Here is a 57,671-nt window from a genome sequence, read left to right as displayed (position 1 = left end):
CGCACCGCTTGGTCCTGACTGACCACCGCGCGGATCACATGACCGGCCTCGCGCCACAAAGTGCCACAGCCAATGGTGAGAGAGGCATCGCCAATCAGAACACAGGACAGCTTGCTCATTTTCCCTCCTCCCGGAGCGGATCCCCCGCCCCCGGGCCACCGTCGCTTTGCCGACGCAATACCGACGCAATACCGTGGCTGATTAAATCCCGCAGAAAATGCGGCGGCTCGCCCAGCTCCTTGCTGGAGATCGCCACCCGCACCCGCCAGATCGCCGCCCCCATGACCCGCGCCAAAGTCGCCATAAGCGCATAGAATCGCCCATGGTTTTTGGTGAAATAGTAAAGCCGCGAGTCGAACCAATAGCCCGGCGTCCGGGTCCAGCCCTTCATCCCCGTGCTGACCGATCCCACATGCACCACCCGGCTCTGCGGCAGATACCAGATCTGCCACCCCGCCCCCTCCGCCCGACGGCAAAGATCGGTCTCCTCAAAGTAGAGAAAGAACCGCTCATCAAAGCCGCCAATCTGGTCGAGCATCTCTTGGCGCATCAAAACCGAGGCCCCCGCCACCCAATCCACCGCAGTGGGCGTCTCCGGCATCGGCAAGGGCACGATCGAACGGCGCAAGAGCCGCGACACGATCCCCGTCCGCACCGCCCCCTCGAACTCGCTGGCGATCGACGGAAACCGAAAGGCGGTGACATGCGGCACATGATCCTCGCCCCGGATATAGCTCCCCGCCATGCCCGCCGCAGGGGTGCGTTCGAGATGCTCCAAAAGCGCGTTGATCGCCCCCGGCTCGGGAAAGGCATCCGAGTTGAGGATATAGACATAATCCGGCTTCGACCCATCCGAGAGGCCAAGCCCCATGCCGAAGTTATTGCCCGCGCCAAAGCCGCCATTGCGCCCTGAGGCGGCAAACCGCACCCGCGTCCCCTCGGCCCAGCCCCGCGCCTCGATGCCCGCGGTGATCACCTCGCAAGAGCCATCGCCTGAGCCATTGTCGACCACGACAATCTCGCCCGCGATCCCCTCCATGGCACGATAGGCCGCATCGAGCGACCGCAGGCTCATCTCCGGCGTGCGATAGTTCAAAATGACGGTGAGAACCGTAGGAGTATGCACCACCATCACTCCGCCGCCGTCCGATTGGGCCAGACAAAGCCGACCGCCTGCCCTCGAGGGCCATCCGCCGCCCGCAGCGCATCCCCGATATGCCGGGCGAGAACGCTGACATTGGGGACGAGAACCATACTGTCGTGATCCCCGGGCACTTCAATCACCTCGAGCTTTGGCGCCAGCGGCCGCCATTGATTGTCCTCGAACACATATTCGCGCTCGCGGCTGACGAAATTGCCGCCCGACACCGGCCAATGCCGGTCGAGCCGGGGCCGGAAGAGCGTCACCGCCCCGTCCCAAGGCTTGGCCTCGTAGGCCCCAACCGCTGCAAGAAACGCCCGCTCGATCCCCGCATTGTCAAAACCGCCGGCCTCGGCCCCAGCCTCACGCTGCGCCGCGCGCCGCCGTTTTTCCGCCTGCCATTCGATCCGGTTGCGCAGCCATTCCGCCAAATAGCCAGGCCCCTTGCGGCGGAGTTCATGCAGCTTTATCAATCCCTTGTCCAAGCGGCTCAGCGATGGGCGCACCGGCAGCGGCGTGTCGAGCAAGATCAGACTGCCGACCTCTTGGCCCGCAGCCGACAATTGCTGTGCGATCTCATAGGCAGTGATGCCCCCGCCCGAGAATCCGGCAAGGTGATAGGGCCCCTCCGGCTGCTCCCGGCGCAGCTCGGCGATATAATCTGCCGCCGCCTCTTCGATCCGCTCATGCGGCGCCTCATCCCCGACGAGCCCTCGCGCCTGCAGGCCATAGACCGGGCGCTCCTTGCCCAAAAGCGCCGCCATATGGCGCAGGTTCATCACATTGCCGAACATGCCCGCCACGATATAGAGCGGCGCGCCCGGCCCCGGAGTGCCGCTGTGCAAGGGCACGAGATAGCGCGTGCTCGACACCTCAGCCGGTTTGGGCGCGGCCCCGCGATCCTTTGAGGCCGCCTGCGCCACCTGCCCGCCCGAGGCCTCGACCTTGGCCGCCAAGGCCCGGATCGTCGGCGCCTCGAACAGCACCGAAATGGGGAACTCGACCCCAAAGCTGCGCTTGACCTGCGCAAAGAGCCGCACCGCCAACAGCGAATGGCCGCCCAGATCAAAGAAACTGTCCTCGGCCCCGATCTCTTCGATGCCGAGAACCGCCTGCCAAAGCTCGGCGAGCCCGATCTCGATCTCGCCCTCGGGGGCGGCATATTCACTGTCGAGCTCGGGCCGCTCAAAGCTCTGCCCGGCACCGCCAGCCGCCTCTAGCGGCTGCGCCGCCTCGGCACAAAGCGCCGGCAGATCGAGCGAGGAAATGAACAGCTGCGACCGCCCAAGGCCGAGCGCCCGGGCCAGCGCCTCTGCGCCCTCCTTGGCCGTGATCCCCCGCGCCACATTCTGCGCGAGCCGCTCTTCGGCCCGGCTCAGCGGCGCCTGCGCCGCATCCGCCACCCGAATATCCCGCGCCGCCACCGGAGCCAGCGCAAAGCCGCCCTCACCGGCCAGCCTTCGCATCTGGAAATCCTCGATCTCGGCATAGACCGCGCCATCCGCCCCGCAGAGCGTGATGTCGAACCGCGCACTGTCGCGATCCGCCCCATCGCGCAGCCGCACCCAGCTGATGATTTCCGCCGGCAATTTCCCCCAGATGCGGATCGCCCCATAGGACATCGGCGCCCAGAGATGCGTACCTTGATAGCCGGGCACCAGCCCGATGGCCCAGCCCGTCGCCAGATCCATCAATGCCGGATGCAACCGGATGCCCTCGTCGAGGTCCTTCTGCCCTTGGCTGCCGAGCGCCAGCCGCGCGATCCCCTCGCCCGCGCCGAACCGGGCCTCGCGTACCACATCCCATCGCGGCCCAAACTCGAGATGCGCCATCTGCGGCGACCGGAAGGGCTGCGGCAGGATCTCGGCACAGCGTTTCTCGATCGCCGGTGGATCGACCCGCCCGGGCCGCTCTGCCGGATCGAGCGGCGCAAGCTGCGCCTCGGCAATCGCCACCTGACCGCGCCGCCCCTCGGCCTGCGCCTCGGCGCTAAGCTCGAACCGAAGCCCATCAGCCTCTGGCGTCAAGGCAATCTCGATCTTGCGCCGTCCCGCCACGTCGAGCGGCCGCAGGAACATCAGATCGCGCAGCGCATAGGGAGCGCCAAAGCCCTTCGCCGCCAGCGCCTCTGCCGCAAGCTCGACGGTCCCGGTCCCCGGCAGGATGATCTGCCCGCGCCGCGTTTTATGCTCCGAGAGCACCCAGTCGCGTGCGCCATCAAGCTCGGCCCGCAACAGATCGCCGCCCTCCGGCCCCGGCGTCAGTTCCCTGAGCAACGGCAGGTCGAGCTGCAGCGTTTCGCTGTCCTCTACCCCGGTCCGCGCCGCCACTGCCTCGGCGGCCATGCCGGTCTCGGCCCAGACCCCCCAGTTCACCGCGCAGACCTTGGTCTTGCCGCCCCGGCGCGACTGGGCAAAGGCGTTGAGATATTCATTCGCCGCGACGTAATCCACCTGCCCCGCCGGGGTGATGATGGTCGAGGTCGAGGAAAAGAGCAGCATCAGGTCGAGCGACCCATCAGGGAACACCGTGTCGAGCACCCGAAGCCCCGCCACCTTGGGCGCGAGCACCGCCTGCACCTGTGCCACATCCTTGGCCAGAAGCGGCGCGTCATCCACATGACCGGCGGCATGAATGACGCCCGTGACCGCGCCCCGCTCGGCGCAGAGCTGATCGCGGATCTCCTGCATCGCGGCGAGATCGGTGACGTCGCCCTGGAACACCCGCACCTCACCGCCGAGCGCCTCGATCTCGCGCAGCGCGATGAGCTTGGCCGCCACCGGCCCGGTGCCGCCTGTCCGCGCGATGTAATCGTCCCAATCTTCGCGGGGCGGAACGGACCGACGCGATACCGACGCAATACAGGCGCTATACTCCCGTGCCAAATACCGCGCCACGCTAAGCCCGATGCCGCCCAGCCCCCCGGTGATGAGATAGGTGCCACCGGCCCGGAACTCCGCCGGTTTGCGGGTCATGTCGGGCAAGGGCTCAGGCCGCAGCCCCGCCACATAGCGCCGCCCGTCGCGATAGGCGACCCGGGCATTCGCGGGCTCTGCCAAGAGCTCTTCGAGCAGCCGATCGACCAGCGCCTCCCGCTCCGCCGCGCCTTGCAACACGAGATCAACACTCGCCATGCTGAGCCCCGGCATCTCGCGCGGCGCGACCCCCAAGACCCCGGAAATCATCGCTTTTTCCGGCCAGGGCAGCGGCTCGTCTCCGACCTGTGCCGCGCCATTGGTAAAGGCCGTCACATGCACCGGGGCACCGTCGTCCCGCGCCTCTTCGAGCGCCTGGGTCAGGTGGAACAGCCCATAGAACCCATGTTCGAGATTGCGGTCAAAGAAGCTGCCACCGGGGCGGAATGTCTCGCTTTCCGTCACCAGCCAGAAATGCGCCACCCGGTCCGGCATCATCCCGTCCTCGGCCAGCCCCACCAGCAAAGCGTCATAGCCATCGCGCCCCACCTCCGGCGCGATCACATACTCCCCCGCCCCCCGCCGCAGGAAGCTGTCGCCCGAGGCCACCGTCGCCACCCGATGCCCCGCCGCCCTGAGCCGGGTGACGAGCCGATCCGCAATCCCGCCGGTGTCGCTGAACACCAGCCAGCACCGCGGCGCCTCCGCCAGCCGATCCAAGGCATCCGCCTCGATATCAGGATAGGCGGGCTTCCAGCCGAGGCTATAGCCCCAATCGCCCAGATCCTCATGCCGCGTGACACGTGCCTGTTTGGCCGCCACATCGCGACGCCCCGGCTCAATATAAAACCGTTGCTGTTGAAAGGCATAGGACGGCAGAACCACGCGGTTGCGCCGCGCATTGCCCCAGATCTGATCCCAATCCGCCTCGACCCCGGCGGCCCAGAGCCGGCCGATGATGCGCAGGAAATGGGCGTCATCCTCGGTCTTGTCCTCCGGATGCCGGAGCGAGCTCAGCACCTGACCGGGTTTGACCGCAGGCTGCATCCCCGCCAGCGCGCTGAGCGCCTTGCCCGGTCCCACCTCAAGGAACACCCGATCGGATTTCGCCCCGAGATGGCACAGGCAGTCGTCAAACCGCACCGTGTTGCGCAGCTGTCCGACCCAATACTCCGGATCGGTCGCCTCCTCGGCACGCAGCGCCTCACCGCTGCGGTTCGAGATGATCTCCATCTGCGGCGCCGCAAGCGGGATCGACGCCAGAAAGGCGCGATAATCCTCAAGGATCGGCTCGAGCATCCGGGAATGCGCCGCGATATCGATGGCGATACGCTGAAACTCGACCCCGTCGCGCGTCAGCCGCGCGCCAAGCTCCGCCAGCGCCGCATCCGGGCCGGACACGGCACAAAGCTCGGGCGCATTGACACTGGCCATGTCGAGCGCCTCGGCCTCAGAGAGATAGGCCTGCAACGCCGTCTCACCGAGCGACACGCTGAGCATCCCGCCCGCCGGCACCCGGTCAAACAACTGCCCGCGCAGCAGCACCAGATCGATGCAATCCTCAAACCCCATGACCCCGGCGAGACAGGCGGCGGTATTCTCGCCCATCGAATGCCCAACCAGCGCCGCCGGACGCACCCCCCAGCTCATCCAGAGCTGGGCCAGCGCATATTCCACGATCATGATCAGCGGCAGCTGCACCGAAGGCTGCAACAGCGCCTTGTCGGCCTCTGCCTCCTGCCCCGGCTCTGGCAGCCAGACGGCGCGAATGTCAAAATCGCTCCGCGCTTCAAGATGGGCGAGGCCCCGCTCCATCCAGTCGCGGAACACCGGCTCCGTCTCATAGAGATCGCGCGCCATGCCCGCATATTGCGCGCCGCCGCCGGGGAACATGAAGACCACATCCGGTTCTGCGCCCAGCCGCTCATGGTTGAAGACCCGACGCGGATCGCCCGCCTCGAGCAGATCGGCCGCCTCCGCATGGCTTCGGGCCACCACGACGCGCCGCTTGTCGAACGCCCCGCGCGCGGTCTTGAGCGTATAGGCCACATCGGCCAGCGGCACCTGCGGCGACCGGCGCAGCCAGTCGGCCAGCACCAAAGCATTGGCATCGAGCGCCTTGGCGGATTTCGCCGAAAGCGTCAGGATCTGATAGGGCCAGTCCGACGGCTCTGATGCCGCCCGCGCCGGCGCTTCTTCGAGCACCACATGCGCATTGGTCCCGCCCACGCCCAGCGAATTGACCCCGGCCCGGCGCGGCGCCTCTGCCGCCCAATCCGTCAGCCGGTCGCTCACCCGAAACGGGCTGCCCTCAAAGGCGATAGAGGGGTTCGGCGCCTCATAGCCCAGGCTCGGCACCAATTGCTTGTGATAGAGCGACAGGCTCGTCTTGATCAGGCTCACCACCCCCGCCGCCGTGTCGAGATGACCGATGTTGGTCTTGACTGACCCGATCCCGCAATAAGGCGTCTCGGCCCCGCCAAAGGCCTCGGTCAGCGCCGCCACCTCGATCGGATCGCCCAGATAGGTGCCGGTGCCATGGCATTCCACATAGCCGATGCTTTCCGGCGGCAGCCCGGCATCGCTGAGCGCCGCGCGCACCGCCTCGGCCTGGCCATCGACGCTCGGCGCGAGATAGCCCGCCTTGGCCGCCCCGTCATTGTTGATCGCGCTGCCCTTGATCACCGCCCAGATGTGATCGCCATCGGCCAGCGCATCCTCGAGCCGCCGCAGCGCCACTGCGCCTGCGCCGCTGCCAAACACCGTGCCCTGCGCCCGATGATCGAAGGCATGGCAATGGCCATCCGGCGACAGGATTTCGTTTTCCTTATAGAGATAGCCCCGCCCCTGTGGCAGCTCGATCGTAACGCCGCCTGCCAGCGACATATCGCATTCGCCCCGCATCAGGGCCGCCCGCGCCTGATGCACCGCCACCAGCGAGGTGGAACAGGCGGTCTGGATGTTGAGGCTCGGCCCCTTGAGGTCGAACACATGGCTCACCCGGGTCGACAGGAAATCCTTGTCATTGCCGGTATGGCGCAGAAGGAACATGCCGACATCATCGACGAGATCGGGGTTGGAGCAGATGTTGAAATAGAAATAGCTGCCCATGCCACAGCCCGCATAGACGCCGACGCGGCCCTTGAACTGGCCCGGCACATGCCCGGCCTGCTCCATCGCCTCCCAGCTCACCTCGAGGAATTTGCGATGTTGCGGGTCGAGGATCGCCGCCTCCTTTGGCCCAAAGCCAAAGAAATCGGGATCGAAATGGTCGTATTTGTCGAGAAGCGCCGCCGCCCGCACGTAATTGGCCTGCGCCAACCGGCCCGGATCTTCGCCCGCCGCGAGCAACTCCTCTTCGCTTTGCGGTTGGATGCTCTCGATGCCTTGGCTGAGGTTGCGCCAGAAGTCATCGACGCCGTCGGCCCCCGGCACTTTCAGCGCCATGCCGACAATCGCGATATCGCCCCCAAGATCGGTCGAGCTTCCCCAAGCACACATTTAGCAATCGACTCCCAAATCCATGTCTCGAAATGCGTTAGAATTATGAATTCTCTACCCGGAACAGGGGCAGTCGCGCAGCAGCGGACAGGGATTAAATTGAGTTTTCACCTACAGCCCTTTGATAACATTAATTTTATTGAAAAGCCACAGTTTTGCCGCAAAGACACCGCTGGGTGACAAACCACGCAGGCGAAACAAATTGGTCACGCTGGGTCAACAATGCCTTGATAAGGCGGCAGAATCGCCCTGCCCGCGATCCGCGCGCCTCCGGCCAGAGATCCGCCAGGGATCTCCTAGAGAACAGTGCGCCGTTTCTTCGGCACGTCCCGCTGCAATGCGGTCGGTACCGGCTGGCGCGTCATCGGGGCCTTGGCCTCCTCATCGCCATCCGCCCGCAGATAGCTCTCGGCGCGACCCCAGACCGCCCCCGCCACCAGCCAGGTAAAGGGCGTCAGGATCGCGTTAATCAACATATCAACGAGCGTGATCGCCAGCAGCAGCGTCACCACCCCGCCATAGCGCGCGCCCCGCGCCGTGTCGCCCGTTTTGCGGCGCGGCAGATGCCGCCACATCATATAGACCGGCACCGCCAAGAGCCCCATCTGGCTCAGATAACCGACCCAGCCGAAGGTCCCGAACACGATGATCCACTCACCATCCGGGATGGTCAAAATCCGCCCCGTGGTGACGTCATGCAACAGGTTGCGCCCCCATCCGCCCCACCCGAACAAGAGCTTTTCCTGCGCCCGCTCCAACAGGATCGTCTCATTGTTGAACCGATAGGCCAGCGATTGCGCGCGGTCCGGGTTGAACGCCTCGGCCTGTGCGAGGATCGCATCCACCGGCACCCAGCCATTGCCGCGCAACACCGGATAGACCACCGCCACCGCCGCCATCAAAAGCGCCACACGCACCATCGCCCGCTCGCTCGCAAAGAGAACCGCCGGCACGAGCGCCATCGCATAGAGCATCGAGGCAAGGCTCTTGCACAGAACCAACACGCCCAGCAGGTAGATCCCCGCCAGCAACGCCCGGGCCCTCTGCGGCCCCTTCTCCGCCCGCGCCAATGCCATCAGTGCTACCACCGAGGTCATCAGGAAAAACGCGAGCCAGAGCGCATGCGGCAGGAACACGATCGGCCTGAACCCGCCATCGCGCATCATCTGCTCGAAATCATGCTGAAAGAACCCGTAGATCCAGACATGCAGCTGCGGGCTCATGCGAATTTCAAAGAGCGCCGGCAGGCTATAGGCCAAGCCGCCCAGCGCCAGCGCAAGCAGCAGATCCCGCATCCCCTGATCCCGCGCGAGGAAATTCCGCCCAAGAAAGAATGGCATCAATGTGATGAGCTGCGTCGCCAGCACCGAAAACAGGTCGATCACCCGCAGCCCCGGCAGCGATCCCACTTCAAACAGGTTCGTCTCGCTCACCCCGAGCAGCGAAAATACCACCGGCTCGCGGTTGGTCAGAACGGTCGGCACCACGCCAAACACAAAGCCAAGGAGCAACACCCGCATCACCCATGTCTCGGGCCAGAGCCGCACCCGCTCCTTGAGCAGCAAGACCACCATGGCAAAGGCACAGATATTGGGGATCGACACCTTGTCCATATCCGGCACCAGCGGCAGGTCGAACTCGGTCCCCTGCGGCAGCAAGAGATAGCCCGCCAGCACGGTCCAGATGATCGCCCGCTCTTTCGGCAGCTTCTGAAACAGCAAGAGCGAGACGCCCGGCCACAGGATCAGCATGAGATAGGCCACGGGGTTCGGCATCGGCGTCGGACAGTCCTGCTAGTTGCACGTCTCGGGCCACAGCGGCGCATCGCGGCGCGGCCCGGGGCGACCCTATCACGCACCGGCAGAATTGTCGCGCCCCTGCCGTCAACCTCCCGGAAACTGTGTTTTTTCTTTGCCAGCGCGGCGTGACAGGCTATCGCCTCTCGCAAAGCTATTTGAGGACCAGATGCGCATCGACACCGGCACCGGCACCGTCGGGATCAACATCCCCACCCGCGATCTTCTGTGGCAGGCGGTGACCGACCGGCTGGCCCGGGGGGATGGCTTTGCCCTTGCCACCGTGAACCTCGATCATCTGGTCAAGCTGCGCCAGGATCGCGCGTTTGCCCGCGCCTATGCGGGACAGGATTTCGTGGTGGCCGATGGCCGTCCCATTGTCTGGCTCTCGCGGCTGAGCCGTCAGCCGGTCGCGCTGATGCCCGGCTCTGACCTGATCCTGCCGCTCGCCCGGATCGCCGCGAAAGAAGACTGGCCCATCGCTCTGCTCGGCAGCACCGACGCGGCCCTCGCCGGGGCGGCAGAGGCGCTTGCGGCCCAAGTGCCGGGGCTGCGTGTCCTGCATTGCTTTGCCCCGCCGATGGGGTTCGATCCCGAAGGGGATGCGGCCGCCACCGCCCTGCAGGCGATCGAGGCCTCCGGCGCCCGGCTCTGCTTTCTGGCACTTGGCGCGCCGAAACAGGAAATCCTCGCCCTGCGCGGCCGCGCCCTCGCCCCCTCGGTGGGGTTCGTCTCAATCGGCGCCGGTCTCGATTTCCTCTCCGGCCATCAACGCCGCGCCCCGAAACTGATGCGGGCGCTGGCGCTCGAATGGCTCTGGCGCGCGCTGTCGAGCCCGAAACGGCTCTTGCCGCGCTATCTGGCCTGTTTCGCCATTCTTCCCGGCCTCATCCTTCAGGCCTGGCGGCAGCGCCGCGCCCGCTGAGCGCTACTTATATTCGATAAGCCGCGCCTCACCGCGCCGCAGCCGCCGCCACCAATAGCCCAAGACGCCCTGCGCCTCGGGAAACTTCGACAGCACCGTGAAAAACGCCCAATCCGCCCCCAGCCCCTTGCGCCAGAGCCGCAAAACCTGCGCTGGATAGGCGAGCCACAGCAGCAGCGCCCAAGGGCTCCACAACGCGCCCAACAGCCCCGCAAAAGGCAGCATCATGCCCCAGACCACCGCCCGCAGCGTCTCGCGCAGCCAATGCCGCTCGGGCGCGAACCCATAGCGCGCCGCCCCTTCGGCAAAGGCAAAGCCTGCCCGCTGTGCCCGTCGCCACCATTGGCCAAACCGCGTCAGCGCCGCGTCATGCGCCGTCATCTCGGCATCGAGCCGCCAGAGCCGCCAGCCCGCCCGTCGCAGCCGCAGGCAAAGCTCCGGCTCTTCCCCGGCAATCAGCCCGGCGTCGAACCCGCCCACCTGCGCAAAGGCCGCATGCCGCACCATGAAATCGCCGCCACAGGCGCGGGTTTCGCCCACCGGCGTATCCCATTCCCTGTCGATCAACCGGTTGTAGACGCTGGCCTCCGGCTGCCGCTCGCGCCGCCGCCCACAAACGAGGCCCAGCGCAGGCTCATCAGCCAGCGCCGCCCGCGCTGCATCGATCCACCCCGCGACCACCGAACAATCGCCATCGATGAACTGAACAAACTCCGCCGCATCCTCTCCCAGCGCTGCAAACCCCGCATTGCGCGCCCGCGCTGCGGTAAAGGGCTGTGTCATGTCCAGATTGACCACCTCCGCCCCCAGCGCCTCGGCCCGGGCCACGCTGTCATCCTGCGATCCGCTGTCGACATAGATGATCCGCCGCACGCCGCCGATGAGCGAGCCGAGCGCCGCGCTGAGCCGCTCCCCCTCGTTGCGGCCGATCACCACCGCATCGACCTCGGGCACTGCCCCGTTCATGCCATCACCTGCCAGAGCGGCGTCATCTGTTCGACAAAGCGGGACGACCGCGCATAATCCTGCATCTTCTGAAACGCCGCCCGCGCAATCCGCTCGCGCCGCGCAGGATCGGCCAGCAAGCCGCGCACCACCTCGTCAAAATCGCTCAGGTCCCAGCGCAGCGGCACATAGGTCTCGCCGGGCACGAACAGATCGGGATCGGTCTCCACATGGCCCATATCCTGTTTGAGCAGCACCGCCCCGCACATCACCGCCTCGAAGTCGCGCCAGCACACCTCGCCATAGCCAAACGGGCTAAAGCAGATCTTCGAGCGCCGCAGCTCCTCCAGGAACCGATCATGCCGGATGCCTGTCCCCACCAGCTTGTTCACGCCCCCCAGCACGTCGACCGCCTCGGCGCAGCCCTGCCGCATCTTCTGATACCAGGGCGTGCCCGCCACCGCGATCCGCGCATGCAGGTCGATGGGCCGCGCGCCTTCGGGAAACGCCCCCCTATCAAAGACCGGCAACATGAAGGGCGCGGTCACAAAGGACGGCCCAAGCCGCAGCTTGTCCCAGAACCCGTCAGGCACCGCGAAACACTGCGCCTCTTGGTCGAGCCCAAAGTGACGCCCATAGAAATCCATCAGCGTGGTATCCCCCAGCGTCGGATGCCCATAGGCCGTCCTGTCGCGCAAAAGATGCTTGCTGAGATAGAGATCGACACGTTCGGCCATCATCTCGGCAAACCGCAGATCGGTCGGCGCGAACCAATCCATATAGGTGATCCGCGCCTTTGGATTGGCCCTCCGCACCCGGTCGAGCAGCCGGTCGAACTGCGCCTCGGTCAGATCCATAGTGCTCTGGATCGCCACCGCGCTCGCCCCCTTGGGCGCACTCTCCCCGGTCTCGCCATAGCGGGCCACATTGGCCTCGCGCACCTCCACCCCCGCCTGTTTCAAGGCCCGGCGGTAGTAATGGAACGGATAGACCTGACTTTGCGGGATGCGATGATCCACCCCAAGGATCAGCAACCGATGCGGCAGGTCCCCGTCAAACGGTCTCTGATAGCGCCCCAGCCGCTTGATCTCCTCTTGGGTCTCCAACCATTTCATGCGGAACCGGTCGATCATCCCCGGGCCTCCAGCCGATCGCTGATCAGGCGCGCCGGCGACATATGGGCAAACTCCGCCGCCAGCCGCTGAATATCGCGTGCCCGCCTGGCATCGAGCCCGTCAAGACAGAGCTGATGCAGATCATAGACCGCCCCATGCACCCGGGTGAGCTGCGGATGCGCCTTCACCCAGCCCAGCGTCGAGCGCAGCCGCCGCTCGGGCCGAAGCGCCCCGGACACCTGCCACGCCGCCTGCAGATTGCGCCACTTATGGCCAATGCCACAGCGCCCGGCGGCAGGTTGGTCAAACCCCTCCTGATAGGGAATATCCGACATCTCGGGAAAGCCGCGGGCAATCGCGTCATCATGCAGCATCTGATCCTTGGTCATGCTATAGGGCAAGGACAGGCAGAACCGCGCGAACTCTGGGTCGAGATAGGGCGTAAAGACCTGCCGCGCCGGCGACAGGATCGCTTGCGGGACGAAATTGATCTCGCGCCGCGTGCGATGAAACATCCAGAACATCTGATAGGGGTCCGGAGCATCCGCATATTGCGCAATCGCCCGCCCCATATGGTCGAGCACCTCATCGTCGCGCCCCGGCGAATAGACCGGCCCCGCGCCCTGCCCCCACTCGGACCGCGAGATCACCCCGCCATGGCCTTTGATCATCCCCAGCGCGATGCCGCGATAATCGCCCTTCTCCGCCAGCTTAAAGAAATCATCCGCCCAATCATCGGGATTGGTGAGGATATCGCCCGCAATCCCGTCAAAGCCGATGACATCGCGCTGGGCGAAATAATCATGCAGCGGCATCATCTGCGCATGCTCATCGGCGCAAAGCCCGGTCAGCGCCATCGCCCGCGTCGCATCCGCCAGCCTCGGCCGCGCAAAGCCCAGCACATCATGGGCGATCCCCGCCCTCTGGCACAGCGCCCGTGCCGCCTGCGCCTCGCTGTTGAAGGCATAGCCATTGTGATGAAAGGTCACGCAGGCCTCGGGCGCGCGCCCCTGATGCAAAAGCTCAAGGAGGATATGCCGCGAATCCCGCCCCCCGCTCAGCGGCAGCACGATCGGCCCGTCGCAATGGGTCAGGATACGCCGCACCGCCTGGCCAAAGACGCTGATCATCCCATCCACCGCATCGTCGCGGCTGATCCGCTGCGCCACGGGCATCTCGGCCCCGCCGGTGATCTCCATCCGTCCCGCGCGCCAGACCAGCCGCCCCCCCGGCGGCAGGACCCGCACATGTTTCAGCGGGGTTTCGTCATTGATGAAAATCCCCACCCGGTGAAACACCGCCAGCGCCAGCTCATCGCGCGTGGTATCCGCCCCCTGCGCCACCAGTTCGAGCAGCGAGGGCGACACCATCACCTCGCCCTGCTTTTCATAGACAAAAAGCGAATAAAAGCCGAACCGATCCACCTCGGCCACAAGCTGCGCGCCATCCCAGGCCCAGGCCCCGCGCATCATGCCAATGGCGGCCCCACCCAGCGCAGGCGTCGATTGCCAACGCGACAGCCCTTCGACCGCCGGCCCCTCAGGGCCCGCCCGCAGACGAATATAAGGGGCGCTGCCAAGCATGCCTGTCTCTGTCATCACGACCTGTCTCATTCCCAAGCCACCACGGGCCCAAGCCACCACGGGCCCAAGCCACCACGGGCCCAAGCCGCCAAAGGGCGGACCTCAATATCTTCTCGCCTGCCTATAGGGTTTTGACGACCGAATAATGACCGGAACCGGGCGACAGTGTAGCAGCACCCAGCATCCGGGCCTTATTCGCTAGCGTGCAAAGACGATATCGGCCTGCAGCCCCCCAAGACGCGCACTCTCCCCCAGCCGCAGACTGCCGCCATGCGCCCGCGCCACATCCATCGCGATGGACAGGCCAAGCCCGACACCGCTGCCCTTGTTCTGATTGCGCGCAGGCTCGAGCCGGGTGAAGGGCTTGACCGCCTCCTCGCGCAGCGCCGCCGGAATGCCCGGCCCGTCATCCTCGACCCGGATGCGCAGGCTGCGCTCGGTCAGCGCCACCGACACCTCGGCCCGGTTGCCATAGCGCACCGCGTTGCCGACGAGGTTCTCCACCGCGCGTCGTACCGCGCCTTCGCGCAAGGGCAAAACCCCACCAAGCGCCTCGCCCTCGACCGCCCCCAGCTCCACCGCCATACCGGCCCGCTGGCATTCCTTCACGATATCCGAGACCAACGCGACCGGGTCCACCGATCCCATCTCGCCCTCCGCTGTGCCCCGGGCAAATTCGAGAAACTCGTTCAAGAGCCGCTCCATATCCCGCACATCGCGCAGCATCGCCTCGGCCTCGGCATCGTCGAGCATCGACAGGCTGAGCCGCAGCCGCGTCAGCGGCGTGCGTAGATCATGGCTCACCCCCGAGAGCATCAAGGTCCGCTGCTCGATATGGCGCTCGATCCGCGCCCGCATATCCAGAAAAGCATTCCCTGCCGCCCGCACCTCATTCGCCCCGCTCGGACGGTACTCCTCGATCCGCCCCCGGCCAAAGGCCTCGGCCGCCCGCGCCAACCGGGTGATCGGCCGCAGCTGATTGCGCAGATAGAGATAGGCGATGATCGTCATGATCGCCCCCGTCACCACCATATTGACGATGAGCTGATGCGGGTTCGACGCCGACACCCGCCGCCGGTCGAACTGCAGCTCGACCGCCTCCGGCCCGTCCGCCACATAGAGCCGCACCCAATTGTCATCCGGCAGATCCACCGCCAAGAGCCCCGGCACCTGCCGCTCCATATTGCGAATGACCAACAGCCCCGTCACATCATACCAACGCCGCTGATGCGCCCCCGGCGCGTCGTCGCGGGGCAGATCGCGCATCGCAATCTCAAGCGCCGCGGCCTCGGCCTCCGGGTCTTCGTCATTGAGAATCAGCAAGATTTCCCGCGCCGTGGCCGTGGTCATCTGCACCGTGACCCCTTCAAAGAGCCGCTGCGCCGATACCACAGAGACCACCAAAGTCACCGAAATGACCGGCAGCAGCAGGATCAGCGTCGCCCGCCCAGAGAGGCTTCGGGGCATATATCGTTTGAGCCAGCGAAAAGACATGCGTTACATCTATCCGCAGCCCGCCCGACGCGAAAGAAAAACTCTCATGACCTCCGCCTTTGATCCCGCCGATTTCAATCCCGCCCCCGGAGAGGCCACGCCTCTCGCCCCCGGGCTGCGCCGCATCCTCGCGCCGAACCCCTCGCCGATGACCTTTCGCGGCACCAACACCTATCTGCTGGGCGCGCGCGACATCGCGGTGATAGATCCCGGCCCGGCGGATGCGGTGCATATGGAGGCGATCCTTGCCGCCCTCACCCCCGGCCAGCGGATCAGCCATATCCTCGTGACCCATGCCCATCTCGATCACTCGCCCCTCGCGCGGCCGCTGTCCGAGGCCACCGGCGCACCGGTTCTGGCCTATGGCGATGCCGAGGCCGGGCGCAGCGACATCATGCAATCCCTGGCCCTTGGCGGCACCATCGGCGGCGGCGAAGGCGTCGATCGGGACTTCTCTCCCGACGTCACCCTGCCCGATGGCGCGGTGGTCGAGGGCGACGGCTGGCAGCTCACCGCGCTCTGGACGCCTGGGCATTTCGGCAATCACCTCTGCTTTGACTGGCAAGGTCAGGTGTTCTCCGGCGATCTGGTGATGGGTTGGGCGAGCTCGCTGGTCTCGCCCCCCGATGGCGATCTCACCGATTTCATGACCTCCTGCCGCCGCCTCCGCAGCCTCGCGCCCCAACGCCTCTACCCCGGCCATGGCGCGCCGATTGAGAGCCCCGAAGACCGCATCACCTGGCTGCTCACCCACCGCGAGGGCCGCGAGACCGATATCCTGCGCGCCCTCACCCACGGCCCCGCTACCGCCCAGAGCCTCGCCCGCGCCATCTACACCGACACGCCCGCATCCCTCCTGCCCGCCGCCGCCCGCAACGTGCTCTCCCATCTCATTGATCTCTTGGGGAAAAACCACGTCACCTGCACCGCGCCCCTGGCGCCCGACACGGAATTTTCCCTCAATTCCAACGCGCTGGAAAAAGATACGAAAAAATTGTGAACTCCCTCTGGACGCCACCGAAACCTGTTGCTATATCGCCCCTCGTGTTCCGGCGTAGCTCAGCGGTAGAGCAGTTGACTGTTAATCAATTGGTCGTAGGTTCGATCCCTACCGCCGGAGCCAAAAAAAGCCCTTAAGTCGCAAAGACTTGAGGGCTTTTTTGGTTTTCAAGCCAAACCCAATCCGCCCCCAAAACAGGCGTATCTCCAAAGACTTGCCTTGCGCCTGCCACGCCGCTAGCACCGCCCGAAACAGACCTTCTCAAGACCCCTATTCTTGACCGAGAATTTCACATTCTGGCCCCTTTCCTTTGATTAAAACTGTACGTTGTTTCTGGTTTTGAGTGAGGCTTGGTATGCGTGCTTACTTTATTGTGATTGCCTGTCTTGGGGCGATGATCGGGGTGTTGATGCTCCCCGACCTTCTCATGGGGCTGACCTATCTGACATTCGGGCTCGTGCTTCTGTTCGGGCTCCTGATCGCGAACCTCTTCGCCCTCATGATCCTCATGATCCCCGCCGTTTTGCTCGGCCGAAAAACACGGGCCGGCGCGGCGCTGCTTGGTGCCGTGATCTTCCTCGGAGCGGTTTTTGGCCCGGGCCTTTACCGCAACCACCTTGATCCAAACGCCGCCTGGTTACAGCCCGTCCTCAGCGCCGAGCTGAAGACACCGCCGAGATCCGTAGAGCTCTGGACCAAATGGAGCGGCAAAGAGGCCCATGACCTGACCTGCTCTGACATCTGCATGCAGCTCCTGAGAAACCCTGATCTGGACTGGATCCGCTTGCGTTGGAGTTCAAAGACCGCCGCATTGTTTGCCCGCGATCGGGACGGGCGGCTCAGAGCGCAGGAAAACCACGAACGTCCTGCTGATGTGATGATCAACGACTACGAGGTGAGCGGCGAATGGCCCAAGCCCGGCAATCTCGATATCTGGGAGGTTCAGTACCGGCCCGAAGGCTACGTGATCGTGGACCAGCGCAGCCGCAAGGTGATCGCACGCAATCTCGAGGCCAAAGCAAAGGGCGTATGGCACTTTACCTTCTTGTACATGGATCCAGAGGAACGCGGCCTGGCCTCCCTACACCTGTGGCGCAACAACAGGCTCAAAATCTCTGCTGATCCAGATCGCACCCTGAAAAGCGACCTGATCCACTTTGGTCTGTTTGACCCGGACATCTCCTATGACACCGTCAACGACCCGGTCATTCTGGACGATGCGGTGCGGAAGATCCTGCAAAGATATCAGAGCCCGCACCCCGCGCCGCTCTCTGCCGATGAAAAAGATCTGTTGCGGGAATTCGATCTTCAGCTGGACCGGGGCCTCCGCCTGCCCGAACGGAAAGATCTCGTTGCCGAGCTGATCAAACAAGGGCTCGGCTTTGGCAAGGGGGCCCGAAAGATCCTGGAGGCAGACCCCTCGATCAGATCAGAGCTCTTCGCCATCGCCGCATCGAACTTTCACAGCAGAGATGTCTTTGCCGCCAAACTTGCCAAGCTGGAGTTTTATTATCGGCTCGATAGGAACGAGTCGCTGGCAGAGGTCGGCCAATATGAAACAGAACTCGCAATGGCGTTCCGTCGCGCCGACCATCAGCGAAAAGTGAACAGCCTGCCTTTGCTGTATTACCTTAAAATGGACCATCCAGACCTGATCCTGGATCAGATCATCGCGCTGTTTCCCCCGCTCAGCGACGTCAACCGGCGCTACAGCGACGAAACTTTGCGCGGCTGGCAAGCGCAAGGCGCGGATATCGAGTTCATGCAAGGCCTGTGGAAAAAGAAAGTCATCATCGAGTCCCCACCGGATCACATCCAACTCTCCCACCCCGCTATCATAGCCATGGCGAAGATGGAGGATCTCGACCAGGATTACCTCCGCAGCTGGATGATGCGCTGGTCCCTCGAACATCACCGTGTCGGGTGGTTTGAAAAAGACGTCAACAAAGCCGTGGTAGATTTGCTCGTCAAACATGATCTGCTGGATGTACTCGCGTTCTTGCAAGGCTCCATGTTCCCCAACCGGGGGCTGGACACGCCGCGAGATCCGAGCAAGTTTGTAACCCCCTTGGTCCTGCGGTGATGCGGGGCTGGGACAAGGCCGCCGCCCCATCGCCCCCTCCCGGCGTGGCAGCGGCACCCTTCACATGCCCCGCCATCCCCCCTTCGTGCCGCGCCATTTTGGCCACGACACGCCCACAGCGCATCTGCCGGGTTGCGGCAGCGGGCGGAATTGCCTAAATCACCTGAAATCGAAATGACTCGCGTGCGTCCGGTCCCGTACCGGATGGCCGCCCATGCGCGTTGACGCGCGCAGCAACCACAGGATCCTACAGGCCCGTCCATGGAAAATGTCGTCCTTACCATCCACCTCCTCGTCACGCTGGCCCTGATCGGCGTCGTGCTCCTTCAACGCTCCGAAGGCGGCGGGCTCGGTATGGGCGGCGGCGGCGGGGCTGTCGCGGGCCGTTCTGCGGCCACCGCGCTGGGCAAGCTGACCTGGGTTCTGGGCTTTGGCCTCTTCGCCACCTCGATCGCGCTCACCGTGATCGCGGCGGAAAAATCGGCCGGCAGCTCGGTGCTCGACCGTCTGACCGACGCCCCGGCGCAATCGGCCCCGGCCGACAGCCAAGGCGATACCGGCCTCGGCGGCTCGCTCCTGCCCCCGGCGGCAGGCGATGACGCGCCGCTCCTGCCAAGCGCCGAATAATCCACAAGCTTTAGAGGAAGGCAAAAGAACCGCAACATCATCTTGCGGTCACCTTGCGCCTTTATCTCGATTGCTATAAGAATTGAGTCCCGTGGTGCTGCGGGTCTCAGAGACCGAATCGTGCCATCTCAGAGGCCAGAAATCACGGGGGACTGCCATCCTATGGCGCGTTTTATCTTCATCACAGGTGGGGTCGTCTCGTCCCTTGGCAAAGGTCTCGCATCGGCGGCGCTCGGCTCGCTCCTGCAGGCCCGCGGCTTCTCGGTGCGCCTGCGCAAGCTCGATCCCTATCTGAATGTCGATCCTGGCACGATGTCGCCCTTTGAGCATGGCGAGGTCTTCGTCACCGATGATGGCGCCGAAACCGATCTCGACCTCGGCCATTACGAACGCTTCACCGGCGTTCCCGCCCGGATGACCGATTCCGTCTCCTCGGGCCGCATCTATTCCGACGTGCTCGAAAAGGAACGGCGCGGCGATTACCTCGGCAAAACGATTCAGGTGGTCCCCCATGTCACCAACCAGATCAAGGAATTCATCTCGATCGGTGAAGACGAGGTCGATTTCATGCTCTGCGAAATCGGCGGCACCGTCGGCGACATCGAGGGCCTGCCCTTCTTCGAGGCAATCCGCCAGTTCAGCCATGACCAGCCGCGCGGCCAATGCATCTTCATGCATCTGACCCTGCTGCCCTATCTCTCGGCCAGCGGCGAGCTCAAGACCAAACCAACCCAGCACTCGGTCAAGGAATTGCAATCCATCGGCATCGCGCCCGACATCCTCGTCTGCCGCTCCGAACAGCCGATCCCCGAAAAAGAACGCGAGAAAATCGCCCTCTTCTGCAACGTCCGCAAAGAGGCGGTGGTCGCGGCCTATGACCTCAAATCCATCTACGAGGCGCCGCTCGCCTATCACCGCGAAGGCCTCGATCAGGCGGTGCTCGATGCCTTTGCCATCTCGCCCGCGCCGCGCCCCGATCTGACCATCTGGCAGGATGTCTATGACCGCATCCACAACACCGATGGCGAGGTCAACATCGCCATCGTCGGCAAATATATTCAGCTCGAAGACGCCTATAAATCCATCAAAGAGGCGCTGACCCATGGCGGCATGGCGAACCGCGTCAAGGTCAATGTCGAATGGGTCGATGCCGAGATCTTCGACCGCGAAGACCCCGCGCCCCATCTCGAAGGCTTCCACGCGATCCTCGTCCCCGGCGGCTTTGGCGAACGCGGCACCGAAGGCAAGATCCGCGCCGCCGAATTCGCCCGCACCCGCAAGATCCCCTATCTCGGCATCTGCCTCGGCATGCAAATGGCGGTGATCGAGGCGGCGCGCAACGTGGCCGGGCTCAAGGACGCGGGCTCCGAGGAATTCGATCACGAGGCCGGCGAAAAACGCTTCACCCCCGTGGTCTACCACCTCAAGGAATGGGTGCAGGGCAACCGCAAGGTCAAGCGCAAGGTCTCCGACGACAAGGGCGGCACCATGCGCCTCGGCGCCTATGACGCGACGCTCAAGGACGGCTCCCGCGTGGCCCAGATCTATGGCACCACAGGCATCGACGAACGCCACCGCCACCGCTACGAGGTCGACACGACCTACCGCGAACAGCTCGAAAAATGCGGCCTGACCTTCTCGGGCATGTCCCCCGACGGGCGGCTGCCGGAAATCGTCGAATGGGCCGATCACCCGTGGTTCATCGGCGTGCAATTCCACCCCGAGCTGAAATCGAAACCCTTCGCGCCGCATCCGCTCTTTGCCGATTTCGTGCGCGCCGCGCTGGAAAACAGCCGCCTCGTCTAAGCACTCAGGCGGGGCGTTTGAGCCCCGCCCGCGCCGCCTCCGACACCTCCCGCATGGCACAGCCCTCGGCGTGATCATTGATCAGCCCCATCGCCTGCATGAAGGCGAAAATCGTCGTCGGCCCGAGAAACTTCCAGCCGCGCTTTTTCAATTCCTTGGCAATCGCCTGTGACGCCGGCGACACCGACCGGCTCTGCGGGGTCACCCCCGGCTCCTCGCCCGGCTCATAGCGCCAGAAAAACGCCGCCAGAGATCCCTCCGCTTCGACCATCTCACAGGCCCGCGCCGCATTGTTGATCGTGGCCTCGATCTTGCCGCGATGCCGGATGATCCCCGCATCCTGCAAGAGCCGCGCCACATCCGCCTCGCCAAACCGCGCCACCTGATGAAAATCGAACCCGGCAAAGGCCGCGCGGAAATTCTCGCGCTTCGACAGGATCGTCCGCCAGCTGAGCCCCGACTGAAAGCTTTCCAGACAGAGCTTCTCGAAAAGCCGCTGGTCATCGACCACCGGATAGCCCCATTCGCGGTCGTGATAGTCGAAAAACTCCGGCGCCGCCGCACACCAGCCACAGCGCGGCCGCCCGTCCGGCCCCTCTACCAATCCCGTCATCGCTCTCTCTCCCGGTTTGCGCCTCTTCTGGCTCACAATATCCCGGGGTGAATTGGCCGCAAGGCCAAGAGGGGCCGCGCCCCTCCCGGCCCCGCCCTATCAGCCGCGCGCCTCGCGAATGAGCCGCAGGATATCCTGCGCCGCCTCGGGGATATTGGTGCCCGGGCCAAAGATCGCCTTGACGCCGGCCTTTTTGAGGAACTCGTAATCCTGCTGCGGGATCACCCCGCCACAGATCACCAGAATATCGCCCGCATCATTCTCGCGCAGCGCCTCGATGAGCTTAGGCGCCAGCGTCTTGTGCCCCGCCGCCTGGCTCGAGATGCCGATCACATGCACGTCATTGTCGACCGCATCCTGCGCCGCCTCTTCCGGCGTCTGGAACAGCGGCCCGACATCCACGTCAAAGCCGATATCGGCAAAGGCCGTGGCAATCACCTTGGCGCCCCGGTCATGGCCATCCTGCCCCATCTTGACGACGAGCATGCGCGGACGCCGTCCCTCTTCCTCGGCAAATTCCTCGACCGATTTCTGGATCGCGGCAAAGCCCGCGTCGCCCTCATAAGCCGCGCCATAGACCCCGGCCAGCGTCTTGACCTCGGCCCGGTGCCGCCCGAACTCATCTTCCATCGCCATGCTGATCTCTCCCACAGTGGCCCGGGCCCGCGCGGCCTCAACCGCCGCCTCGAGCAGATTGCCGCCCTCGCGCGCCCGCCGCGTGATCTCGGCCAGCGCCGCATCACAGGCGGCCTGATCGCGGCTCGCCCGGATCGTCTCGAGCCGCGCGATCTGACTGTCGCGCACCGCCATATTGTCGACATCGAGAATGTCGATCGGGTCTTCCTTGTCCTTGCGGTACTTGTTGACCCCGACGATCACCTCGTCGCCGCGGTCGATCATCGCCTGCCGCGTCGCCGCCGATTCCTCGATGCGCAGCTTCGGCATGCCCGAGGCCACCGCCTTGGTCATGCCGCCCATCTCATCGACCTCTTCGATGATCTTCCACGCCGCCTCGGCGAGCTCATGGGTCAGGCTCTCGACATAATAGGACCCGGCCAGCGGATCGACCACATTGGTCACCCCGGTCTCTTCCTGCAGCACGAGCTGGGTGTTGCGTGCAATCCGCGCGCTGAAATCCGTCGGCAGCGCAATCGCCTCGTCGAGCGCATTGGTGTGCAGCGACTGCGTGCCCCCCAGAACCGCGCTCATCGCCTCATAGGCGGTGCGGATCACGTTGTTATAAGGGTCTTGCTCCTGCAGGCTCACGCCGCTCGTCTGGCAATGGGTGCGCAGCATTTTCGACCGGTCCGATTTCGCCCCGAACTCGGTCATAATCCGATGCCAGAGCAGACGCGCCGCCCGCAGCTTGGCCGCCTCCATGAAGAAATTCATGCCGATCGCAAAGAAAAAGCTGAGCCGCCCGGCGAATTTATCGACATCGAGCCCGGCCTCGATCGCCGCTTTCACATATTCCTTGCCATCGGCCAGCGTAAAGGCCAGCTCCTGCACGAGGTTCGCCCCCGCCTCCTGCATGTGATAGCCCGAGATCGAGATCGAGTTGAATTTCGGCATATGCTCAGAGGTATAGCCGATGATGTCCGACACGATCCGCATCGAGGGCTCGGGCGGGTAAATATAGGTGTTGCGAACCATGAACTCCTTGAGAATGTCGTTCTGGATCGTCCCCGCCAGCAGGCTCTTGTCATGGCCCTGTTCTTCGCCCGCCACGATGAAACTGGCAAGGATCGGGATCACCGCGCCATTCATCGTCATCGACACGCTGACCTGATCGAGCGGGATCTCGTCAAAGAGGATCTTCATATCCTCGACACTGTCGATGGCGACGCCTGCCTTGCCGACATCGCCGACGACGCGCGGATGGTCGCTGTCATAGCCCCGGTGCGTCGCCAGATCAAAGGCCACCGACACGCCCTGCTGCCCGGCCGCCAGATTGCGGCGGTAAAAGGCGTTGGATTCCTCGGCCGTGGAAAACCCCGCATATTGCCGGATGGTCCAGGGACGGCCCGCATACATCGTCGCCTTGACGCCACGGGTGAACGGCCCCTCGCCGGGCAGGCTGCCCAGATGGCCGAGCCCCTCGAGGTCCTCCTCGGTATAGATCGGCTTGACCTTGATGCCTTCCAGCGTGTTCCAGGTCAGGTCCTCCACCGCGCGACCGCGCAGCTCTTTCTCGGCGATTTCACGCCATGCGTCGTGCTTGCGTCCCATTGCTTTGTCCTCTTCTGATCGCGCCCGGGTCGGGGTTTGTCCCCGCTGTCTCAGGCGTGGTTTCCTCACAGATCCGTGCCAGCCCATCCGCGCCCGCGCGCAGCCAGTACAGATCATCCGCATAGGTTTCGGCCATCCGGGCCCGGGCCTCCCTGTCAAAGAGCCCTGCCCCCTCGGCCATCTCGGCAAAGGGTCCGGGATCGAGGCCGCACTCCGTCAGCCGCGCCACCAGCGCCGCCGTGCTGGGCCGCGCATTGCGCACCTCGCGCGCGTGTTTGCGCGGCACGTTCGCCCGCCCCAGAAGCGCCGCCAGACGCGCCTCCGGGTAAGGCGCCAGCCGTTCATGCGGCAGCACGATGATCTCGGTGTCGGGCAGCGCACAGGCGAGATCGGTCACCACATCACGCCAGCTGCGCGGCATGGCGGCAATCTCGGCGAGCTCCGCGGGTCCCGGCACCTGACCGATCCGCATCAGGCTGAACGCATAGGCCGAGGCCCAGTAATGCTGCGGCGCGCGGATGCACAGGATCACCCGATCCACCCGGCCACCCATCGCATGACGATAGCGCGCCAGCCGCTGCCCCGCCGCCGGATAGAGCTGCCGATGCCGGAGATTGTGCCGCACACTGCCGAGCATATTCTCATCGCTCACCACCAGCGCCCGCAGCCCCCGCGCCTCGAGCTTGGCCAACCGCAGGGCGATCCGGCCCCGGGCGCGCTCGATCTGCTGCGCCGGGCTCATCACCGACGCCACCGGCGTCACCCCGTGAAACAGCCCCTTGCGCAGCCGCGGCGGCCCCCAATAGCCCACGCCGCCATCGCCCAGCGTCTCGGCATTGGACCGCATGTAAAACTGAAAACTCGTCGAGGCAGCCCGATGCGCCCCCAAATGCAGGTGAATATCCATGGCAGCCCTTGCAGATGGCGCCGCCGATCTCTGTCGCGACGCGGGAAAAGATGCCCGAGCCTTGCGCAGAGTTTTTGATATATGATGAAGACGCCCCCGCCCGGCACAGCCTGCGCTTTGCCATATCGCAATCGGTCCATCCGTGCTTATATAAGGATCAGCAGGAGGATCAATGACACGCGTTTTTTCCAAGTTTTCCGGTCTGTTGCTCGCCATGGCATTGGCTGCACCGGCCGCCGCCCAAGAGGCCCAGACCACGCCAGAAGATCCGGTCGTCCTCGGGTCGATTGATGCAAATTTGAATGATTTTCTTTGGCACAAACGCCCGCTGGTCATCTTCGCCGACAGCGCCGAAGACCCGCGTTTCCTGCAACAGATGCAATATATCGAGGCCCGGCTCGACGATCTCGCCGAACGCGATGTGGTGGTGCTGATCGACACCGATCCGGCCAGCGGCTCCGAGCTGCGCGAGGCGCTGCGCCCGCGCGGCTTCATGCTCGCCCTGATCTCCAAGGATGGCACCGTGATCCTGCGCAAACCCTCGCCCTGGTCGGTGCGGGAAATCTCGCGCACCATCGACAAGCAACCGTTGCGCGAACAGGAAATCCGCGACCGGCGCGCCGCGGGCCAGGGCTGAGCCCCGCCCGCCGCAACTCCGGCTCCGCTGATATCCTGCCCGCGTGTCATCGCGGTTACTCGAACTCCATGATCACGTCATCCACGGCGAGACTGTCGCCCGGACCCGCGTTGATCTTGGCCACCACGCCCTTTTTCTCGGCGCGCAGGATGTTCTCCATCTTCATCGCCTCGACGGTACAGAGCGCCTGACCCTCCTGCACCTCCTGCCCCTCTTCCACCGCCACGGTGACGATGAGACCCGGCATCGGGCAGAGCAGCAGCTTGGACGTGTCCGGCGGCAGCTTCTCGGGCATCAGCCGGGCGAGCTCGGCCTGACGCGGGCTGCGCACATGCACCTTGAGCTCGGCACCACGGCTGCGAATGCGGAAGCCGCCGGAAATCTTGCCGACCTTGAGCACCAAGGGCGCGCCGCCCACATCGAGCCGCGCCAGCGTGTCGCCCGGCGTCCAGTCGCTCGCCACCCGCAGCTCGCTGCCATCGTCGAACTTCACGGTCGAACCTTCGCGGTCGGCCTTGATGGTGACGGGATACTCCTCGCCCTGCAGGCTCACCACCCAATCCTCGCCGACATGGCGCTCGTGATTGTCCATCCGGCCCGAGACACGGGTGCGGCGGATCTCGGCCACCCGGTGCATCGCGGCACAGGCCGCCGCAATCCGGCGCAGCGCATCACTGTCGAGCGTCACACCGTCGAAGCCCTCGGGATATTCCTCGGCGATGAACGCCGTGGTCATGTCGCCCGACACAAACTTCGGGTGATCCATCACCGCGCTGAGGAACGGCAGGTTATGCCCGATCCCCTCGACCTCGAAACTGTCCAGCGCCACGCGCATCCCCTCGATGGCGCTCGCCCGGTCCGGCCCCCAAGTGCAGAGCTTGGCGATCATCGGGTCGTAATACATCGAAATCTCGCCGCCATCATAGACGCCGGTGTCATTGCGCACGGCCCAGTCGCCCGCCGGCGCCTCGCCCTGCCATTTCCCGGTCTCGAGAAGCGGCCCGGCGGCCACTTCCTGCGGCGGCGCATAGCGCGTCAGACGCCCGATCGACGGCAGGAAGTTGCGATAGGGATCCTCGGCATAGAGCCGGCTCTCCATCGCCCAGCCGGTGAGTTTCACATCGTCCTGGCTCATGCCGAGCTTTTCGCCCGCCGCGACACGGATCATCTGCTCCACAAGGTCGACCCCGGTGATCAGCTCGGTCACCGGATGTTCCACCTGCAGACGGGTGTTCATCTCGAGGAAGTAGAAATTCTTGTCGCCATCGACGATGAATTCCACCGTCCCGGCGCTGGCATAGCCCACCGCATGGGCCAGCGCCACGGCCTGCTCGCCCATCGCGCGCCGCGTCGCCTCGTCGAGAAACGGGCTCGGCGCCTCTTCGATGACCTTCTGGTTGCGGCGCTGGATCGAACATTCCCGCTCGCCCAGGTAAATGCCGTTGCCATGGCTGTCACAGAGCACCTGAATTTCGATATGGCGCGGCTGGGTGACGAATTTCTCGATGAAAATCCGGTCATCGCCAAAGCTGTTGGCCGCCTCGTTCTTCGAGCTCTGGAACCCTTCGCGCGCCTCTTCGTCATTCCATGCGATGCGCATCCCCTTGCCGCCGCCGCCAGCCGAGGCCTTAATCATCACCGGATAGCCGATCTCGCCCGAGATCTTCACCGCCTCATCCGCATCCGCGATCAGACCCATATAGCCCGGCACGGTCGACACATCCGCCTCCTGGGCGATCTTCTTCGAGGTGATCTTGTCGCCCATGCTCTCGATCGCGCCCACCGGCGGGCCGACAAAGGCCACGCCCTCGGCGGCCAGCGCCTCGGCGAATTTCGAGTTCTCCGACAAGAAGCCATAGCCCGGGTGCACCGCCTCGGCGCCAGTGGCGCGAATGGCCTCCATGATCTTGTCAATCACGATATAGGATTGGTTCGCGGGCGGCGGCCCGATATGCACCGCCTCATCCGCCATCTGCACATGCAGCGCATTGCGGTCCGCGTCCGAATAGACCGCAACGGTCTGAATGCCCATCTTGCGGGCCGTCTTGATCACGCGACAGGCGATCTCGCCGCGGTTGGCGATCAGGATTTTCTTGAACATTCTGCGTCCCCTTCGGTTCTGCCGCGCCCGTCTTCGGGCTTGCGGTCGGCAAAGAAAAAGCCACCGACGGCAGCACCGTCGATGGCTCTATGACAATGACAGGCGCGGCGCCGGGCGGCGCCACCTGTCAGGTGATCAGCATCTGCTTGGGTAGGCGTGGCAATAGGCGACGTTGCCCGCCGCACCGACGGCTGCCCCGGCTGCAAGGCTGCCGCCCAGCACCGCCGCGGTGCCGACGCCCGCGCCCGCCCCGATAAGGGCCTGCTCGCCCAATGTGTCGCCACAGGCCGCAAGGCCAAGCGCGGCAACCAAGGCTGCGGCCAATGAAAACTTCTTCTGCATGATAGGCTACCTCTTCCCGATCCTTCAGGGGTTATCCCTCTATCACAGGTGGAAACGCCTTCAGCGTCAAACAGTTCCCCTTTCTGCATGCACAAACTGGCAAGAGTTTGCCCATCTCTGTGCGCCTCAGCAGAGGAAAAAATGGGCGACGCACGCCAAAACACGCGGCGCCGCCCATAAGGGGAAGGGTAACGGTTCAGACAATATGTCTCGGGCCCTTGGGGAAGACCCGCCACTACAAGACCCAATCTGGGGGCGGTTTTCGTCCAAGCCAAGCCGGTTTTCTCCAGCTTCTTGCGATCGGCTGCAACCCGCTTAAACCGGTCTTTCATGCGCGGAAACAAGCGCAGATTCCCGCCGATTTGGCGCTCACCTTCGCAGAACTGCACAAAAGGACTGGTCATTTCGATCATTCCATGGCCTCAGGAAAGGCCCGGCGCATGGCCTCGACATCGATGACGAGACGCGCCTCGTAATCCTCGGGATCGAACGGATCATCATAGGGCAGCACTTCGCGCCCAAAGAGCCAGGCGAGCCGCCCGGCATCGAGATTGCCGCGCTCAAAGGGCTCATCGCCAAAATGCTCCCAAAGCGCCGCGGCAAAGGCCGCATCGGCACGCTTGTCCGCCGGCCGCCGGTCGCGATACCGCTCCCGCGCCACCAGAGGCGTCGCCCCCTTGGGATTGGCCCGGCGCAGGGTGAATTGGAAATCAGACCCCGGCAGACGGCCGGGAAATCCTCGATGTTTGATCATGCTTGGGCCTCCGCATCGATCTGGGCGGCGCGCATGAAAAACGGGACAGGCCCAAAGGCCCGCCCCGCGAAACCCGAAATCGGGTCAGCGTGCTTAGTATTTGCCGCCGTATTTGGTCGTGGGCGCGGGCTCGACCGAAATCGGCTCCGGCTCGACGACAACGTATTCTTCTTCAGCTTGCTGGGCACAAGCTGCAACCATGGCCACGAGGCCGAGCGCGAGAAGGCTCTTGATACTGTTCGACATGTTTGTCTCCTGTTTCTTGTTCGAGGGTTAAACGAGGCAAACGCCCCCACCTGCCCCGAAAACACGGTAACGGCCACCCGAGGGCAACCACCGTGCAAAATAGGCGATATCCATGTCAAAAGATATGCGGAGAAACGCATCGAATTCCCCTGTGACTCAGAAGCCTCAACTCCCGCCAGGGCCGCAGAATCCGCCGCAAGATATTGTGTCCGCATCAGAATTCCTCCCAGATACAGACGCCGTTTTCGACGCGAAACGCCTCGAACACCTGCGCGACACCGGGCGTCGGCTCGCCGAACACGGTCTCGGCCCCGGCCAGGGAAATCACCACCTGATCGGGCTGCGGACCGACGGCGGGCAGCCGCGGCACAGCATAGCTGTCGCACAGATATTGCAGATCGCTCATCACCGCGTCGAACCCTCCTTCCGTCACTTCAAACCCGTCCTGCACAAAGCGGAACCTGTAGATGAGCCCCGGCCCCGGCCCCGGCCGGTCGCTCAGAGTTTCGTGCAAATGCGCCACCCCGCCCGAGGGCAGCGGCAGCAATTCGGGCAAGGCGGCCTGCCCCGACGCCCCGGCTGCCCCGAAGAACAGCCAGACCCCGGTCAGCGCCGCCGCCCGCCCCATCACAGCGGAATATTGTCGTGTTTCTTCCACGGCATGTCATGCGCCTTGTTGCGCAGGCTGGCAATCGCCCGGCTGACCCGCACCCGCGTGCTGCGCGGCATGATCACCTCGTCGATGAACCCGCGCTCGGCGGCCACGAACGGATTGGCGAACCGATCCTCGTAATTCTTGGTATGGGCCGCGATCTTTTCCGGATCGCCCAGATCGGCGCGATGGATGATCTCCGTCGCCCCCTTGGCCCCCATCACCGCCACCTCGGCGGTGGGCCAGGCATAGTTGAAATCGCCGCGCAGATGTTTCGACGACATCACCACATAGGCCCCGCCATAGGCTTTGCGGGTGATCACCGTGACCTTCGGCACCGTCGCCTCGCCATAGGCAAAGAGCAGCTTGGCGCCATGTTTGATCACCCCGTTATACTCCTGGCTCGTCCCCGGCAGGAAGCCCGGCACATCCACCAGCGTCAGGATCGGAATGTCGAAACAGTCGCAGAACCGCACGAACCGCGCCGCCTTGCGGGCGCTGTCAATGTCGAGAACCCCGGCCAGAACCATCGGCTGGTTGGCCACCACACCGACCGTCCGCCCCTCGAGACGGATAAAGCCGGTGATCATGTTCTTGGCGAAATCCTCCTGGATCTCATAGAAATCGCCCTCATCCGCCAGCTTGAGGATCAATTCCTTCATGTCATAGGGCGTGTTGGGATTGTCGGGCACCAGCGTATCGAGGCTCGGCTCGACCCGGTCGGGCGCGTCAAAGAACGGCCGTTTCGGCGGTTTCTGCCGGTTGTTGAGCGGCAGGAAATCGACCAGACGCCGCACTTCGGCCAGCGCTTCGACATCGTTTTCGAACGCCGCATCCGCGACCGAGCTTTTCTTGGTATGGGTGCTCGCCCCGCCGAGCTCTTCGGCGCTCACCTGCTCGTTGGTCACGGTCTTGACCACATCCGGGCCGGTCACGAACATGTAAGAGCTGTCTTTCACCATGAAGATGAAATCGGTCATTGCCGGGCTGTAGACCGCGCCGCCGGCACAGGGGCCCATGATCACGCTGATCTGCGGCACCACGCCCGAGGCCATGATGTTGCGCTGAAAGACTTCGCCATAGCCCGCGAGACTGTCGACGCCTTCCTGAATGCGCGCGCCGCCCGAATCGTTGATCCCGATGATCGGCGCGCCATTCTGCACCGCCATATCCATGATCTTGCAGATCTTCTGCGCATGGGTGGCCGAGACCGAGCCGCCAAGCACGGTAAAATCCTGGCTGAACACATAGACCTGACGGCCATTGATCGTGCCCCAGCCGGTCACCACCCCGTCGCCATAGGGCTGGTTCTCTTCCATGCCGAAATCGGTGCAGCGATGGGTCATGAACATGTCGAACTCTTCGAAACTGCCCTCGTCGAGCAGCAGATCGATCCGCTCGCGCGCCGTCAGCTTGCCGCGCCCATGCTGCGCGTCGATGCGCTTTTGCCCACCGCCAAGCCGCGCCTGACCGCGGCGGTCTTCCAAGGTCTGAAGAATATCTTTCACAACTGGCCTCCCGGGATTTTTCCCATCTATAGGCGGCGCATCGCGCCCCGTGAAGCGCTATTCAGCAAATTTGCAAATACTTGCGAAACATGCGGTGCAATACTGCAAATCAGCAAATCTTCCGCCGCTGCCCCGCGCTCGCCCCGGCACAAAGCCCGGCACAAAATTGTACCAAACGGTTCATCCCCGATGGACTTTGCCAAAATCCTGACCTAACCGAAGAGCATGCAAGAGACGCCGACGGTCCGTTTTGGCGACCGAACCACCGCACCTCATATCGTGACCCTCATCCTGCTGGCCGGGATTTCGGCGCTTGCGATGAATATCTTCCTGCCCTCGCTGCCCGGCATGACGGCGCATTTCGACACCGATTACCGGCTGATGCAACTCTCGGTGGCGCTCTACCTCGCCGTCAACGCGATGCTGCAGATCCTGATGGGCCCGGTCTCCGACCGTTTCGGCCGCCGCCCGGTGATCCTCGGCGGGCTGATCATCTTCATGATCGCCACCGTCGGCTGTATCTTCGCCCCCAATGTCACCGTCTTTCTCGCCTGCCGCATGGCCCAGGCCGCCGTGGTCGCCGCCATGGCGCTGAGCCGCGCCGTGGTGCGCGACATGGTCCCCCAGGACCGCGCCGCCTCGATGATCGGCTATGTCACCATGGGCATGACCGTGGCCCCGATGATCGGCCCCGCCATCGGCGGCGTGCTCGACGAGAGCTTTGGCTGGCAGGCCAATTTCTGGGCGCTGCTGATCCTCGGCGGGCTGGTGACCTGGCTCACCTGGTCCGATCTCGGCGAAACCGCCCCCAAGAGCGAGTTGTCGATCTTCCGCCAATTCGGCGAATACCCCGAACTGCTCACCGCGCCGCGGTTTTGGGGCTATGCGCTGGCCTCGGGCCTGTCGTCGGGGGCCTTCTTCGCCTATCTCGGCGGTGCGCCCTATGTGGGCGATCACGTCTTCGGCCTGTCGCCCTCCGAAGTGGGCTTCTTCTTCGGCGCACCCGCCGTCGGCTATTTCGTCGGCAATTTCCTCTCCGGCCGCTATTCGGTGCGCGCCGGCGTCAACAAGATGGTGCTCTGGGGCACGCTGATCAACGCCTCCGGCATTCTGGTCAACCTCGGCCTGTTCTGGGCCGGGCTCGCCAATGAGATCACCTTCTTCGCCCTGATGACCATGGTCGGGCTCGGCAATGGCATGACCATTCCCAACGCCACCGCCGGCGCCCTCTCGGTGCGCCCGCATCTGGCCGGCACCGCCTCGGGGCTTGCAGGCGCGCTGATGATCGGCCTCGGCGCCGGGCTCTCGGCGCTGGCTGGCGCGGTGCTCACCGAAGGCTCGGGCGCGACGCCGCTCCTGTGGGTGATGCTCGCCACCGCCCTGCCCGCCATCGCCGCCATCTCCTTCGTGATCCGCCGCGAAAAACGACTGGTGGCCGAGGCCCGCCTCTAACCGTCCCGCTCCTCGCCCCCTTGACGGGCCGAGTTTGCAAACACATGATGCGCCAACCGCAAATCTGCAAAGGCGCACCCCATGGCCCCTCGCAAACTCTACGCCGGTGCCAAGCTGCGCGAGACCCGCAGCCGCCTCGGCCTGACCCAAAAAGACTTCGCCGCCCGGCTCGGCGTGAGCCTCCCGTACCTGAACCAGATGGAGAATAATAACCGTCCGGTGAGCACCACGGTGGTGCTCGCCCTGGCACAGGAATTTGGCTTCGACGTCACCGAGCTTGGCTCGGGCGACGCCGAACGCATGGTCTCCGACATGCGCGAAGCGCTGGCCGATCCGGTCTTCTCCGACCCGCCACCGCTCTCCGATCTGCGCCTCGCCGCAGGCAATGCCCCGGCCCTCGCCCGCGCCTTTCTCGAACTGCACGCCGCCTACCGCCAGACCCATGAACGGCTCGCCTCGCTCGACGAAGCGCTGGGCCGCGACGACGCCCAGACCCAGCAAAGCCCGTGGAACGAGGTCCGCGATTTCTTCCACTATTGCGACAATTACGTCGATGCGGTGGACCGCGCCGCCGAACGGTTCGGCACGCTCGACAAACCCGGCCAGACGGTGACCGACAAGGCCCGCAGCGCCCTGCAGGAGCGCGGCATCTCCGTCGTGCTCGCCGACACCGACCCGGTGCGCCAATTCGACCGCGAACGCGGGATACTCCAGCTCTCCTCCCGCGCCGCCCCCGAAACCCGCAGCTTTCAGATGCTCCTGCAACTGGCGCTGCTGACCCAGGACAAGCTTTTCGAGGCGACGCTCGATCTCGCCCGGTTCCAATCCGACGAGGCCCGCGCCATCGCCAAGATCGGCCTCGCCAATTACTACGCAGGCGCCGCGCTCATGCCCTATGGCGCCTTCCTCGCCGCCGCCCGCGACCAGCGCCACGATCTCGAACGGCTCGCCAACCGCTTTGGCGCCTCCATCGAACAGGTGGCACACAGGCTCTCAACCCTGCAACGCCCCGGCGCCAAGGGCATCCCCTTCTTCTTCGTCCGCGTCGATCAGGCCGGCACCATCACCAAACGCCACTCCGCCACCCATATGCAATTCGCCCGCTACGGCGGCGCCTGCCCGCTCTGGAACGTGCATCAGGCGTTTGAAACCCCGGGCCGCTTCCTGCGGCAACTGGCCGAAACCCCCGACGGCATCCGCTACATCAACCTCGCCCGCGACGTCTCGAAACAGGGCGGCTCCTTCGGCGCGCCGGTGCGCCGCTTTGCCATCGCGCTCGGCTGCGAGGTCAAACATGCCGAGGCGCTGGTCTATGCCGACGGGCTCGATCTCGACACCGCCCAGGCGTTCGAACCGATCGGCATCTCCTGCCGCATCTGCGAACGCACCGATTGCCACCAACGCTCGATCCCGCCGCTGGAACGGCGGCTCACCATCACCCCCGACGCCCGTGGCGTGCTGCCCTATGAGGTCGGCTGACGCCGCGCCCTCCGGCTCCCGTCGCGCAGGGGTATTTGCCAACCAGAAAGAGGCACAAGTCACTCTTTTTGGTTAAAAATACCCAAATCCGACAGCGGCCACAGGCCTAGCGCTGCGCAGTTTCCCAGTCGGGATGCAGCCAAGGCTCGGCATTGTCGGGTGCCAGCGGTGCCCGGCCCAACACATGATCCGCGACCTTCTCGCCCGTCATGATCGACGGCGCGTTGAGATTGCCATTGGTGATGCGCGGGAAGATGCTGCTGTCGGCGACGCGCAGCCCCTCGACCCCGATCACCCGCGCCTCCGGGTCGACCACCGAGCGCGGATCCGCCGCCCGCCCCATCCGGCAGGTGCCGCAGGGGTGATAGGCGCTCTCCACATGCTCGCGGATGAAATCGTCCAGCGCCGCATCCGATTGGGCCGCCGCCCCGGGCTGGATCTCGTGGCGCACATAGGGCTGGAACGCCTCCTGCGCGAAAATCTCGCGGGTGAGCCGGATACAGCGCCGGAAATCCGCCCAGTCGCTGTCGTCACTCATATAGTTGAAGAGGATCTTCGGGTCCGCCGCCGGGTCCTTGCTGCGCAGGCTCACCGCCCCGCGCGAGACGCTGCGCATCGGGCCGACATGGGCCTGAAACCCATGCCCCTCGGCCGAGGCCTGCCCGTCATAGCGCACCGCGATGGGCAGGAAATGATACTGGATATCCGGATATTCCACCCCCTCCCGCGACCGGATGAAGGCGGCGCTTTCGAACTGGTTTGACGCCCCCGGCCCGGTCCGGGTGAAGAGCCAGCGCGCGCCCACATAGGCCTTGCCCAAGAGGCTCCAGTATTTGTAGAGGCTCACCGGCTGGCTCGCCGCCATCTGGATATAGAGCTCGAGATGATCCTGCAGGTTCTGCCCGACGCCCGGCCGGTCGGCCAGCACCTCGATCCCATGCTCCGCGAGATGCGAACCGGGGCCAATCCCCGACAGCATCAAAAGCTTGGGCGAATTGATCGACGACGCCGCAAGGATCACCTCCGCCTCGGCCCGGATCACCTCGACCTTGCCGCCGCGCAGCACCTCGACGCCGCGCGCCCGCCCCTCTTCGATCACCACCCGCCGCGCCAAGGCCCGCACCAGCGTGCAATTCTCGCGCTTCAGCGCCGGTTTGAGATAGGCATTGGCCGCCGACCAGCGCCGCCCTTTCCACACCGTCATGTCGAAGGGGCCGAACCCCTCCTGCTGATACCCGTTATAGTCGCCGGTCACCGGGTATCCCGCCTGCCGCCCGGCCTCGACAAAGGCCCGGGTCAGCGGGTTGGCGCGCGTCCCCCGCGTGATATGCAGCGGGCCGTCCTTGCCGCGCCACGCCGGATCGCCACCATGGCCACCATCATGCCAATTCTCCAGCCGCTTGTAATAGGGCAGCACATCGGCATAGCCCCAGCCCGCCGCGCCCTCGTCGCGCCAATGGTCGAAATCCTTGGCATGGCCGCGCACATAGATCATGCCGTTGATGCTGCTCGACCCGCCGATCACCTTGCCGCGCGGACAGGCGAGACGCCGCCCGCCGAGATGCGGCTCGGGCTCGGTCTCATAGCCCCAGTCATAGCGTTTCATGTTCATCGGATAGCTGAGCGCCCCGGGCATCTGGATGAACGGCCCCGCATCGGTGCCGCCATGCTCGATGACGATGACCCGCTTGCCCGCCTCGGCCAGCCGATAGGCCATGGCACAGCCCGCGCTGCCCGCGCCGACGATCACATACTCTGCCTGCATGTCACTCACCCCGCGGGAACCGTTGATTTTCCTCGACCACGTTGAGGTCCATGTGATTGCGCATATAGCGCTCGCTGGCGTCGCGCAGCGGCTGGTAATCCCACGGGTAATAGCCGCCCTGCCTGAGCGCCTCATAGACCACCCACCGCCGCGCCTGGCTCTCGCGCACCTGCGCATCGAACGCCTCGAGATCCCAACGCGCCGCCGCCTCGACCCGGAACCGCTCGAGCACCTCGCGATGCTCCGACAGCTCGGCCAGATTGGTCAATTCATGCGGATCGGCCTCGAGATCGAACAATTGCTCAGGATCGAGCGCGCAATTGGTGTATTTCCACCGCCCCGCCCGCAGACAGACCAGCGGCGAGTTCGACGCCTCGGCGGCATATTCCATCGCCACTGGGCTGCGCCGCTCGGCACCCTGGCCCAGCGGCACAAGGCTCTCGCCCGCGACCCAGGGCATCACCTCGGACATATCGACCCCGGCCAGATCGCAGAGCGTCGGGCAGACGTCGATATTGCTCACCGGCGCCTCGATCAGACCCGGCGCCATCTCGGGCGACGACACCATCAAGGGCACCCGCGACGAGCCCTCGTAGAAACACATCTTGAACCACAGCCCCCGCTCGCCGAGCATATCGCCATGATCCGAGACAAAGAGGATCACCGCCTCCTGCCGCGTCGCCTCGAGCGCCTCCATCACCTCGCCGATCTTGTCGTCGAGATAGGAAATATTGGCGAAATAAGCCCGGCGCGATCGGCGGATATCCTCCTCGGTGATGTCGAAATTGCGCCAGTCATTGGCGTCGAAAATCCGCTGCGCATGGGGGTCGTGATCGGCATAGTCCATCGCCGGCACCTCGGGCAGCAGATGGGCGCAATCCTCGTAGAGATCCCAGTATTTCTTGCGCGCCACATAGGGGTCATGCGGATGGGTGAAACTCACCGTGAGACACCAGGGCCGCGCATCATGACCGCGCGCCAGATCATAGACCTTGGCCCGCGCGTGATAGGCGACCTCATCGTCATATTCCATCTGGTTGGAAATCTCGGCCACCCCCGCCCCGGTGACGCTGCCCATATTGTGATACCACCAATCGATGCGCTCGCCCGGCTTGCGATAATCCGGCGTCCAGCCGAAATCGGCCGGATAAATATCGGTGGTCAGCCGCTCTTCGAACCCGTGCATCTGGTCGGGGCCGACGAAATGCATCTTGCCCGAAAGACAGGTCTGATAGCCCGCCCGCCGCAGGTGATGCGCATAGGTCGGAATATCGGCGGCAAACTCGGCCGCATTGTCATAGACCCGGCTGCGCGACGGCAGCAGCCCGGACATGAAGCTCGCCCGCCCCGGCGCACAGAGCGGGCTCGCCGTATAGGCGTTTTTGAACCGGGTCGACCGCGCCGCCAGCTTCTTGAGATTGGGCGCATGCAGCCAGTCGGCAGGCCCATCGGGAAACAGCGTCCCATTGAGCTGATCCACCATGAAAATCAGGATATTGGGGGCAGTCATTCTGCGCTCTCCTTGCTCAGGGCGCCATCCAGATAGGACAGCATGACATCAATCGCCGCATCCCCGGCGAGCGGATCGCGGCGCAGCGCCTGCCGCAGGTAGAGCCCGTCGATCATCGCCGCGAGCCCCCGCGTCACAAGCCGCGCCTCGGCGGCGGGCATCATCTGACGCAGCGCATGGTTGAGGTTCGACCGCAGCCGCCGCTGATAGATATGCAAGAGCCGCGACGCCTCGTCGGATTTGAGCGCCTGCACATAGAAATTGAGCCAGGCCGCCACCGTCTCATTGCGAAACTGGGTGCGGGCGAAACTGGCGCGGATGATCGCCTCGACCCGTTCGCGCGGCGTTTTCGCCATCGACAGCGCGCCGCGCACCTCGGCCCCGTAAAGGCCGAGGATATGGCGCATGGCGGCGGTAAAGATCTGCTCCTTGCCGCCGAAATAATGATGCGCCAGCGCGCTCGACATCCCCGCCCGCTTGGCGATCTGGCTCACCGTCACATCGAGCGTGCCGCGCAGGCCGACCTCGTGGATCGTCGCCTCGACCAAGGCCGAGCGCCGGATCGGCTCCATTCCAAGCTTGGGCATAGCGGGGCTCCGATAGAAAAAACTTGTCTCAATCGGATATTGGCGTTTAATTGACTCGTCAATCAATAAAAAAGCTGACCGACTCCCGCCAAGGTACGATTTGTAAAAATTGAAGTGCGGGCAAGAAATTAGGTTGCGTGCCCGGCGACGCTCGCCGTATCTTTTGCGCATGGGACCATAACACCATCACCCCGGCCGTTCGGGGAAACTGTCGCAGATCCGGGCGTTCCCCTTATACGGAACGCTCTGCTGCCGGTCCTCCCCTCCCGGTTGGAAATAACGAATGAAGACAACGACTCAGGGAGAATAGTTCATGTCGATCATCAAAGGCGGCCTTCTGGACCGCCGCGGTTTCCTCAAAACAACCGCCGCCACCACCTTCGCGGCCAGCCTGCCCATGACCGCCTATGCGGCCCCGAAACGCGGCGGCCACCTGCGCGTCGGCAAGGCCCACGGCCAGACCACCGACACGCTGAACCCCGGCACATGGGAAAACGGCTTTACCATCGGCATGGCCTTCGCCATCCATGGCTTCCTCACCGAAGTGGCCCCCGATGGCTCGGTCGCGGGCAACCTCGCCGAAAGCTGGGAAGCCTCTGACGACGCCGCCGAATGGCGCTTCAAGATCCGCAAGGGCGTGACCTTCCACGACGGCGCGGAACTGACGCCCGAAGACGTGGTCGCCTCGATCAACTTCCACCGCGGCGAGAACTCGACCTCGGCCGCCGGCCCGATCGTGGCGCCTATTCAGGACATGACCATCGAAGGCGATACCGTTGTCTTCAAGCTCGAAGGCGGCAATGCCGACTTCCCCTTCATCCTGACCGACTATCACCTGGCCATCTGCAAGGCCAAGGATGACAGCATCGACTGGCAATCCGGCAATGGCTGCGGCGCCTATGTGCTCAAGTCCAAGGATTTCGGCGTCTCGATCCGTCTCGAGAAGAACCCGAACCACTGGCGCGAGGATGTCGGCTTCTTCGACAGCATCGAAATGCTCGCCCTCGTCGACCAAAACGCCCGCACCACGGCGCTGGTCTCGGGCGATGTCGATGTCATCGACCGTCTCGACCTCAAGACCGTGGGGCTTCTGGGCCGCAAACCCGGCATTCAGATCAAATCGGTCGCCGGCACCCAGCATTACACCATCCCGATGGACACGCGGATGGACCCCTACAGCAACAACCACGTGCGTCAGGCGCTCAAATACGCCGTCAACCGGCAGGAAATGGTCGACAAGATCCTCTTCGGCTATGGCTCGCTCGGCAATGACCACCCGATCGGCTCGGGTCAGCGCTTCTACCATTCCGAACTGGAACAGAAGGCCTATGACCCCGACAAGGCGGCCTGGCACCTGAAAGAGGCCGGCATGGACAAGGTTGCGATCAACCTCTCCTCCTCCGACGCGGCCTTTGCCGGCGCGGTCGACGCCGCCGTGCTCTTCCAGGCCTCTTCCAAGGGCACCGGCATCAACATGGAAGTCGTGCGCGAGCCCAATGACGGCTACTGGTCCGACGTCTGGATGAAGAAACCGATGGTCTTCTCCTACTGGGGCGGCCGTCCCGTCGAAGACCAGATGTTCGCCACCGCCTATAAATGCGGCGCGAGCTGGAACGAAAGCTACTGGTGCAACGACCGCTTTGACGAGCTGATGGTCAAGGCCCGCGCCGAGCTCGACGATGCCAAGCGCAAAGAGATGTATTGGGAAATGCAGGAGATCTGCGCCAACGAAGGCGGCACGGTCATCCCGATGTTCGCCAATTACGTCTTCGGCGTCAGCGACAAGGTGATGATCCCCGAGCAGATGAGCTCGAACTGGGATCTCGACGGCGAACGCTGGGCCGAACGCTGGTCCATGGCCTGATCGCCGCGCGCGACCTGATCGAAACACACGCCTGCCGGGGAAACTCGGCAGGCGTTTTTCATTGGAATGGGCCGCTCAGTCAGCAGCCAATTTCATAGGACTGAACCACCGGCGCCCCTTGGCCGAGATTGTCTGACGAAGGCGAGCCGCCCACGGTGGTCACCCACAGGCTGTAGCTGTCATCTTTGCTATATCCAAAAGCGCAATAGCCGACCCCTGTTCCGGAACAGCTATCCAACTCCGGAAACGCCGCGCGCTCGTCCTGATAGCTGTCGCTGGCGCTTTGATCCGACGCCTCTGAGGGCTCCCAGCCTTCGCTCATCAACACACGCCGCGCCACGTCAAAGGGCAACCGGTGTAGCGTTGGCAGGCTCGTTGCCCCGTCGCAGAAACTGTCACGCTCGGCTACCGGCTTCACGATCATCAGCGCCTCGCTTTCGATCACCAGGTCGGCCATTGGCCAAGATCCGTACTTGCCTCCCCAGAGGCGCAGCCGCTCCCCTTCAAGCTCTTCAATGTAGGTCAAACTGCTGGCCGCTGAATCTGCGGTATAAATGACCCCAAGAGGCTGCCCCCCCCGGAACACGCCGACATTGCCGTGACTGTAAATACACATCCCGCTCGTGCCCGGCTCAACCTGTCCTGCAAAACTGACAAAACTCAGATCACCGCGCGAAATCTCATTGGTGACACTCCACCCCCGCGCCGCAACAAGATTGCCCGCAACAGTCACCCTGTTCTCTGCAGCCAGAAAGCAATGCTCGGGTCTCGCGCCCTGATCGCGCCATTTGTTCTCGGGCAGCGTCTCTAGCGTGACAGCGGTCAGATTTGCCACCTGCGATACCAAAGCAGCCGGCTCGGCCTTTGCTGGGCCGCCCCCACCGAGCGTCATCCCCGCGACGCTTGCCATAAGAATGAAAAAACCTTTGCTCAAAATAGAAATCCTTTCCAAATTAGTCGCTCGTCGAAATCAGGTCATAACGGGGCGAAGCCTCCGCGTTCCCTGCCCTAACCAGAAATTCGGGCAGGATTTTGTCGATATTTTTGAAGCGCTCCCCGCAGACAAATTCATTGCCCAAGCGACCAGCGCCTGCCACCCTGCCCGTGTAGCCAATGACGAAAGGACACCACAGATGAGCTTGGGCTTTCACCGTGACGACACTGGCAAGCGACGGATCAGCAACCGACAGATCGACTTTCTCGGCTGGCTCCTCTTCATCGCCTCGGCGCTTTGTTTCGTGGTGGCGAGCATCGGCCATTTCTGGGCGATGGGCGGCAGCCTCTTCTTCCTCATCGCCTGTCTGGTTTTCATCATCCCGTTCTTCCGCCGCGACGGCGACGGCTAGGCGTCTCAGCGCCACAGCCGTGTTACCGTCGTAATACCGACGTCCTACCGAAGATCCGCAATTTTCCGGCTGAGACGCTGATTACCCCAGCGTTTTCATCACTTTACGGCGGAAACCGCAGGTGTCACCGCCTGCCGCTTCAACACCGCCTCGCGCCAGCTGATGAAACTGATCGCCGCGACGATCACCACGCCGCCGAGGATCACGAACCCATCCGCCGGCTCGCCAAAGAACACCGCCCCCATGAGCACCGCCCACACCAGCTGCAGGAAGGTCACCGGCTGCGTCACCGCCAGCGGCGCGGCCCGAAACGCCAGCGTCATGGTGAAATGCCCCGCCGTCGCCAGACAGGCCACCCCAAAGGAAATAAGCACTTCCATCGGCGTCGGCGTCACCCATTGCATCAGGGCAATCGGCGCCAGCCCGATCGTCACCGTGATCGACAGCATCGCCACCACCACGCCCGCGCTATGCGCCGCGCTGATCTTCTTCGCCAGAAGGTAAGACCCGCCAAAGAAAAACGCCGTGCCCAGCATCGCCAGATGCCCCGGCCCCAGCTCGCGAAACCCGGGTCGCAGGATGATCAGCGCCCCAATCAGCGCCGCAACCACCGCCAAAACCCGCCTAAGCGCCAGTTTTTCCCCAAGAAATATCGCCGCCCCAATGGTCACATAGATGGGCGAGAGATAGTTGATCGCCGTCACCTCGGCGAGCGGAATGCGCGCCATGCCGAAAAACCACAGGCAGACCCCGACCGTATGCACCGCGCCCCGCGCCGCAAACAGCCCGACCACCGGCTTCGTCCAGCTCATCCGCCGCAGCGTGCCGATCATCGGGATCAGGAACACGAGCCCCAGCACATAGCGCAAAAACGCCGCCTCGGGCGCCGGGATACGGGTGCCGAGAAGCTTGACCAGCGCGGTGACGCCGACAAACTGCATCCCCGTCACCACCATCCAGAAAATGCCCCAACCGGGGCCGCTGCGCGCCAATAGACTCATGGCGGCATTAAGCAATCCTCGCCCCGGAATGTCGAGCCGGAAAAGCCCGCAAACCTATATCTAAATACTTATAGAACAATAACTTCCCGCAATAGTGCTAGCTCGGCAGCGGGATGAACTCCGCATCATCTCCGGGCGGCAGCTGAAACCGCCCATGCGCCCAATCCCCCGCCGCCCAGGCGACCTTGGCCGCCTCGATCCGGTCGCGGCTCGAGGCCACGAAATTCCACCAGATATAGCGCGGCCCGTTCAATGTCTCACCGCCGAGCAGCATGATCCGCGCGCCGCCATCGCCCGCCTTGATGGTGATCGCATCGCCGGGCCGAAACACCATCATCCGCCCCGCCTCGAACGCATCGCCCGCGATGATCACCGACCCGTCGAGCACATAAATGCCGCGATCCTCGTGATCCTCGGGCAAGGGCAGCATCGCCCCCGCCTCCATCTGCGCATCGGCATAGAACATGTCCGTGAACGTGCCCACCGGCGCCTGCGCGCCCCAGCCGCGCCCCATGATGAGCCGCAGCCGCTTGCCCTCGCCCTCCAGCAGCGGCAGCGCCGCCTTGCCGTGATGCTCGAACCGCGCCGCACTGTCCTCCTCCGCCTCCGGCAGCGCCACCCAGGTCTGGATGCCCGCCAGCCGCGACCGCCCCTGCCGCGTCGCCTCGCTGGTGCGTTCGGAATGGGTGACGCCATTCCCCGCCACCATCCAGTTGACCGCGCCGGGATGGATCATCTGATCGGTCCCGAGACTGTCGCGATGCTGAAACTCGCCCTCGAAAAGATAGGTCACCGTGCCAAGCCCGATATGCGGATGCGGCCGAATATCGATCCCCTGCCCGGTCAGGAACTCGACCGGTCCCATCTGGTCGAAAAAGATGAACGGCCCGACCATCTGCCGCTTGGGCGCGGGCAAGGCGCGGCGCACTTCGAACGCGCCGAGATCGCGGGCACGGGGCACGATCAAGGTCTCGATCGCATCGAGGCTTCCCGCCTCCGGGCAATGCGGCTCTAGGCTCGGGTTCCAGCTCATCGCGTCCTCCTATGTGGCCAATGATCTGCCCCGATCATAGCGCCTCTCGCCCGGCCGATCCATCGCCCAGACCCCGGCAAAGACGCACAGCCGCTCTGCAGCCGTGATACCGACGCAATACCGACATGACATTTCCGCCTCGCTTGGCCGCCTTTGGCCACTGGACAAAGCCCCGGCTTTCGCGGCAAATCCTCCCCATGACCCTCGACAGCCGATACCCCGCCATCGCCGATCTCAAGGCCCGCGCCCGCCGCCGCCTGCCCCGGTTCGTCTGGGAATATCTCGACGCGGGCACCGGCACCGAGGCCACCTGCCGCCGCAATGAAGAGGTCTTCGCAGGGCTCCGCCTGATGCCCTCGCTGCTGCATGGCGAACAGACCCCCGACCTCATCACGCGCCTTCTGGGACAGGCCTATAAGATGCCCGTGGGCATCGCGCCCGTTGGCATGTCCGGGCTGATCTGGCCCGATGCCGAAGGCCACCTGGCCCGCGCCGCCACAGCCGCCGGCCTGCCCTATACGCTCTCCACCGTGGCGAGCCAGACGCCCGAGGCCGTGGGCCCGCATCTCGCCGGCAACGGCTGGTTTCAGCTCTACCCACCGCGCGATCCCGAGATCCGCCAGGACATGCTCCGCCGCGCCCGCGCCGCGGGCTTCACCACCCTCGTCCTCACCGTCGACGTCCCCGTCGCCTCCCGCCGCGAACGCCAGCTCCGCTCCGGCCTCACCCAGCCGCCGCGCCTCTCGCCGCGCCTTCTGGCACAGGTCGCGATCCGCCCCGCCTGGGCGCTCGGCATGGCCCGTCACGGCATGCCCCGGATGGCGCTCATCGACGATTATTCGCGCCCCGAAAAGGGCCTCTCCTCCACCGCCCACGCGGGCTATCTGCTGCGCACCTCGCCGGATTGGGACTATCTCAGCTGGCTCCGGGACGCCTGGCAGGGGCCGCTGGTGGTCAAGGGCGTGCTCGATCCCGACACCGTGCCGCGCCTCATGGCCGCCGGGGTCGATGCGCTGTGGCTCTCGAACCATGGCGGGCGTCAGTTCGACGCCGCCCCCGCCCCGCTCGAAGTGCTGCCCGCGATCCGCGCCGCCACCGATCTGCCGCTCATCGTCGACAGCGGCATCAGCGGCGGTCTCGACATCCTGCGCGCCCTGGCGCTCGGCGCGGATTTCACCATGCTGGGCCGCGCCTGGCATTTCGCATTGGCGGCATTGGGCGCCCAAGGCCCGGCCCATCTGGCACGGATTCTGCGCCTCGATCTCGAATCCAACATGGGGCAATTGGGGCTCATCCGCCCCTCGGAAGCCCCTGATCGGCAAATGAAAATCACCTGAACGCAGGCCATCCCCAGCCCACCCGTTCGGGTAGGCCGCTCGGCCAAGCCCTTGACGCTGCGTCACTTTTCGGAAAATTCCCCTTGCGGGCCAATTCCCCCCTCCGGGCAGCGAATGTCGCGACTGGGTGAGAAAGATTCGGTCGGGATTGCGTAAACCTTTCACAATTCCTACAAAGTGCCCGTCAGCCGCGCTGCAGCGCGGCAAGATGACCCCAGGACCGTTCGCGCGACGCGAACAGCCCAGACAAACGAAAGGGACCCGCCCGTGAGTGATTTCAAGAAAATCCTTGTTGCCAACCGTGGTGAGATTGCCATCCGGATCATGCGTGCCGCCAATGAAATGGGCAAACGCACCGTGGCCGTCTTCGCCGAAGAGGACAAGCTCGGCTTGCACCGCTTCAAGGCGGACGAGGCCTATCGCATCGGGGCCGGTCTCGGGCCAGTGGCCGCCTATCTGAGCATCGATGAAATCATCCGCGTCGCCAAGGAATCGGGCGCCGACGCGATCCACCCGGGCTATGGTCTGCTCTCCGAGAACCCCGATTTCGTCGACGCCTGCGAGGCCAATGGCATCACCTTCATCGGTCCCAAGGCCGAAACCATGCGCGCCCTTGGCGACAAGGCCAGCGCCCGCCGCGTGGCCATCGAGGCCGGCGTGCCGGTCATCCCCGCCACCGAGGTGCTCGGCGACGATATGGAGGCCATCGCCCGCGAGGCCGAAGAGGTCGGCTACCCCTTGATGCTCAAGGCCTCCTGGGGCGGCGGCGGACGCGGCATGCGCCCGATCAACGGCCCCGATGAGCTGGTGGAAAAGGTGCTCGAAGGCCGCCGCGAAGCCGAAGCCGCCTTTGGCAATGGCGAGGGCTATCTCGAAAAGATGATCCTGCGCGCCCGCCATGTCGAGGTCCAGATCCTCGGCGACAAACATGGCAACATGTACCACCTCTTTGAACGCGACTGCTCGGTCCAGCGCCGCAACCAGAAGGTCGTCGAACGCGCCCCCGCCCCCTATCTGAGCGAGGCCCAGCGCGCCGAGATCTGCGAACTTGGCTACAAGATCTGCAAACATGTGAATTACGAATGCGCCGGCACCGTCGAATTCCTGATGGATATGGACAGCGGCGAATTCTACTTCATCGAGGTCAACCCGCGCGTCCAGGTCGAACATACCGTGACCGAAGAGGTCACCGGCATCGACATCGTGCAGGCCCAGATCAAGATCGCCGAAGGCAAGACCCTGGCCGAGGCCACCCGCAAGGAGAGCCAGGACGACATCCGGCTCAACGGCCACGCGCTGCAGACCCGGATCACCACCGAGGACCCGCAAAACAACTTCATCCCCGATTACGGCCGCATCACCGCCTATCGCTCGGCCACCGGCATGGGCATCCGTCTCGACGGCGGTACCGCCTATGCGGGCGGCGTGATCACCCGCTATTACGACAGTCTGCTGGTCAAGATCACCGCCCATGCCCAGACCCCCGAGGCGGCGATTGCCCGGATGGACCGGGCGCTGCGCGAATTCCGTATTCGCGGTGTGAGCACCAACATCGCCTTCGTGGAAAACCTGCTGAAACACCCGACCTTCCTCAGCAATGAATACACCACGAAATTCATCGACACGACGCCGGACCTGTTCAAATTCTCCAAGCGTCGCGACCGCGGCACCAAGGTGCTGACCTATATCGCCGACATCACCGTCAACGGCCATCCCGAGACCGAAGGCCGCCCGGTGCCCGCCGAGGCCAAGCTGCCCAAGCCCCCGGCGCTGCAAGGCGCGCCCAAGGACGGCACCAAGACGCTGCTCGACGCCAAGGGCGCCAAGGCGGTGGCCGACTGGATGCTGGCGCAGGACCGGCTCCTGCTCACCGACACCACCATGCGCGACGGGCATCAGTCGCTCTTGGCGACGCGGATGCGCTCGATCGACATGATCAAGGCCGCCCCCGCCTATGCCGCCAACCTGCCCGAGCTCTTCTCGGTCGAATGCTGGGGCGGTGCGACCTTTGACGTGGCCTATCGCTTCTTGCAGGAATGCCCCTGGCAGCGCCTGCGCGAATTGCGCGCCGCCATGCCGAACCTGCTGACCCAGATGCTGCTGCGCGCCTCCAACGGCGTCGGCTACACCAACTATCCCGACAATGTGGTGCAGGAATTCGTCCGTCAGGCGGCCAAGACCGGCGTCGATGTGTTCCGCGTCTTCGACAGTCTCAACTGGGTCGAAAACATGCGCGTCGCGATGGATGCGGTGATCGACAGCGGCAAGATCTGCGAAGGCACGATCTGCTACACCGGCGATATCCTCGACCCGAACCGCGCCAAATATGACCTCAAATATTACGTCTCCATGGCCAAGGAAATGCAGTCGGCCGGCGCGCATATCCTCGGGCTCAAGGACATGGCGGGCCTCTTGAAGCCCGAAGCGGCACGGGTGCTCGTCAAGGCGCTGAAAGAGGAAATCGACATTCCCGTCCATTTCCACACCCATGACACCAGCGGCATCGCGGGCGCCACCATCCTCGCCGCCTCCGACGCGGGCGTCGACGCGGTGGATGCGGCGATGGACGCCTTCTCGGGCGGCACGTCGCAGCCCTGCCTCGGCTCGATCGTCGAAGCCTTGGCCCATACCAAGCGCGACACCGGGATGTCCCGCGAACGTATCCGCGAAATGTCGGATTACTGGGAACATGTCCGCGCCCAATATGTGGCCTTTGAAAGCGGCCTGCAGGCCCCCGCCTCCGAGGTCTATCTCCACGAGATGCCCGGCGGTCAGTTCACCAACCTCAAGGCGCAGGCCCGCTCGCTCGGTCTCGAAGAGAAATGGCCCGAGATCGCCCGCACCTATGCCGATGTGAACCAGATGTTCGGCGACATCGTCAAGGTGACCCCCTCCTCCAAGGTGGTCGGCGACATGGCCCTCCTGATGGTGAGCCAGGGCCTCACCCGTCACGACGTGGAAAACCCCGACACCGATCTCGCCTTCCCGGATTCGGTGGTCGACATGATGCGCGGCAACCTCGGCCAGCCCCCCGGCGGCTTCCCCGAAAGCATCGTGCAAAAGGTGCTCAAGGGCGAAGCCCCCAACACCGACCGCCCCGGCGCGCATCTGCCGCCCGTCGATCTCGACGCCAAGCGTCAGGAACTGCGCGAGCTGCTCGAAGGCAAGGAGATCGACGACGAGGATCTCAACGGCTACCTCATGTATCCCAAGGTCTTCCTCGACTACATGGGCCGCCACCGGACCTATGGCCCGGTCCGCACCCTGCCGACCAAGACCTTCTTCTACGGCATGGAGCCCGGCGAAGAGATCAGCGTCGAAATCGACCCCGGCAAGACGCTCGAAATCCTGCTGCAGGCGGTGGGCGAAACCCAAGAAGACGGCGAAGTGCGCGTCTTCTTCGAACTGAACGGCCAGCCGCGCGTCATCCGCGTGCCGAACCGTCTGGTCAAGGCCCAGACCGCCGCCCGCCCCAAGGCCGAGCTCGGCAATCCCGACCACATCGGCGCGCCGATGCCCGGCGTGGTGTCCTCGGTCGCGGTCAGCGTCGGCCAGAAGGTCAAGCAGGACGATCTCCTGCTCACCATCGAGGCGATGAAGATGGAAACCGGCATCTATGCCGAACGCGACGCGGTGGTCAAAGCCGTGCATGTTCAGCCCGGCGGCCAGATCGACGCCAAGGACCTCATGGTCGAGCTGGAATGAGACCTTCTCCGGGGCGCCACAGCCCCGGAGTATTTCTTGGCAGAGCTTGATTTCTGCGGGGATGCGTCAATCTTGTGATTGGCGCATCCTTTTTTCTTGTCGGGACATGACATGCTCGAACTACTGAACGATCCGGCCGTCTGGGCCTCTTTCTTTACCCTCACCATTCTCGAGATCGTGCTCGGCGTGGACAACGTGATCTTTATCTCCATCGCCGCCGCAAAGCTCCCCGAGGCACAGCGCGCCCGCGCCCGCACCCTGGGCCTCGCCGGGGCGCTGGTGCTGCGCGTGGCGCTCTTGTTCTCCATCGCCTGGATCGTCGGCCTGTCGAAACCCATCGCCGATCTCTGGGGCTGGGAAATGTCCTGGCGTGACCTGATCCTGATCGCCGGCGGTCTCTTCCTGATCTACAAGGCCGCGACCGAGATTTTCGATGAGGTCGAGGGCGACCACCTCCACACCGCCGAAGAGCGCGTGGTCAAGGCGGTCTTTCTCAATGTCATCGTCCAGATCATGATCCTCGATCTCGTCTTCTCCATCGACAGCGTGATCACCGCCGTCGGCATCGCCGATCATATCGAGGTGATGATCGCCGCCGTGGTCGTGGCCATCGCGGTGATGATGATCGCCGCCGTGCCGATCTCGGATTTCGTCGCCAAACACCCGAGCACCAAGATGCTCGCCCTCGCCTTTCTCGTCATGGTGGGCATGGCGCTGGTGGCCGACGGCTTCCATTATCACGTCGAACGCGGCTTCATCTATGCCGCCATGGTGTTCGGCGGCGCGGTCGAAGGGCTCAACCTTTTGCGCCAACGCAAGCGCCGTCGTGATGCCGACGGGATACCGACGTAATACCGCATCACGAAATTGCCGGTTGGGCGGGCGTCTGAGAGGTGAAAGCCTCGCGAAAAAAAATGGCCCGCCCCCGCGCTTTTCCCTTGCAGCCCACGCCGAGAATTTATACATCACGGCTCACGAAACGGATGCGGGTGTAGCTCAGGGGTAGAGCGTTACCTTGCCAAGGTAAATGTCGTGAGTTCGAATCTCATCACCCGCTCCATTTCGAAACCTCCCTAAAAAGCTGACTGAAATGACCGCCTTGGCGGGCGTTTGCCGTGGCTCCGCTGCGCCGTGAAGGATTTTGAAATCCCTCGCAAATTTGCACTTGCAGCCCCGCGCCAGTCTTTGTACATCACGGCTCACGAAACGGATGCGGGTGTAGCTCAGGGGTAGAGCGTTACCTTGCCAAGGTAAATGTCGTGAGTTCGAATCTCATCACCCGCTCCATTTCGATCCCCCCCTCAGCACTTTCCATCCCACCCCACCGCGCTACCTTTCCGACACCCCGCCCCTCGCGGCCTGTCAACAGACGGATAGCCCCATGGTCCTGCAACTCCTGATCGGAAGCGCCCTGCTCGCCGCCACCGCGCTCCTCGCCTCCATGTCCTGGATGCTGTTGGAAATGGTTCTGCGCCGCACCCATCCGTGGATCATTCACCCGCCCTACGGGCTCAAACTGGCCGCTGTGCTGCTGGTGGCGATGCTCTGGGTGCTCTGCATGATGACCCTCTCGATCTGGATCTGGGCCGTGGTCTTCTGGCGGCTCGATGTGTTCGAGAGCTTTGAAGGCGCCGTCTATTTCGCCCTCGTGGCCTTTACCACGCTGGGCTTTGGCGATGTGCTCCTGCCACAGCCTTGGCGGCTTCTCGGCGGGCTCGCTGCGGCCAATGGGTTGATGATCTTCGGCTTTCTCACTGCCATGCTGGTGGAAACCCTGCGCCAGACCCGCTACCGGCAGCTCGGCCCGGTCGGTCAGGATGACGACTGAGCTCTCACCGCGTATCAAACCCGACAGCCCCATAAAAAAGGCGCAGCCCGAAGGCCGCGCCCAGTGGGACCAGTGGGTCGGGGATCAGATATCGAGCGTGTTGGCGCGTTCCCACTCGCTGAAATGGCGGCAATAGGCGTTCCATTCCTGATGCTTGAGCTTGAGGAAGGCCGCTGAGAACTCTTCGCCCATCATGGATTTGAGCTGCTTGTCCTTGTCATATTCGCGCAGCGCATCCAGCATGTTGAGCGGCAGTTTCGGCGCACCGCGCACCTTGTGGCCCTCGGCATACATGTCGATGTCATGGCGCTTGCCCGGATCGGCCTTGGTGCGGATTCCGTCAAGCCCCGCCGCGATGATCACCGCCTGCAACAGATAGGGGTTCACCGCCCCATCCGGCAGCCGCAGCTCGAACCGGCCCGGCCCCGGCACCCGCACCATATGGGTGCGGTTGTTGCCGGTCCATGTCACCGTATTGGGCGCCCAGGTGGCCCCGGAGGTGGTGCGCGGCGCGTTGATCCGCTTGTAGCTGTTGACCGTCGGGTTGGTGATCGCCGCCAGGGCGCTCGCATGTTTCATGATCCCGCCGAGGAAATACTTGCCCTGTTCGCTCAGGCCAAGCTCGCCGGTCGGGCCTTCGCCCTTGTCGGTGGCAAAGACATTGCGCTTGGCCTTGTCGCCCGGCGCGTCCCAGACCGAGATATGCGCGTGACAGCCATTGCCGGTGAGCCCCTCGACGGGTTTCGGCATGAACGTGGCCCGCAGCCCATGTTTCTCGGCCACGGATTTGGTCATGAACTTGAAGAAACTGTGCTTGTCGGCGGTTGCCAGCGCGTCGTCGAACTCCCAGTTCATCTCATACTGGCCGTTGGCGTCCTCGTGATCGTTCTGATACGGGCCCCAGCCGAGATCGAGCATATAGTCGCAGATTTCCTGCACCACATGAAGCCGCCGCATGATCGCCTGCTGGTCGTAGCAAGGCTTTTCGGCAGTGTCATATTCATCCGAGATCGCATGACCATCGGGCGTCATGATGAAATACTCGGCCTCGATCCCGGTCTTGATGTGAAGCCCCTCATCGGCGGCCTCCTTGATCAGACGGCGCAGCACGTTGCGCGGCGCTTGGGCAAGGTCCTTGCCGCCCATCACGCAATTGCCCGGCACCCAGGCGAGCTCGGGGTTCCAGGGCAGCTGGATCACCGCCTCCGGGTCCGGCACGGCGAGCATATCGGGATGCGCCGGCGTCAGATCGAGCCATGTGGCAAAGCCCGCGAACCCGGCCCCGTCTTCTTGCATATCGGCGATGGCCTGAGCCGGGACCAGCTTGGCCCGCTGCGCGCCAAAGAGATCTGTGAAAGAGATCATGTAATATTTGATCCCCTTCTCCTTGGCATATTTCGCCAGATCACGTGTCATTTAGGTACTCCCTGTCATCTCTTATATTTTTAAAGCAGCCTGCCCCGTCATTGCGGGGCAGGTCCGGATCGCGTGTCGGTCAGAAGCCGGTGCCAGGCTTGCCGGGCCACCAATCGGTCCCCGACAGCGGCACCCGCGCCATGGCGGCGGCCTCCATGGTCAGAGCCACGAGATCCTCGGGCTCGAGATTGTGGACATGGCTTTTGCCGCAGGCCCGCGCCAAGGTCTGCGCCTCGAGCGTCATGACCTTGAGGTAGTTGTTGAGCCGCCGACCCCCCTCGATGGGATCGAACCGCGCCATGAGCTCGGGATCTTGCGTGGTGATCCCAGCCGGGTCACGGCCCTCATGCCAGTCGTCATAGGCCCCGGTCGTGGTGCCGAGCCGCTGATACTCTTCTTCCCAACGCGGATCATTGTCGCCCAGCGCGATGAGCGCTGCGGTGCCGATGGCCACCGCATCCGCCCCAAGCGCCAGCGCCTTGGCCACATCGGCACCGCTGCGGATACCGCCCGACACGATGAGCTGCACCTCGCGGTGCATGTCGAGATCCTGGAGCGCCTGCACCGCATCGCGGATACAGGCGAGGATCGGTTGTCCGACATGTTCGATGAACACATCCTGCGTCGCCGCCGTGCCGCCCTGCATCCCGTCGAGAACGACCACATCCGCCCCGGCCTTGACCGCCAGCGTGGTGTCGTAATAGGGCCGCGCGCCGCCCACTTTGACATAGATGGGCTTTTCCCAATTGGTGATCTCGCGCAGCTCGAGGATCTTGATCTCGAGATCGTCCGGTCCGGTCCAGTCGGGGTGACGACAGGCCGACCGCTGGTCGATCCCCTTGGGCAGGTTGCGCATCTCGGCGACCCGGTCGGAAATCTTCTGACCGAGCAGCATCCCACCGCCGCCCGGCTTGGCGCCTTGGCCCACGACCACTTCGATCGCATCGGCCTTGCGCAGATCGTCGGGGTTCATCCCATAGCGCGACGGCAGATATTGATAGACCAGCTTCTTGGAATGCCCGCGCTCTTCCGGCGTCATGCCGCCATCGCCCGTGGTGGTCGAGGTGCCCGCCAGCGTCGCGCCGCGGCCCAGGGCTTCCTTGGCCGGACCGGACAGCGCGCCAAAGCTCATCCCGGCAATGGTCACCGGAATATCGAGCTCGATCGGCTTCTTGGCATAGCGCGTGCCGAGCGTGACCCGCGTGTCGCATTTCTCGCGATAGCCTTCGAGCGGATAGCGCGAGATCGACGCGCCGAGAAACAGCAGATCGTCGAAATGCGGCACCCGGCGCTTCGCGCCCCCGCCCCGGATGTCATAGATGCCGGTCGCCGCCGCCCGGCGGATCTCGGCGTTGATATTCTTCGAAAAGGTCCAGGACTGGATCGGTTCGGTGCGCGGTGCGCTGCTGTCGTCTTTGGCCATGATCCTGCCCCTCAATACGCGTTGTCGATGTTGAAATTATAGAGCTGGCGGGCCGAGCCATAGCGCTTGAACTCTTCCGGCTTGGCGTCACAGCCGCCGCGCTCCAGAAGCTCCGCGAGGATCTCCAGATGCTCGGGCCGCATCTCTTTTTCGATGCAATCCGCACCCAGCGATTTGACCGATCCGCGCACGAAGAGCCGCGCCTCGTAGATCGAGTCGCCCAGCGCCTCACCGGCATCGCCGCAGACGACGAGATTGCCGGATTGCGCCATGAAGGCCGACATATGGCCGACATTGCCATGCACCACGATGTCGATCCCCTTCATCGAGATCCCGCAGCGGGAGCTGGCATTGCCCTTGATCACCAGCGTACCGCCATGGCCGGTGGCCCCGGCATATTGGCTGGCGTCGCCTTCAATGACGACCGTGCCCGACATCATGTTCTCGGCCACGCCCGGCCCGGCCGAGCCGTCGACGCGCACCGTGGCCTGCTTGTTCATCCCGGCACAGTAATAGCCCGTAGAGCCGCGCACCGCGACGTCGATCGGCGCATCGAGACCCACGGCAATCGCATGGGCCCCGCGCGGGTTGACGATCTCCCAAGCCGTCTGGTTGGTGTCTTTCGCTTGCGCCTGCAGGGCGCTGTTCATCTCGCGCAGGCCGGTGGCCTCGAGGTCGATGGTCTGCATATCAGTGGCTCCAGAAGTAAACGGTTGCGGGTTCGGGTTCCCAGACCTTGGCGTCTTCGATCCCCGGCAGGTTGACCAGCGCCCGGTACTCGGACCCGAAGGCGACATAGCGGTCGGTCTCGGCCAGCACGGCAGGCTTGCAGGCGATCGGGTCGCGGACCACGCCAAACCCGTCCTTGGTGCCCACCACAAAGGTATAGAACCCGTCGAGATCCTCGAGCCCCGCCTCAAGCGCCTCACCAAGGCTGGCGCCCTGCTGCATTTTCCAGGTGAGATAGGCGGCGCCCACCTCGGTGTCGTTCTGGCTTTCGAACTCGATCCCGTTGCGGCGCAGCTTGCGGCGCAGCGAATTGTGGTTCGACAGCGACCCGTTGTGCACGAGGCATTGATCGGCCCCGGTCGAATAGGGATGCGCGCCATCGGTGGTCACGGCGGATTCGGTGGCCATCCGGGTGTGGCCGATGCCATGGCTGCCCTGCATCGCGCTGAGCGAGAACCGCTCGGCCACATCCTTGGGCAGACCCACTTCCTTATAGATTTCCACCGCGTCGCCGCTGCTCATGATGCGCAGATCCGGGTGGCTCGCCCGCAGATAGCCCCGCGCCTCGTCGAGCTTTTCGCGCGGCATGCTGAGCACCGCATGGCTGTCACGCCGCTCAATCGTGGCCTTGGCGCCAATCGCCGTGCCGAGCTTGTCGGCCAGCCCGTCGAACGCCTCGTCCGGCGTGGCGGATTGCACCGTCAGCTTAGCCGTGTCGCCCGCGTTCTGCGCATAGATCGCGATGCCGGCGCTGTCCGGGCCGCGATCCGTCATGGTGATCAGCATATCGGTCAGAAGCGCCCCCAGCTGGGGTTCAAGCGACCGGTCTTTCAAGAACAAACCGACAATTCCGCACATCTTGTGCTCCTTCGTTATACGCGGACAGTGCGGCCCTTGGCCAAGCCCTGCCCTCCGGGTCAGTGGGCGCTCCGCAGATTTTCCTACTTTCCTCTGGGGAACATTTTTTTACCAAGGTAGGATCAAGCCGGGCCGGTTGTCAATGGCTCCCAACCCCCGGCGCGATCAATTTTTTGCCCCATCGGGCGATCTATCGGATTTCGCACAAAATTCAGGCCGGACAATTGCCCGGCCTGTCTGATCTTGTCCCCATGCCGCGCGCTTTACCGCCCGGTGGCGAGCCCGCGTTGTGTCTCCATCCCCATCGACACCAGAAGCGGTTCGGCCTCCTGACGGGTCTTGAAATCTTCCTTGCTCGCCATGCCGCGCCAGCCCGCCGCGATGAGCGATTGCGCCACCGCCCCGCCGAGCGTGGTCCCCGGCCCCGGCACAATGAACAGATCCGGCGCGAATTCACGCGCGGCCACCTTGATCGCACGGGCGAAATCATAGGTCTCGGTCACTTGATGGCCGAGCGTATAACCATGCAGCGCCGCGCGGTCGCAGGCTCCCGGCCACCAGATCGCGCCGCGCCCGTCGATCATCGGCAGCTCTGGCTGGCCAAACATCTCGGGCGCGAGCGCCGCCCGCCCCCGCGCCGCCACCGGCTCTTGCAGCGCCGAATGGAACCCGGCGTGATTTGCGAGCCGCATCGGATAGCGCCCCTCCTGCGGGGCCGCCTCGGCCTCGAACGCAGCGAGCCCCGGTTTGTCGCCCGCAAGCACCAACATCCCTCCGAGATCAATGGAAATGCCAAGAACATGCCCGGCCCGCCCGTCAATCTCTGCGACCAGCGCCAGCACCTCCTCGCGCCGTTCCGCATCGGGCACCCAATCGGCCCCCGTTACCGGATAGACCAGTTGCCCGCCGATCATCGCGTCTTGCATGAAGGCGCCCATCGTGTTGACCAGCTCGAACCCGTCCTGCGGGCTCAGCGCCCCGGCGAGGGCCAGCGCGGAATACCAGCCCATCGAATTGCCGGTGACCGCGACAATCTCGATCCGGTCGCGATCGATGCTGAGATAATCCCCAAGGCTCGCCGCATAGATGAGCCCCGAGGCATTGTCGCCCCGCGTGTGCCGCGCCATCGAAAACCGCTCGGCCCCGTCGAGATCGCGCAGCGTCTCCTCGCCGCGCTCCGCCCGCCGCCGGTCGAACTGATCGAGCAGCGCCGCATCGGGAAAATGCCGCCCCAGATAGCCAAGCTCGGCTTTGTTATAGGTGCCGCGCCCCGGACAGATGACAACCGCCTTGGTCATTTCGCGCCCCCTTTCACCAGCGATTTCGCCACCGACGCGATACCGACGTCCGAGGGCATGGTTACAGCATAGGCCGGACCCGTCGCGATAAAGCTGTCCTCCGCCGTCTCGCGGGCAAAGGGCACGTCGAGATTTTCGGCACAAAACGCCATCAGCGCCTCGGCCACCCCGCCCGAATGCCGCGTCTCATCGACGATCAGCACGTTTTTCACCCCCTCGAGCGCCGCGCGCAGCGCCTCTTCGGGCAGCGGCGAAATCCAGCGCAGATCAATGACCCGCGTGCTTATGCCGTCGCGTTCAAGCTGTTGCGCCGCCTTGGTCGACAGATACGTCCCATTGCCAAAAGTCACGATCGCCAGGTCACGCCCATCGCCCTGCTGCCCCACCTCGCCCAGCGCAATCCGCTCTGACGGGTCGGGATAGCGACACATCCATCCCCCATCCCCCGCCTCATGCAAATCGCGCATCGGATAGAGGGCGATGGGCTCCAAAAACACCACAACCCGCTGCTCTTCCCGCGCCAGCCGGACACATTCCCGAAGCATCTTGGCCGCATCCAACCCATTGGACGGAATAGCCAAAATCAGCCCCGGAATGTCGCGCAGCACGGCCAGCGAATTGTCATTATGGAAATGCCCGCCAAAGCCCTTTTGATAGCCAAGCCCGGCAATCCGCACCACCATCGGGTTGGTATATTGCCCGTTGGAAAAGAACGGCAATGTCGCCGCCTCACCGCGCAGCTGATCCTCCGCATTGTGCAGATAGGCCAGAAACTGGATCTCCGGGATCGGCAGAAACCCGTTATGCGCCATCCCGATGCCGAGCCCAAGAATTGATTGCTCGTCGAGCAGCGTGTCGATCACCCGATCCGGCCCGAACCGCGATTGCAGCTTCTGCGTGACGCCGTAAACCCCGCCCTTGCGTCCGACATCCTCGCCCATCAGCGCGATCTCGGGATGCTCGAGCATCAGGTCGGTCATCGCCCAGTTGATCAGCCGTGACATGATCTGTGGCTCGCTCATCGCCCGCAGATCGCTGCCAAACGCCGCCTCGCGCGCCGCACTGTCCGGCCCGTTGCTCGGCTTACAGGCGCGTTTCGGCGGAACAAGGCTCGCCATCACGCCCTTGGCATCCTGCAGCCGCGGCCGCGTCACCGCCTCATCGGCCACCCGCACCACCCGGTCGCAGCTCTCGACATAGACGCGCAGCGCCTCGTCGGGCGCCATCGCCCCCGCATCACGCAAGAGCCGCACGGAATGCAGCAAGGGATCATTGGCCTCATCCGCCTCGACCTCGGATTTGGGCATATAGGTCGTCGGCACATCCGCCCCCGCATGCCCATAGAGCCGCACGGTGCGGATATGCAGGAAGGCGGGCTTGCGCCGCGTGCGCACATAGTCTGCCGCCTCCTGCGCCACGCGATAGGTCTCGAACATGTCGAGCCCGTCACAATGGAAATACTTGATCCCCGGCCGCTGCGCGAAGCTTGCCGCGATCCAGCCCTTAGGCGTCTTGACCGAAATGCCGATGCCATTGTCTTCGCAGACAAACAGCAGCGGCAAAGGCACCGATTGGTAGGAGGTCCAGCCCGCCGTATTGAACGCGCCTTGTGCCGTCGAATGGTTGGCCGAGGCGTCGCCGAAGGAACAAAAAACGATGCTGTCTTCGGGCAGGGCCTGATGTTCGGGCGCGCGCCGCCGCGCCATGCCGAGCGAATAGGCCACGCCCAGCGCCTTGGGCAGATGGCTCGCAATGGTCGAAGTCTGCGGCGGGATGTTGAGCGCCTTTGATCCCAGCACCTTGTGCCGCCCGCCGCTGATCGGGTCCTCGGACGAGGCCGCAAAGCTGAGCGCCATATCCCACAGGATCGTCTGCCCCGGCACCTGATCGGCGCGGGCAATCTGAAACGCCGCATCGCGGTAATGCAAGAACGCCATATCGGTCGGGCGCAGCGCGGCGGCCACCGCCGCCATCCCCTCATGCCCAGACGAGCCGATGGTATAAAAGCCCTGCCCCGCTTTCTGCATCGCCCGGCTCTGCCGATCCAGCGCCCGGCTGAGACAGCCGGCGCGGAAAATGCCAACCGCCGCCTCGGGCCTCAGCGGCCCAGCGGGCGCACG

The 57,671-nt window shown here is 64.2% G+C and carries 43 protein-coding genes and 3 tRNA genes (2 of these 46 cut by a window edge); 17 read left to right on the top strand and 29 right to left on the bottom strand.

Annotation, left to right across the window (positions count from 1 at the left end):
- From WA237_RS06940 to WA237_RS06925, 4 genes are all read right to left on the bottom strand, one after another.
- On the bottom strand, positions 1–119 hold the 5' portion of the coding sequence (locus WA237_RS06940) for a MupA/Atu3671 family FMN-dependent luciferase-like monooxygenase (RefSeq protein WP_336097143.1). The gene continues 4,603 nt to the left of window position 1, outside the view; 119 of the gene's 4,722 nt are visible here — the first part of the coding sequence; its start codon is at positions 117–119; its stop codon lies beyond the left edge, outside the window.
- The gene (locus WA237_RS06935) at positions 116–1,132 is read right to left on the bottom strand and encodes a glycosyltransferase family 2 protein (RefSeq protein WP_336097142.1); all 1,017 of its coding nucleotides are present in this window, start codon (positions 1,130–1,132) and stop codon (positions 116–118) included. Before WA237_RS06935 ends, WA237_RS06940 begins: the two co-directional genes overlap by 4 nt.
- Entirely contained in the window at positions 1,132–7,557 is a 6,426-nt protein-coding gene (locus WA237_RS06930) for a type I polyketide synthase (protein WP_336097141.1), read from the bottom strand. The genes WA237_RS06935 and WA237_RS06930 overlap by 1 nt, the downstream gene beginning before the upstream one ends.
- 296 nt (positions 7,558–7,853) lie before the next feature.
- Positions 7,854–9,332, bottom strand: a complete 1,479-nt coding sequence (locus WA237_RS06925; RefSeq protein ID WP_336097140.1) for an O-antigen ligase family protein — start codon at positions 9,330–9,332, stop codon at positions 7,854–7,856.
- 190 nt (positions 9,333–9,522) lie between these two features.
- Here WA237_RS06925 and WA237_RS06920 point away from each other — a divergent pair, with 190 nt between their 5' ends.
- Positions 9,523–10,278 (top strand): WecB/TagA/CpsF family glycosyltransferase, encoded by a 756-nt coding sequence (locus WA237_RS06920; protein ID WP_336097139.1) that lies wholly within the window; start codon positions 9,523–9,525, stop codon positions 10,276–10,278.
- 3 nt (positions 10,279–10,281) lie between these two features.
- On the opposite strand, the gene WA237_RS06915 is transcribed toward WA237_RS06920, so the two are convergent.
- The 4 genes from WA237_RS06915 to WA237_RS06900 all read right to left on the bottom strand — a co-directional run bounded on the left by WA237_RS06915 (position 10,282) and on the right by WA237_RS06900 (position 15,415).
- Positions 10,282–11,244, bottom strand: a complete 963-nt coding sequence (locus WA237_RS06915; protein ID WP_336097138.1) for a glycosyltransferase family 2 protein — start codon at positions 11,242–11,244, stop codon at positions 10,282–10,284.
- Positions 11,241–12,356, bottom strand: a complete 1,116-nt coding sequence (locus WA237_RS06910; protein WP_336097137.1) for a glycosyltransferase family protein — start codon at positions 12,354–12,356, stop codon at positions 11,241–11,243. The genes WA237_RS06915 and WA237_RS06910 overlap by 4 nt, the downstream gene beginning before the upstream one ends.
- The gene (locus WA237_RS06905; RefSeq protein WP_336097136.1) at positions 12,353–13,936 is read right to left on the bottom strand and encodes a hypothetical protein; all 1,584 of its coding nucleotides are present in this window, start codon (positions 13,934–13,936) and stop codon (positions 12,353–12,355) included. Before WA237_RS06905 ends, WA237_RS06910 begins: the two co-directional genes overlap by 4 nt.
- 183 nt (positions 13,937–14,119) lie before the next feature.
- Positions 14,120–15,415, bottom strand: a complete 1,296-nt coding sequence (locus WA237_RS06900; RefSeq protein ID WP_336097135.1) for an ATP-binding protein — start codon at positions 15,413–15,415, stop codon at positions 14,120–14,122.
- A gap of 46 nt (positions 15,416–15,461) precedes the next feature.
- On the opposite strand from WA237_RS06900, the gene WA237_RS06895 reads away from it, so the two are divergent.
- From WA237_RS06895 to WA237_RS06875, 5 genes are all read left to right on the top strand, one after another.
- Positions 15,462–16,415, top strand: coding sequence for an MBL fold metallo-hydrolase (locus WA237_RS06895; RefSeq protein ID WP_336097134.1), 954 nt, complete (start codon positions 15,462–15,464; stop codon positions 16,413–16,415).
- Positions 16,416–16,463: 48 nt separating this feature from the next.
- Positions 16,464–16,538, top strand: a tRNA-Asn gene (locus WA237_RS06890).
- Positions 16,539–16,770: 232 nt separating this feature from the next.
- Entirely contained in the window at positions 16,771–18,498 is a 1,728-nt protein-coding gene (locus WA237_RS06885) for a hypothetical protein (RefSeq protein ID WP_336097133.1), read from the top strand.
- Positions 18,499–18,759: 261 nt separating this feature from the next.
- The gene (secG, locus tag WA237_RS06880; protein ID WP_336097132.1) at positions 18,760–19,125 is read left to right on the top strand and encodes a preprotein translocase subunit SecG; all 366 of its coding nucleotides are present in this window, start codon (positions 18,760–18,762) and stop codon (positions 19,123–19,125) included.
- A gap of 162 nt (positions 19,126–19,287) precedes the next feature.
- Complete coding sequence (locus WA237_RS06875; protein ID WP_336097131.1) at positions 19,288–20,931, top strand: CTP synthase; 1,644 nt, start codon at positions 19,288–19,290, stop codon at positions 20,929–20,931.
- Positions 20,932–20,935: 4 nt separating this feature from the next.
- Here the strand turns inward: WA237_RS06875 and WA237_RS06870 are convergent, their stop codons facing one another.
- From WA237_RS06870 to WA237_RS06860, 3 genes are all read right to left on the bottom strand, one after another.
- Positions 20,936–21,544: a DNA-3-methyladenine glycosylase I gene (locus WA237_RS06870; RefSeq protein ID WP_286907022.1), complete on the bottom strand. Its 609-nt coding sequence runs from the start codon at positions 21,542–21,544 to the stop codon at positions 20,936–20,938.
- Positions 21,545–21,643: 99 nt separating this feature from the next.
- Positions 21,644–23,773, bottom strand: a complete 2,130-nt coding sequence (gene scpA, locus WA237_RS06865) for a methylmalonyl-CoA mutase (RefSeq protein WP_216016966.1) — start codon at positions 23,771–23,773, stop codon at positions 21,644–21,646.
- Entirely contained in the window at positions 23,745–24,680 is a 936-nt protein-coding gene (locus tag WA237_RS06860) for a hypothetical protein (protein ID WP_336097130.1), read from the bottom strand. The genes scpA and WA237_RS06860 overlap by 29 nt, the downstream gene beginning before the upstream one ends.
- A 172-nt stretch (positions 24,681–24,852) precedes the next feature.
- Here WA237_RS06860 and WA237_RS06855 point away from each other — a divergent pair, with 172 nt between their 5' ends.
- Positions 24,853–25,317 (top strand): DUF4174 domain-containing protein, encoded by a 465-nt coding sequence (locus tag WA237_RS06855; RefSeq protein WP_009815372.1) that lies wholly within the window; start codon positions 24,853–24,855, stop codon positions 25,315–25,317.
- 55 nt (positions 25,318–25,372) lie between these two features.
- On the opposite strand, the gene WA237_RS06850 is transcribed toward WA237_RS06855, so the two are convergent.
- From WA237_RS06850 to WA237_RS06825, 6 genes are all read right to left on the bottom strand, one after another.
- Positions 25,373–27,418 (bottom strand): acetyl/propionyl/methylcrotonyl-CoA carboxylase subunit alpha, encoded by a 2,046-nt coding sequence (locus WA237_RS06850; protein ID WP_336097128.1) that lies wholly within the window; start codon positions 27,416–27,418, stop codon positions 25,373–25,375.
- A 135-nt stretch (positions 27,419–27,553) separates the two neighbouring features.
- Positions 27,554–27,760 (bottom strand): hypothetical protein, encoded by a 207-nt coding sequence (locus WA237_RS06845; protein ID WP_009815374.1) that lies wholly within the window; start codon positions 27,758–27,760, stop codon positions 27,554–27,556.
- 409 nt (positions 27,761–28,169) lie between these two features.
- Positions 28,170–28,514, bottom strand: a complete 345-nt coding sequence (locus WA237_RS06840; protein WP_009815375.1) for a hypothetical protein — start codon at positions 28,512–28,514, stop codon at positions 28,170–28,172.
- Positions 28,515–28,607: 93 nt separating this feature from the next.
- The gene (locus tag WA237_RS06835) at positions 28,608–28,760 is read right to left on the bottom strand and encodes a hypothetical protein (protein WP_009815376.1); all 153 of its coding nucleotides are present in this window, start codon (positions 28,758–28,760) and stop codon (positions 28,608–28,610) included.
- Positions 28,761–28,974: 214 nt separating this feature from the next.
- Positions 28,975–29,418: a DUF6497 family protein gene (locus tag WA237_RS06830; protein WP_336097127.1), complete on the bottom strand. Its 444-nt coding sequence runs from the start codon at positions 29,416–29,418 to the stop codon at positions 28,975–28,977.
- A complete protein-coding gene (locus tag WA237_RS06825) occupies positions 29,388–30,920 on the bottom strand; it encodes an acyl-CoA carboxylase subunit beta (RefSeq protein WP_009815378.1) in 1,533 nt (510 codons plus the stop codon). The genes WA237_RS06830 and WA237_RS06825 overlap by 31 nt, the downstream gene beginning before the upstream one ends.
- A gap of 225 nt (positions 30,921–31,145) precedes the next feature.
- Between WA237_RS06825 and WA237_RS06820 the strand changes: the two genes are divergently transcribed.
- A complete protein-coding gene (locus tag WA237_RS06820) occupies positions 31,146–32,372 on the top strand; it encodes a multidrug effflux MFS transporter (protein ID WP_336097125.1) in 1,227 nt (408 codons plus the stop codon).
- A gap of 81 nt (positions 32,373–32,453) precedes the next feature.
- Positions 32,454–33,851, top strand: coding sequence for a helix-turn-helix domain-containing protein (locus tag WA237_RS06815; RefSeq protein WP_216016960.1), 1,398 nt, complete (start codon positions 32,454–32,456; stop codon positions 33,849–33,851).
- A gap of 106 nt (positions 33,852–33,957) precedes the next feature.
- Here WA237_RS06815 and betA read toward each other — a convergent pair whose 3' ends face one another.
- The 3 genes from betA to betI are packed head-to-tail and all read right to left on the bottom strand — an operon-like array spanning position 33,958 to position 37,713.
- Positions 33,958–35,616 (bottom strand): choline dehydrogenase, encoded by a 1,659-nt coding sequence (gene betA, locus WA237_RS06810; protein ID WP_336097124.1) that lies wholly within the window; start codon positions 35,614–35,616, stop codon positions 33,958–33,960.
- Position 35,617: 1 nt separating this feature from the next.
- Positions 35,618–37,126, bottom strand: a complete 1,509-nt coding sequence (gene betC / locus WA237_RS06805) for a choline-sulfatase (RefSeq protein WP_336097123.1) — start codon at positions 37,124–37,126, stop codon at positions 35,618–35,620.
- On the bottom strand, positions 37,123–37,713 hold the full coding sequence (betI, locus tag WA237_RS06800) for a transcriptional regulator BetI (RefSeq protein ID WP_336097122.1): 591 nt from the start codon (positions 37,711–37,713) through the stop codon (positions 37,123–37,125). The genes betC and betI overlap by 4 nt, the downstream gene beginning before the upstream one ends.
- Before the next feature lie 313 nt (positions 37,714–38,026).
- Here betI and WA237_RS06795 point away from each other — a divergent pair, with 313 nt between their 5' ends.
- Positions 38,027–39,577, top strand: a complete 1,551-nt coding sequence (locus tag WA237_RS06795; protein ID WP_009815384.1) for an ABC transporter substrate-binding protein — start codon at positions 38,027–38,029, stop codon at positions 39,575–39,577.
- A gap of 79 nt (positions 39,578–39,656) precedes the next feature.
- Here the strand turns inward: WA237_RS06795 and WA237_RS06790 are convergent, their stop codons facing one another.
- Positions 39,657–40,511, bottom strand: a complete 855-nt coding sequence (locus tag WA237_RS06790) for a hypothetical protein (RefSeq protein ID WP_336097121.1) — start codon at positions 40,509–40,511, stop codon at positions 39,657–39,659.
- A gap of 199 nt (positions 40,512–40,710) precedes the next feature.
- On the opposite strand from WA237_RS06790, the gene WA237_RS06785 reads away from it, so the two are divergent.
- Complete coding sequence (locus tag WA237_RS06785) at positions 40,711–40,923, top strand: hypothetical protein (protein WP_009815387.1); 213 nt, start codon at positions 40,711–40,713, stop codon at positions 40,921–40,923.
- A 98-nt stretch (positions 40,924–41,021) separates the two neighbouring features.
- Here the strand turns inward: WA237_RS06785 and WA237_RS06780 are convergent, their stop codons facing one another.
- Both WA237_RS06780 and WA237_RS06775 read right to left on the bottom strand, forming a co-directional pair.
- Entirely contained in the window at positions 41,022–41,924 is a 903-nt protein-coding gene (locus WA237_RS06780; RefSeq protein WP_040618182.1) for a DMT family transporter, read from the bottom strand.
- 97 nt (positions 41,925–42,021) lie between these two features.
- Complete coding sequence (locus WA237_RS06775; RefSeq protein WP_336097120.1) at positions 42,022–42,957, bottom strand: pirin family protein; 936 nt, start codon at positions 42,955–42,957, stop codon at positions 42,022–42,024.
- A gap of 197 nt (positions 42,958–43,154) precedes the next feature.
- On the opposite strand from WA237_RS06775, the gene WA237_RS06770 reads away from it, so the two are divergent.
- From WA237_RS06770 to WA237_RS06745, 6 genes are all read left to right on the top strand, one after another.
- The gene (locus tag WA237_RS06770) at positions 43,155–44,294 is read left to right on the top strand and encodes an alpha-hydroxy acid oxidase (RefSeq protein WP_336097119.1); all 1,140 of its coding nucleotides are present in this window, start codon (positions 43,155–43,157) and stop codon (positions 44,292–44,294) included.
- A gap of 267 nt (positions 44,295–44,561) precedes the next feature.
- The gene (locus WA237_RS06765) at positions 44,562–47,999 is read left to right on the top strand and encodes a pyruvate carboxylase (RefSeq protein WP_336097118.1); all 3,438 of its coding nucleotides are present in this window, start codon (positions 44,562–44,564) and stop codon (positions 47,997–47,999) included.
- Between the two features lie 111 nt (positions 48,000–48,110).
- Positions 48,111–48,851, top strand: a complete 741-nt coding sequence (locus WA237_RS06760; RefSeq protein ID WP_009815392.1) for a TerC family protein — start codon at positions 48,111–48,113, stop codon at positions 48,849–48,851.
- A gap of 133 nt (positions 48,852–48,984) precedes the next feature.
- A tRNA-Gly gene (locus tag WA237_RS06755) sits at positions 48,985–49,059 on the top strand.
- Between the two features lie 152 nt (positions 49,060–49,211).
- Positions 49,212–49,286, top strand: a tRNA-Gly gene (locus WA237_RS06750).
- A gap of 94 nt (positions 49,287–49,380) precedes the next feature.
- Positions 49,381–49,827, top strand: a complete 447-nt coding sequence (locus WA237_RS06745; RefSeq protein WP_336097117.1) for an ion channel — start codon at positions 49,381–49,383, stop codon at positions 49,825–49,827.
- An 84-nt stretch (positions 49,828–49,911) separates the two neighbouring features.
- Here the strand turns inward: WA237_RS06745 and glnT are convergent, their stop codons facing one another.
- The 6 genes from glnT to WA237_RS06715 all read right to left on the bottom strand — a co-directional run.
- Positions 49,912–51,243 carry a type III glutamate--ammonia ligase gene (gene glnT / locus WA237_RS06740; RefSeq protein WP_009815395.1) on the bottom strand — a complete coding sequence of 444 codons (1,332 nt, stop codon included), beginning with the start codon at positions 51,241–51,243 and terminating at the stop codon, positions 49,912–49,914.
- Between the two features lie 79 nt (positions 51,244–51,322).
- A complete protein-coding gene (locus WA237_RS06735; protein ID WP_009815396.1) occupies positions 51,323–52,666 on the bottom strand; it encodes an FMN-binding glutamate synthase family protein in 1,344 nt (447 codons plus the stop codon).
- 11 nt (positions 52,667–52,677) lie between these two features.
- Entirely contained in the window at positions 52,678–53,355 is a 678-nt protein-coding gene (locus WA237_RS06730; RefSeq protein ID WP_009815397.1) for a GXGXG domain-containing protein, read from the bottom strand.
- 1 nt (position 53,356) lies between these two features.
- Positions 53,357–54,253: a class II glutamine amidotransferase gene (locus WA237_RS06725; protein WP_040618183.1), complete on the bottom strand. Its 897-nt coding sequence runs from the start codon at positions 54,251–54,253 to the stop codon at positions 53,357–53,359.
- Between the two features lie 263 nt (positions 54,254–54,516).
- Positions 54,517–55,551, bottom strand: a complete 1,035-nt coding sequence (locus WA237_RS06720; RefSeq protein ID WP_336097116.1) for an ACP S-malonyltransferase — start codon at positions 55,549–55,551, stop codon at positions 54,517–54,519.
- A protein-coding gene (locus tag WA237_RS06715) for a dehydrogenase E1 component subunit alpha/beta (RefSeq protein ID WP_336097115.1) crosses the window boundary here: on the bottom strand, positions 55,548–57,671 show its 3' portion. Its footprint extends 69 nt past the window's final position; 2,124 of the gene's 2,193 nt are visible here — the last part of the coding sequence; the start codon falls outside the window, past its right edge; its stop codon occupies positions 55,548–55,550. Before WA237_RS06715 ends, WA237_RS06720 begins: the two co-directional genes overlap by 4 nt.

The sequence above is a fragment of the Roseovarius sp. CH_XMU1461 genome (genome assembly GCF_037027165.1).
Classification (GTDB): Bacteria; Pseudomonadota; Alphaproteobacteria; order Rhodobacterales; family Rhodobacteraceae; genus Roseovarius; species Roseovarius nubinhibens.
The sequence above is the reverse complement of the archived record's forward strand: the minus strand, read 5'-3'. Positions and strand labels throughout refer to the sequence as shown.

Bases quoted from the DNA above. Each gene is read 5' to 3' on its own strand.
- WA237_RS06725 (WP_040618183.1), bottom strand. From the start codon at position 54,253: ATGTGCGGAATTGTCGGTTTGTTCTTGAAAGACCGGTCGCTTGAACCC.
- WA237_RS06845 (WP_009815374.1), bottom strand. From the start codon at position 27,760: ATGCAGAAGAAGTTTTCATTGGCCGCAGCCTTGGTTGCCGCGCTTGGC.
- WA237_RS06720 (WP_336097116.1), bottom strand. From the start codon at position 55,551: ATGACCAAGGCGGTTGTCATCTGTCCGGGGCGCGGCACCTATAACAAA.
- WA237_RS06905 (WP_336097136.1), bottom strand. From the start codon at position 13,936: ATGACAGAGACAGGCATGCTTGGCAGCGCCCCTTATATTCGTCTGCGG.
- WA237_RS06735 (WP_009815396.1), bottom strand. From the start codon at position 52,666: ATGGCCAAAGACGACAGCAGCGCACCGCGCACCGAACCGATCCAGTCC.
- WA237_RS06910 (WP_336097137.1), bottom strand. From the start codon at position 12,356: ATGATCGACCGGTTCCGCATGAAATGGTTGGAGACCCAAGAGGAGATC.
- WA237_RS06875 (WP_336097131.1), top strand. From the start codon at position 19,288: ATGGCGCGTTTTATCTTCATCACAGGTGGGGTCGTCTCGTCCCTTGGC.
- WA237_RS06835 (WP_009815376.1), bottom strand. From the start codon at position 28,760: ATGTCGAACAGTATCAAGAGCCTTCTCGCGCTCGGCCTCGTGGCCATG.
- secG (WP_336097132.1), top strand. From the start codon at position 18,760: ATGGAAAATGTCGTCCTTACCATCCACCTCCTCGTCACGCTGGCCCTG.
- WA237_RS06770 (WP_336097119.1), top strand. From the start codon at position 43,155: ATGACCCTCGACAGCCGATACCCCGCCATCGCCGATCTCAAGGCCCGC.
- WA237_RS06860 (WP_336097130.1), bottom strand. From the start codon at position 24,680: ATGGATATTCACCTGCATTTGGGGGCGCATCGGGCTGCCTCGACGAGT.
- WA237_RS06760 (WP_009815392.1), top strand. From the start codon at position 48,111: ATGCTCGAACTACTGAACGATCCGGCCGTCTGGGCCTCTTTCTTTACC.
- scpA (WP_216016966.1), bottom strand. From the start codon at position 23,773: ATGGGACGCAAGCACGACGCATGGCGTGAAATCGCCGAGAAAGAGCTG.
- WA237_RS06850 (WP_336097128.1), bottom strand. From the start codon at position 27,418: ATGTTCAAGAAAATCCTGATCGCCAACCGCGGCGAGATCGCCTGTCGC.
- WA237_RS06930 (WP_336097141.1), bottom strand. From the start codon at position 7,557: ATGTGTGCTTGGGGAAGCTCGACCGATCTTGGGGGCGATATCGCGATT.
- WA237_RS06795 (WP_009815384.1), top strand. From the start codon at position 38,027: ATGTCGATCATCAAAGGCGGCCTTCTGGACCGCCGCGGTTTCCTCAAA.
- WA237_RS06885 (WP_336097133.1), top strand. From the start codon at position 16,771: ATGCGTGCTTACTTTATTGTGATTGCCTGTCTTGGGGCGATGATCGGG.
- WA237_RS06920 (WP_336097139.1), top strand. From the start codon at position 9,523: ATGCGCATCGACACCGGCACCGGCACCGTCGGGATCAACATCCCCACC.
- betI (WP_336097122.1), bottom strand. From the start codon at position 37,713: ATGCCCAAGCTTGGAATGGAGCCGATCCGGCGCTCGGCCTTGGTCGAG.
- WA237_RS06915 (WP_336097138.1), bottom strand. From the start codon at position 11,244: ATGAACGGGGCAGTGCCCGAGGTCGATGCGGTGGTGATCGGCCGCAAC.
- betC (WP_336097123.1), bottom strand. From the start codon at position 37,126: ATGACTGCCCCCAATATCCTGATTTTCATGGTGGATCAGCTCAATGGG.
- WA237_RS06730 (WP_009815397.1), bottom strand. From the start codon at position 53,355: ATGCAGACCATCGACCTCGAGGCCACCGGCCTGCGCGAGATGAACAGC.
- WA237_RS06820 (WP_336097125.1), top strand. From the start codon at position 31,146: ATGCAAGAGACGCCGACGGTCCGTTTTGGCGACCGAACCACCGCACCT.
- WA237_RS06935 (WP_336097142.1), bottom strand. From the start codon at position 1,132: ATGGTGGTGCATACTCCTACGGTTCTCACCGTCATTTTGAACTATCGC.
- WA237_RS06855 (WP_009815372.1), top strand. From the start codon at position 24,853: ATGACACGCGTTTTTTCCAAGTTTTCCGGTCTGTTGCTCGCCATGGCA.
- WA237_RS06900 (WP_336097135.1), bottom strand. From the start codon at position 15,415: ATGTCTTTTCGCTGGCTCAAACGATATATGCCCCGAAGCCTCTCTGGG.
- WA237_RS06780 (WP_040618182.1), bottom strand. From the start codon at position 41,924: ATGAGTCTATTGGCGCGCAGCGGCCCCGGTTGGGGCATTTTCTGGATG.
- betA (WP_336097124.1), bottom strand. From the start codon at position 35,616: ATGCAGGCAGAGTATGTGATCGTCGGCGCGGGCAGCGCGGGCTGTGCC.
- WA237_RS06785 (WP_009815387.1), top strand. From the start codon at position 40,711: ATGAGCTTGGGCTTTCACCGTGACGACACTGGCAAGCGACGGATCAGC.
- WA237_RS06925 (WP_336097140.1), bottom strand. From the start codon at position 9,332: ATGCCGAACCCCGTGGCCTATCTCATGCTGATCCTGTGGCCGGGCGTC.
- glnT (WP_009815395.1), bottom strand. From the start codon at position 51,243: ATGACACGTGATCTGGCGAAATATGCCAAGGAGAAGGGGATCAAATAT.
- WA237_RS06895 (WP_336097134.1), top strand. From the start codon at position 15,462: ATGACCTCCGCCTTTGATCCCGCCGATTTCAATCCCGCCCCCGGAGAG.
- WA237_RS06870 (WP_286907022.1), bottom strand. From the start codon at position 21,544: ATGACGGGATTGGTAGAGGGGCCGGACGGGCGGCCGCGCTGTGGCTGG.
- WA237_RS06840 (WP_009815375.1), bottom strand. From the start codon at position 28,514: ATGATCAAACATCGAGGATTTCCCGGCCGTCTGCCGGGGTCTGATTTC.
- WA237_RS06745 (WP_336097117.1), top strand. From the start codon at position 49,381: ATGGTCCTGCAACTCCTGATCGGAAGCGCCCTGCTCGCCGCCACCGCG.
- WA237_RS06815 (WP_216016960.1), top strand. From the start codon at position 32,454: ATGGCCCCTCGCAAACTCTACGCCGGTGCCAAGCTGCGCGAGACCCGC.
- WA237_RS06775 (WP_336097120.1), bottom strand. From the start codon at position 42,957: ATGAGCTGGAACCCGAGCCTAGAGCCGCATTGCCCGGAGGCGGGAAGC.